At 69.9% G+C, this 55,281-nt stretch carries 56 protein-coding genes (1 of these 56 running past the window's edge); 30 read left to right on the top strand and 26 right to left on the bottom strand.

Features of this window, described 5'->3' with window-relative positions:
* Positions 1–235: 235 nt before the first annotated feature.
* Both gcvH and gcvT read right to left on the bottom strand, forming a co-directional pair.
* A complete protein-coding gene (gene gcvH / locus N5095_RS08545) occupies positions 236–619 on the bottom strand; it encodes a glycine cleavage system protein GcvH (protein WP_267622352.1) in 384 nt (127 codons plus the stop codon).
* A gap of 24 nt (positions 620–643) precedes the next feature.
* Complete coding sequence (gene gcvT, locus N5095_RS08540; protein WP_267622351.1) at positions 644–1,858, bottom strand: glycine cleavage system aminomethyltransferase GcvT; 1,215 nt, start codon at positions 1,856–1,858, stop codon at positions 644–646.
* A 153-nt stretch (positions 1,859–2,011) separates the two neighbouring features.
* Here gcvT and N5095_RS08535 point away from each other — a divergent pair, with 153 nt between their 5' ends.
* Both N5095_RS08535 and N5095_RS08530 read left to right on the top strand, forming a co-directional pair.
* The gene (locus N5095_RS08535) at positions 2,012–2,158 is read left to right on the top strand and encodes a hypothetical protein (protein WP_267622350.1); all 147 of its coding nucleotides are present in this window, start codon (positions 2,012–2,014) and stop codon (positions 2,156–2,158) included.
* 69 nt (positions 2,159–2,227) lie between these two features.
* A complete protein-coding gene (locus tag N5095_RS08530; protein WP_267622349.1) occupies positions 2,228–3,373 on the top strand; it encodes an acyl-CoA dehydrogenase family protein in 1,146 nt (381 codons plus the stop codon).
* 39 nt (positions 3,374–3,412) lie between these two features.
* Here the strand turns inward: N5095_RS08530 and N5095_RS08525 are convergent, their stop codons facing one another.
* Complete coding sequence (locus N5095_RS08525; RefSeq protein WP_267622348.1) at positions 3,413–3,592, bottom strand: hypothetical protein; 180 nt, start codon at positions 3,590–3,592, stop codon at positions 3,413–3,415.
* Between the two features lie 139 nt (positions 3,593–3,731).
* On the opposite strand from N5095_RS08525, the gene N5095_RS08520 reads away from it, so the two are divergent.
* Positions 3,732–5,273: a hypothetical protein gene (locus N5095_RS08520; protein ID WP_267622347.1), complete on the top strand. Its 1,542-nt coding sequence runs from the start codon at positions 3,732–3,734 to the stop codon at positions 5,271–5,273.
* Positions 5,274–5,327: 54 nt separating this feature from the next.
* On the opposite strand, the gene N5095_RS08515 is transcribed toward N5095_RS08520, so the two are convergent.
* From N5095_RS08515 to N5095_RS08500, 4 genes are all read right to left on the bottom strand, one after another.
* The gene (locus tag N5095_RS08515) at positions 5,328–5,651 is read right to left on the bottom strand and encodes a transcription factor S (protein WP_267622346.1); all 324 of its coding nucleotides are present in this window, start codon (positions 5,649–5,651) and stop codon (positions 5,328–5,330) included.
* 50 nt (positions 5,652–5,701) lie between these two features.
* Complete coding sequence (locus N5095_RS08510; RefSeq protein WP_267622345.1) at positions 5,702–6,286, bottom strand: DUF8135 domain-containing protein; 585 nt, start codon at positions 6,284–6,286, stop codon at positions 5,702–5,704.
* Positions 6,283–7,266, bottom strand: coding sequence for a hypothetical protein (locus N5095_RS08505; RefSeq protein WP_267622344.1), 984 nt, complete (start codon positions 7,264–7,266; stop codon positions 6,283–6,285). Before N5095_RS08505 ends, N5095_RS08510 begins: the two co-directional genes overlap by 4 nt.
* A gap of 163 nt (positions 7,267–7,429) precedes the next feature.
* On the bottom strand, positions 7,430–8,263 hold the full coding sequence (locus tag N5095_RS08500) for an RAD55 family ATPase (RefSeq protein WP_267622343.1): 834 nt from the start codon (positions 8,261–8,263) through the stop codon (positions 7,430–7,432).
* A 90-nt stretch (positions 8,264–8,353) separates the two neighbouring features.
* On the opposite strand from N5095_RS08500, the gene N5095_RS08495 reads away from it, so the two are divergent.
* The 3 genes from N5095_RS08495 (at position 8,354) to N5095_RS08485 (ending at position 11,202) form a co-directional block, all read left to right on the top strand.
* Positions 8,354–9,280, top strand: a complete 927-nt coding sequence (locus tag N5095_RS08495; RefSeq protein WP_267622342.1) for a sulfide-dependent adenosine diphosphate thiazole synthase — start codon at positions 8,354–8,356, stop codon at positions 9,278–9,280.
* A gap of 10 nt (positions 9,281–9,290) precedes the next feature.
* Positions 9,291–10,850 (top strand): bifunctional hydroxymethylpyrimidine kinase/phosphomethylpyrimidine kinase, encoded by a 1,560-nt coding sequence (gene thiD, locus N5095_RS08490; RefSeq protein WP_267622341.1) that lies wholly within the window; start codon positions 9,291–9,293, stop codon positions 10,848–10,850.
* A 76-nt stretch (positions 10,851–10,926) separates the two neighbouring features.
* Positions 10,927–11,202, top strand: a complete 276-nt coding sequence (locus tag N5095_RS08485) for a hypothetical protein (protein WP_267622340.1) — start codon at positions 10,927–10,929, stop codon at positions 11,200–11,202.
* 1 nt (position 11,203) lies between these two features.
* Here the strand turns inward: N5095_RS08485 and N5095_RS08480 are convergent, their stop codons facing one another.
* Both N5095_RS08480 and N5095_RS08475 read right to left on the bottom strand, forming a co-directional pair.
* Positions 11,204–11,359, bottom strand: a complete 156-nt coding sequence (locus tag N5095_RS08480; RefSeq protein ID WP_267622339.1) for a hypothetical protein — start codon at positions 11,357–11,359, stop codon at positions 11,204–11,206.
* Positions 11,360–11,417: 58 nt separating this feature from the next.
* Entirely contained in the window at positions 11,418–12,389 is a 972-nt protein-coding gene (locus N5095_RS08475; protein ID WP_267622338.1) for a beta-ribofuranosylaminobenzene 5'-phosphate synthase family protein, read from the bottom strand.
* Positions 12,390–12,821: 432 nt separating this feature from the next.
* On the opposite strand from N5095_RS08475, the gene N5095_RS22355 reads away from it, so the two are divergent.
* From N5095_RS22355 to N5095_RS08455, 4 genes are all read left to right on the top strand, one after another.
* Complete coding sequence (locus N5095_RS22355) at positions 12,822–14,249, top strand: hypothetical protein (protein WP_267622337.1); 1,428 nt, start codon at positions 12,822–12,824, stop codon at positions 14,247–14,249.
* A gap of 74 nt (positions 14,250–14,323) precedes the next feature.
* The gene (locus N5095_RS08465; protein WP_267622336.1) at positions 14,324–15,268 is read left to right on the top strand and encodes an ADP-ribosylglycohydrolase family protein; all 945 of its coding nucleotides are present in this window, start codon (positions 14,324–14,326) and stop codon (positions 15,266–15,268) included.
* A 361-nt stretch (positions 15,269–15,629) separates the two neighbouring features.
* Entirely contained in the window at positions 15,630–15,830 is a 201-nt protein-coding gene (locus N5095_RS08460; protein WP_267622335.1) for a DUF7557 family protein, read from the top strand.
* Complete coding sequence (locus tag N5095_RS08455; RefSeq protein WP_267622334.1) at positions 15,827–16,222, top strand: type II toxin-antitoxin system VapC family toxin; 396 nt, start codon at positions 15,827–15,829, stop codon at positions 16,220–16,222. Before N5095_RS08460 ends, N5095_RS08455 begins: the two co-directional genes overlap by 4 nt.
* Before the next feature lie 482 nt (positions 16,223–16,704).
* On the opposite strand, the gene N5095_RS08450 is transcribed toward N5095_RS08455, so the two are convergent.
* The gene (locus N5095_RS08450) at positions 16,705–17,031 is read right to left on the bottom strand and encodes a cupin domain-containing protein (protein ID WP_267622333.1); all 327 of its coding nucleotides are present in this window, start codon (positions 17,029–17,031) and stop codon (positions 16,705–16,707) included.
* A gap of 170 nt (positions 17,032–17,201) precedes the next feature.
* Here N5095_RS08450 and N5095_RS08445 point away from each other — a divergent pair, with 170 nt between their 5' ends.
* The 5 genes from N5095_RS08445 to N5095_RS08425 all read left to right on the top strand — a co-directional run bounded on the left by N5095_RS08445 (position 17,202) and on the right by N5095_RS08425 (position 21,830).
* Positions 17,202–17,348, top strand: a complete 147-nt coding sequence (locus N5095_RS08445) for a hypothetical protein (RefSeq protein ID WP_267622332.1) — start codon at positions 17,202–17,204, stop codon at positions 17,346–17,348.
* A complete protein-coding gene (locus N5095_RS08440) occupies positions 17,338–19,059 on the top strand; it encodes a sodium/proline symporter (protein WP_267622331.1) in 1,722 nt (573 codons plus the stop codon). Before N5095_RS08445 ends, N5095_RS08440 begins: the two co-directional genes overlap by 11 nt.
* A 2-nt stretch (positions 19,060–19,061) precedes the next feature.
* Positions 19,062–19,577: a hypothetical protein gene (locus N5095_RS08435; RefSeq protein ID WP_267622330.1), complete on the top strand. Its 516-nt coding sequence runs from the start codon at positions 19,062–19,064 to the stop codon at positions 19,575–19,577.
* Positions 19,578–19,704: 127 nt separating this feature from the next.
* Positions 19,705–21,132, top strand: a complete 1,428-nt coding sequence (locus N5095_RS08430) for an APC family permease (protein ID WP_267622329.1) — start codon at positions 19,705–19,707, stop codon at positions 21,130–21,132.
* On the top strand, positions 21,132–21,830 hold the full coding sequence (locus tag N5095_RS08425) for a universal stress protein (protein ID WP_267622328.1): 699 nt from the start codon (positions 21,132–21,134) through the stop codon (positions 21,828–21,830). The genes N5095_RS08430 and N5095_RS08425 overlap by 1 nt, the downstream gene beginning before the upstream one ends.
* Positions 21,831–21,865: 35 nt before the next feature.
* Here the strand turns inward: N5095_RS08425 and N5095_RS08420 are convergent, their stop codons facing one another.
* Genes N5095_RS08420 through pyrG form a run of 3 tightly spaced genes read right to left on the bottom strand, consistent with a single transcriptional unit; the run spans position 21,866 to position 24,767 of the window.
* Positions 21,866–22,201: a DUF7126 family protein gene (locus N5095_RS08420; protein ID WP_267622327.1), complete on the bottom strand. Its 336-nt coding sequence runs from the start codon at positions 22,199–22,201 to the stop codon at positions 21,866–21,868.
* Positions 22,201–23,118 carry a glutamine-hydrolyzing GMP synthase gene (gene guaA, locus N5095_RS08415; protein WP_267622326.1) on the bottom strand — a complete coding sequence of 306 codons (918 nt, stop codon included), beginning with the start codon at positions 23,116–23,118 and terminating at the stop codon, positions 22,201–22,203. The genes N5095_RS08420 and guaA overlap by 1 nt, the downstream gene beginning before the upstream one ends.
* Positions 23,118–24,767 (bottom strand): CTP synthase, encoded by a 1,650-nt coding sequence (gene pyrG / locus N5095_RS08410; RefSeq protein ID WP_267622325.1) that lies wholly within the window; start codon positions 24,765–24,767, stop codon positions 23,118–23,120. Before pyrG ends, guaA begins: the two co-directional genes overlap by 1 nt.
* Positions 24,768–24,943: 176 nt before the next feature.
* On the opposite strand from pyrG, the gene N5095_RS08405 reads away from it, so the two are divergent.
* A complete protein-coding gene (locus N5095_RS08405; RefSeq protein WP_267622324.1) occupies positions 24,944–25,720 on the top strand; it encodes a PHP domain-containing protein in 777 nt (258 codons plus the stop codon).
* Positions 25,721–25,777: 57 nt separating this feature from the next.
* Here N5095_RS08405 and N5095_RS08400 read toward each other — a convergent pair whose 3' ends face one another.
* Together N5095_RS08400 and N5095_RS08395 are read right to left on the bottom strand one after the other, a co-directional pair.
* Positions 25,778–27,001, bottom strand: a complete 1,224-nt coding sequence (locus N5095_RS08400) for an NAD(P)/FAD-dependent oxidoreductase (protein WP_267622323.1) — start codon at positions 26,999–27,001, stop codon at positions 25,778–25,780.
* 72 nt (positions 27,002–27,073) lie between these two features.
* Entirely contained in the window at positions 27,074–28,126 is a 1,053-nt protein-coding gene (locus N5095_RS08395; protein ID WP_267622322.1) for a saccharopine dehydrogenase family protein, read from the bottom strand.
* Positions 28,127–28,288: 162 nt separating this feature from the next.
* Here N5095_RS08395 and N5095_RS08390 point away from each other — a divergent pair, with 162 nt between their 5' ends.
* Positions 28,289–29,101 carry an aldo/keto reductase gene (locus N5095_RS08390; protein WP_267622321.1) on the top strand — a complete coding sequence of 271 codons (813 nt, stop codon included), beginning with the start codon at positions 28,289–28,291 and terminating at the stop codon, positions 29,099–29,101.
* Between the two features lie 1,062 nt (positions 29,102–30,163).
* The gene (map, locus tag N5095_RS08385; RefSeq protein WP_267622320.1) at positions 30,164–31,054 is read left to right on the top strand and encodes a type II methionyl aminopeptidase; all 891 of its coding nucleotides are present in this window, start codon (positions 30,164–30,166) and stop codon (positions 31,052–31,054) included.
* A 259-nt stretch (positions 31,055–31,313) separates the two neighbouring features.
* Here map and N5095_RS22545 read toward each other — a convergent pair whose 3' ends face one another.
* Entirely contained in the window at positions 31,314–31,514 is a 201-nt protein-coding gene (locus N5095_RS22545) for a DUF7835 family putative zinc beta-ribbon protein (protein WP_390202839.1), read from the bottom strand.
* Positions 31,515–31,882: 368 nt separating this feature from the next.
* Between N5095_RS22545 and N5095_RS08380 the strand changes: the two genes are divergently transcribed.
* Entirely contained in the window at positions 31,883–32,422 is a 540-nt protein-coding gene (locus tag N5095_RS08380) for an HIT family protein (RefSeq protein WP_267622319.1), read from the top strand.
* 171 nt (positions 32,423–32,593) lie between these two features.
* Complete coding sequence (locus N5095_RS08375; protein WP_267622318.1) at positions 32,594–33,613, top strand: cation diffusion facilitator family transporter; 1,020 nt, start codon at positions 32,594–32,596, stop codon at positions 33,611–33,613.
* 15 nt (positions 33,614–33,628) lie between these two features.
* Here N5095_RS08375 and N5095_RS08370 read toward each other — a convergent pair whose 3' ends face one another.
* Positions 33,629–34,879 carry a tRNA (N(6)-L-threonylcarbamoyladenosine(37)-C(2))-methylthiotransferase gene (locus N5095_RS08370; RefSeq protein WP_267622317.1) on the bottom strand — a complete coding sequence of 417 codons (1,251 nt, stop codon included), beginning with the start codon at positions 34,877–34,879 and terminating at the stop codon, positions 33,629–33,631.
* A 218-nt stretch (positions 34,880–35,097) separates the two neighbouring features.
* Here N5095_RS08370 and N5095_RS08365 point away from each other — a divergent pair, with 218 nt between their 5' ends.
* From N5095_RS08365 to N5095_RS08355, 3 genes are all read left to right on the top strand, one after another.
* Complete coding sequence (locus N5095_RS08365; RefSeq protein ID WP_267622316.1) at positions 35,098–35,490, top strand: hypothetical protein; 393 nt, start codon at positions 35,098–35,100, stop codon at positions 35,488–35,490.
* Positions 35,491–35,582: 92 nt separating this feature from the next.
* Entirely contained in the window at positions 35,583–36,767 is a 1,185-nt protein-coding gene (locus N5095_RS08360) for an outer membrane protein assembly factor BamB family protein (protein WP_267622315.1), read from the top strand.
* Between the two features lie 49 nt (positions 36,768–36,816).
* Positions 36,817–38,010: a PQQ-binding-like beta-propeller repeat protein gene (locus tag N5095_RS08355; protein ID WP_267622314.1), complete on the top strand. Its 1,194-nt coding sequence runs from the start codon at positions 36,817–36,819 to the stop codon at positions 38,008–38,010.
* 85 nt (positions 38,011–38,095) lie between these two features.
* Here the strand turns inward: N5095_RS08355 and deoC are convergent, their stop codons facing one another.
* Positions 38,096–38,743, bottom strand: a complete 648-nt coding sequence (deoC, locus tag N5095_RS08350) for a deoxyribose-phosphate aldolase (RefSeq protein WP_267622313.1) — start codon at positions 38,741–38,743, stop codon at positions 38,096–38,098.
* A gap of 141 nt (positions 38,744–38,884) precedes the next feature.
* Between deoC and N5095_RS08345 the strand changes: the two genes are divergently transcribed.
* Positions 38,885–39,703 carry a DUF63 family protein gene (locus tag N5095_RS08345; RefSeq protein WP_267622312.1) on the top strand — a complete coding sequence of 273 codons (819 nt, stop codon included), beginning with the start codon at positions 38,885–38,887 and terminating at the stop codon, positions 39,701–39,703.
* On the opposite strand, the gene N5095_RS08340 is transcribed toward N5095_RS08345, so the two are convergent.
* Positions 39,690–39,914: a hypothetical protein gene (locus N5095_RS08340; protein WP_267622311.1), complete on the bottom strand. Its 225-nt coding sequence runs from the start codon at positions 39,912–39,914 to the stop codon at positions 39,690–39,692. The genes N5095_RS08345 and N5095_RS08340 overlap by 14 nt on opposite strands.
* Positions 39,915–40,157: 243 nt before the next feature.
* On the opposite strand from N5095_RS08340, the gene N5095_RS08335 reads away from it, so the two are divergent.
* From N5095_RS08335 to N5095_RS08320, 4 genes are all read left to right on the top strand, one after another.
* Positions 40,158–41,069 carry an ATP-dependent ribose-1-phosphate kinase gene (locus N5095_RS08335; RefSeq protein WP_267622310.1) on the top strand — a complete coding sequence of 304 codons (912 nt, stop codon included), beginning with the start codon at positions 40,158–40,160 and terminating at the stop codon, positions 41,067–41,069.
* A gap of 234 nt (positions 41,070–41,303) precedes the next feature.
* Positions 41,304–41,774 carry a hypothetical protein gene (locus N5095_RS08330; RefSeq protein ID WP_390203043.1) on the top strand — a complete coding sequence of 157 codons (471 nt, stop codon included), beginning with the start codon at positions 41,304–41,306 and terminating at the stop codon, positions 41,772–41,774.
* Positions 41,775–41,971: 197 nt separating this feature from the next.
* Positions 41,972–42,700, top strand: a complete 729-nt coding sequence (locus N5095_RS08325) for a guanosine phosphorylase (RefSeq protein ID WP_267622308.1) — start codon at positions 41,972–41,974, stop codon at positions 42,698–42,700.
* A 7-nt stretch (positions 42,701–42,707) separates the two neighbouring features.
* Positions 42,708–44,339, top strand: coding sequence for an HPP family protein (locus tag N5095_RS08320; protein ID WP_267622307.1), 1,632 nt, complete (start codon positions 42,708–42,710; stop codon positions 44,337–44,339).
* Between the two features lie 12 nt (positions 44,340–44,351).
* Here the strand turns inward: N5095_RS08320 and N5095_RS08315 are convergent, their stop codons facing one another.
* The 4 genes from N5095_RS08315 to N5095_RS08300 all read right to left on the bottom strand — a co-directional run bounded on the left by N5095_RS08315 (position 44,352) and on the right by N5095_RS08300 (position 48,501).
* Positions 44,352–45,407, bottom strand: coding sequence for a phosphotransferase family protein (locus N5095_RS08315; RefSeq protein WP_267622306.1), 1,056 nt, complete (start codon positions 45,405–45,407; stop codon positions 44,352–44,354).
* 88 nt (positions 45,408–45,495) lie between these two features.
* The gene (locus N5095_RS08310; protein WP_267622305.1) at positions 45,496–45,783 is read right to left on the bottom strand and encodes a ubiquitin-like small modifier protein 1; all 288 of its coding nucleotides are present in this window, start codon (positions 45,781–45,783) and stop codon (positions 45,496–45,498) included.
* A 4-nt stretch (positions 45,784–45,787) separates the two neighbouring features.
* Positions 45,788–47,239, bottom strand: coding sequence for a DUF8167 domain-containing protein (locus tag N5095_RS08305; protein WP_267622304.1), 1,452 nt, complete (start codon positions 47,237–47,239; stop codon positions 45,788–45,790).
* Positions 47,236–48,501, bottom strand: coding sequence for a potassium channel family protein (locus N5095_RS08300; RefSeq protein ID WP_267622303.1), 1,266 nt, complete (start codon positions 48,499–48,501; stop codon positions 47,236–47,238). The genes N5095_RS08305 and N5095_RS08300 overlap by 4 nt, the downstream gene beginning before the upstream one ends.
* 90 nt (positions 48,502–48,591) lie before the next feature.
* Between N5095_RS08300 and N5095_RS08295 the strand changes: the two genes are divergently transcribed.
* The gene (locus N5095_RS08295; RefSeq protein ID WP_267622302.1) at positions 48,592–49,761 is read left to right on the top strand and encodes an NAD-binding protein; all 1,170 of its coding nucleotides are present in this window, start codon (positions 48,592–48,594) and stop codon (positions 49,759–49,761) included.
* Positions 49,762–49,827: 66 nt separating this feature from the next.
* Here the strand turns inward: N5095_RS08295 and N5095_RS08290 are convergent, their stop codons facing one another.
* From N5095_RS08290 to N5095_RS08280, 3 genes are all read right to left on the bottom strand, one after another.
* Complete coding sequence (locus N5095_RS08290) at positions 49,828–50,928, bottom strand: SDR family oxidoreductase (RefSeq protein WP_267622300.1); 1,101 nt, start codon at positions 50,926–50,928, stop codon at positions 49,828–49,830.
* A complete protein-coding gene (locus N5095_RS08285) occupies positions 50,916–52,484 on the bottom strand; it encodes a succinic semialdehyde dehydrogenase (protein WP_267622298.1) in 1,569 nt (522 codons plus the stop codon). Before N5095_RS08285 ends, N5095_RS08290 begins: the two co-directional genes overlap by 13 nt.
* 115 nt (positions 52,485–52,599) lie before the next feature.
* On the bottom strand, positions 52,600–53,496 hold the full coding sequence (locus N5095_RS08280; protein ID WP_267622297.1) for a ubiquinol-cytochrome c reductase iron-sulfur subunit: 897 nt from the start codon (positions 53,494–53,496) through the stop codon (positions 52,600–52,602).
* Between the two features lie 615 nt (positions 53,497–54,111).
* Between N5095_RS08280 and ppc the strand changes: the two genes are divergently transcribed.
* Positions 54,112–55,281, top strand: partial view of a phosphoenolpyruvate carboxylase gene (gene ppc, locus N5095_RS08275; protein ID WP_267622296.1) — the start only. It continues 1,578 nt past the right edge of the window; 1,170 of the gene's 2,748 nt are visible here — the first part of the coding sequence; the start codon lies at positions 54,112–54,114; its stop codon lies off the right edge, out of view.

The following is a 55,281-nucleotide window of genomic DNA, read 5'->3' as shown; positions in this document are numbered from 1 at the left end:
GGGATGGAGGCCACGTGCGTGCACACTCTCGTAAAATATTGCCGCGACTGTCGGTCGTCGACACACGGACGTGTATCCCCCGGCCAGTGGGGTCCCGGCGCTACCCGGCCGGTCGGTGCGCACCCGGACCGCCGTGGCTGTCACTCGGTGACGGAGGAGTGCGCGTCGGGGGCGAACCGAGTCGGGTCGGCTGGGTGGGGGTCCAATCGACCGAAGGGTACCGGCGCGACGCCCGTTACTCGATCTGGTCGCGGTACTCGTCGGCCGACAGCAGGTCGTCGAACTCGTCGGGGTCGCTCGGGTCGACCTCGAGCATCCACCCGTCGCCGTAGGGGTCGTCGTTGACGAGTTCGGGCTCGTCGAACAGCGCCTCGTTGACGGCGACGACCTCGCCCGAGACGGGGGCGTAGAGGTCGGAGACGGCCTTGATGGACTCGACGACGCCGAACTCGGCGTCCTTCTCGATGGTGTCGCCCTCGTCGGGGAGTTCGACGAACACCACGTCGCCCAGCTCGTCCTGGGCGAAGTCCGAGATGCCGACTCGGACGGAACTGTCGCCGGTCTGTGTCCACTCGTGCGATTCCAGGTATCGAAGGTCGTCGGGTACGTCGAAGCTCATGGTTGGTGTCGATGGGGAGAGTCGTTATCCGTCGATGAACGGGGTCGTGGTGACTTCCGCGCGTTTCTCGCTGCCGCGGACGACGACGCCGACGCGCGTGCCGGGGTCGGCGTGCTCGACCGGGAGGTAGCCGAGGGCGATGGGTTCGCCCAGCGTAGGGCTCATCGTGCCGCTCGTGACCGCCCCGACGACGTGGCCGTCGGTGTCGACCACGTCGTAGCCGTGGCGGGGGACACCGCGCTCGAGGAGTCTGATGCCGACGAAGCGCTCGTCGGGGCCGTCCTCGTTCACGCGGGCGAGTGCGTCGCGCCCGACGAACTCGGTGTCCAGTTTCACGGTGAACCCGATGCCGGCCTCGTAGGGGTTCCGCGGGTCGTCCTCGGGGTCGAAGTCCTGCCCGGAGAGGAGGTAGCCCATCTCCAAGCGAAGCGTGTCGCGGGCGCCGAGGCCACAGGGGGTCGCCGCCGTGTCGCCGCTCGCCTCGTCCGCTCCCTCGGCGCCCTCGCCGTCGCCGCCGGCGACGAACGCCGACCAGACCTCGGTCGCGTCGTCCCACGGAGCGAGCACCTCGAAGCCGTCCTCGCCGGTGTAGCCCGTGCGGGCGACCCAGCAGCGGGCGCCGGCGACCGTGGCGTACGTCGCCTGGAACTTCGAGAGGTCGCGCACGTCCTCGACCGCGGTGCCGCCGCCCCCGTCGGCGTCGGCATCGAGCACGTCGGCGGCGTCGCCGACGAGGTCGGCCGCGTCGGGGCCCTGCACGGCGAACATCGCCCAGTCCTCGGTGCGGTCCTCGACGGTCGCGTCGAGGTCCCAGCGGTCGCGGTGGGTGACCCACCGGTCGTGCATCTCGACGTCGTGGCCCGCGTTGGGGATGAACAGGTAGCGGGTCGTTCCCGTCGCCGCGTCGTCGGCGTCCGTGGCGTCGGGAAGCCGGTAGACGACGGTGTCGTCGAGGATGACGCCGTCTTCGTCGGTAATGGCGGCGTACTGGGAGTCGCCGGGGTCGAGACGGGTCACGTCGTTCGTGGTGAGACGCTGCATCAACGCCGTGGCGTCCGGGCCGGCGACCACGACCTCGCCCATGTGCGAGACGTCGAAGGCGCCGACCGCCTCCCGGACCGCGGCGTGCTCCGCGCGGATGGAGTCGAACTCCACCGGCATGTCCCACCCGCCGAACTCCGTGAACTTCGCCCCGCGAGCGGCGTGTTCCTCGCGCAACGGCGGTTTGCGAAGGGCCATACCCGCACGTCGAATGGGGGGTAGGTAATGGTTTTGTATCCGGGCAGTCGGTAGGTGGGTCGGCACTGACCCGACACGGAACGAACGCGCCGCGGTCCCGTCGAACCCCATTCAGGGCTAGTTTTATATACTTCGAGCCCATCTGAATTGAGTATGAACGTAGTAACTTTTTCTGAGGCCGACGCGGCGACGACCGACGCGACCGGTGCGGGCGACCTGGCGGCCGGTTCGAACGAGCGCACGACGGGGCGGCAGACCGCCACCTACGCCGAGATGTCGCGGGCGCTCCAGTCGTTCTGAGTCGGGGGGTCGCACGGCGAGCCGACCGCGGTCAGTCATCTTTTTCGGTGCGGGACCGAAGGTCGGGGTATGAACCTGACCGGACCCGACTCCGCGCTCACCGGCGAGCAGCGGGCCATCCGCGACGTGGTCCACGAGTTCGCCGTCGAGGAGCTCCGACCCGGTGCCGAGGAGGCCGACCGCGAGGAGACGTTCCCGGAGGACGCCTGGGACGCGCTCGCCGACCTGGACCTGACCGGCCTCACCGTCCCCGAGGAGTACGGCGGCTTCGACGCCGACCGGACGACGTACAGCGTCGTCAACGAGCAGGTCGCCTACGGCCAACTCGCCGTCGCCACCGCGCTCTCGGTGCACTGTCTCGCCACCTCCTGCATCGCGAAGTTCGGGAGCGAGTCCGTCAAGGACGAGTGGCTCCCCGAGATGGTCGACGGCCGCCCCGTCGGGGCGTTCTGCCTCTCCGAGCCCCAGGCCGGGTCGAACCCCGCGGAGATGACTACCTCGGCGACGAAGGACGGCGACGAGTACGTCGTCTCCGGCGAGAAGCAGTGGATAACCAACGGCGAGCGCGCGGGCGTCTACATCGTCTTCGCGAAGGTCGACGGCGCCGACGACGGCATCACGCAGTTCCTGGTTCCCGCCGACTACGACGGCGTGACGGTGGGCAAGAAAGAGGAGAAACTCGGCCTGCGCGCCAGCGACACGACCGGGATGACGTTCGACTCGGTGCGGGTTCCCGAGGAGTACCGTCTCACCGAGGAAGGTCGCGGGCTCTCGGCGGCGTTCACCATCCTCACCGGCGGGCGCATCGGCATCGCCTCGCAGGCCGTCGGCCTCGCCCAGGCCGCCTTCGACGAGGCCAAGTCGTACGCCGCAGAGCGCGAGCAGTTCGGGAAGCCCATCGGCGACATCGACGCCGTGCGGAACAAGTTCGCCGACATGGCGACGCAGCTGCAGGCCTCCCGCCTGCTCGTCCGCGAGGCGGCCCGACAGGAGGACGAAGGCGAGGACAACCGGGTCGCCGCGTCGATGGCGAAGTACTTCGCCAGCGAGGCCGCCGTCGACGTGACCAACGAGGCCGTGCAGATTCACGGCGGCTACGGCTACATGAGCGAGTTCGACGTGGAGCGCTTCTACCGCGACTCGAAGATTACGACCATCTACGAGGGGACGAGCGAGATTCAGCAGAAAATCATCGCACGCGGCGTGCTGGACTGAGTCTGGTTCGGGTCGAGGCAGGCTGGGGAGGAGCGCCACTCACCGGCGGAGCGTCAACACGACGGCGGCCCACGCGGCCGCGACACCGAACAGGAGGGCAACCGAATCGGTTCCGTCGCCGAAACGCCAGCCGAAGAGGAGGTAACCGGCGAGGCCGACGACAAACGTCGCGACGCCGAGGTAGAAGCCGAGACCGCGCGAGTCGGGGTCGGAACCCATACACGTCACTCACTCTCGGTCGGGAAAGGACCCACGGCTCGGCGGACCCGAAGCGGGACGCCGGCGCGATTTACCGGCCTCTTAAGACTCTCTTGGCGTCCAGGTAACTAAAGCGGATACTCGGGAAGGCGAGCACAGTATGTCCGAGAGACCATCGGTCAGCAGGCGTACTGTCCTGAAAACCCTCGGCACCGTGGGCGTTTTCGGTGCCGTCGCGAGCGTCCCCTCCGTCGCCGACACCGCTACCTCCTCGAACGCCGATACGACCGTCACCTGGGAGCGACGCTACCGAAAGACGCTGGACGACGAACTGTTCATCGACGGCGTGCAGGACGTCGTCGACCTCGACGACGGGTACCTCCTCGGCGGCGGCGCCCGCCCGTATCGTGGCCCCGGGATGGGGTACGTCTGGCTCGCCCGGACCGACGAGGCCGGCAATCGCCGGTGGGAACGAACGCACCCGACGGGACGCGAGTCCGAACTCGACTATGTGACGATGGGCCGAACCGCCGACGGCGGGTTCGCCGTCGGGGCGAACGGTGCCGGTGACGACGGGAAGCTCCACGGGTACGGGCTGAAAGTAGACGCCTCGGGCGAGTCCGTGTGGACGGCCGATTTCGGGCCGAGCAACATCGGTGCCGTCGCCGCCGGCGACGGCGCGGCCTTCGCCGGCGTCCGGTACCGGCAGGACGACGAGGGCCAGCCCTACCCCCTGTTCGTCACCAAACGGGCTTCCGACGGGTCCGAGTCCTGGACCTGGGCCGGGTCGGTCGACCCCGAAGACAACTCCGAGACCGACAGGTCGCCGAAGCACGACGCCACCGCGGCCATCGGAACCGACGACGGCGGCGTTCTCGTCGCCGGCGTCACCCGCTACAGTCGAGCCGGTGCGGTCGAGGGCCTGCTGAAGTTCTCGGCCGAGGGCGACCTCGAGTGGCGGTCCGTCGCCATCGACGACCGATACGGGGGTGAATCCGGCGACGTCGACGACCTGCTGCAGCTCGGGGACGGTGGGTACGCCGTGCTCGGCGATTCGGGCAGTTACGAGGACGGGGACGTCGTCGTCACCCGCGTCAGCGACGAGGGCGAGGTCGTCGGCGCCGCGTCTCTGGAGGGACCGACCGAGGGCTCGGACGACGCGTCGGCGTTCGTTCGGTCCGGGACCGGGTACACCATCTCGTCGCACGTGGACGGCGACCCCGACAGAGCACAGGTGATGCAGACGACGGACGGCACGTCGGTCGAGTGGACGGCGCTCCTCGAGGACCCCGAGTTCGACCTGTACGCCGGCGACGTCGTGGACGCCGGAAGCGGAGTCGTCGTCGGCGGCAACTTCGGCCAAGTCAAGCAGGACAACGGCGCATTCCTGCTGAAACTCGTCGAAAGCGACGCCGAGGGAGGGGCCGACGGGACGACACCCGACGAGACCACGACACCGGAGTCTGAGCCCGACGAGACCACGACGCCGGAATCGGAGCCGGACGAAAACACGACCGAGGAGCCGAGCCGCGACGAATCCGAGGAGACGACTCCCGAGAGCCCGGAGGAGCCGACCTCGGACGAGACGACGGCGGACGAGCGGTCGGACGCCGGTGCGGGCGAGACGACGCCCGAAGAGACTCCCTCGGAAACGACCGACGAGGTCGACGAAGACGGTGACGGCTGTCCGAAGAACGACTGACCCGGAGGTCCGTAGTCGAGGGGCGGTTCGGCGCCGACTCCGGCTCTTCGCCGGTCAGTTGTACCCGCGCCACCGATAGCCGCACTCCTTGCACTTGAAGAAGCGCGTCGGCGGCTCGTCGGCGGCGCCGGTCTGCTTGATGGTGTACCACGCCTCGCCGTGCCCACAGCGGTCGCAGGTCACGTCGGTGGCGGTGGGTTTGCCCTCGAACTCGGCGCCCTCCTCGGTCTCGATGAGTTCGTCGCCGCTCTGCTCCTCGGTCGAGACGAACTCGGCGGCCCGGTCGGCGTCCTGCTCGGCGGAGGCGCCACAGCTCCGACACACCATGGTGCCGTCCTCGTTCATCATCATGGAGCCGCAGTCGTCGCAGAACTGCATGGGCCGCCTTCGCGCTCGCCCCACTAGGGGCTGTCGGAACCCCGGTGTCGTCACTCCGTACGCGGAATCGAACCGGGGCCGTCCTCGCCGCCGTACTCGGCGACCATCGGACAGGCGCGAACCCGAAAGCGGTCGAAGTCGACAACCTCGACGACCTCCGCCCGGTCGTGGCTACAGGCCGACACCGGCGGGTCGGTGAAGTGCGGACAGCGCTGGCAGAACGCGCGCTTGTCCACGACGTGTTCGGGGTCCGACCCGTCGGCGTCGACGGCGTCGACGGGGCCGACGACGCCCGCGTCGGCGAACAGGTCCGCCCAGACGGCGTCCGTGTCGACGGCCTCGACCTCGACCGACTCGAAGAACTCGTCGGCGGCATCGCCTTCGCGGTCCTCCGGGGACGCCCGTCGGCGACGAACGTCGTCCGCGAGTCCGTCGAGCGGAGGGTCGGCCGCCGGGTCACGCTCGTGCTCGCTCGCCGGCGTCGACTCCGAGGCCGTCGGCTCCGGACTCGCTGAGTCCGGACTCGTCGACTCCGAACCTTCCGACTGTGGTCCCGACCCGACCCCGGACTCGACGCCGGTCTCGGCACTGGGCACCTCCTCGATTAGCTCCTCGACCTCTCGGTCGTCGCTCACGGCTGGGCCTCCCGGCCGTCGGCGGAGCGTCCGTCTCGGCCGTCGGTCGGGCGCCCGTCCGGGTCCTCGTCGTCGACGGGGTCGCGTCGACCCACACTCGCGGGAGTATCCGTCAGGTCCTCAGCCGTCGCGGGGGAAGCGTCGTCGTCGCCCGCCGGCGGGTCGTCGAAGAAGTCGTCCGGTTCCTCGGAGCGGTCGGCGTCGAGGGTCTTCCCCTCCAGCGCCGGCGGGTCGCCGGGGACGAGTCGGGTCGACCCGAAGAACCGGCGGCCGGGCTCGAAGTCGACGAAGCCGACCCCGCAGTGGGGACAGGTCGGCTCGTCGAGCAGTCCGACGTGGACGGTCGAACCGCAGTCCCCGCAGTCGGGGGTGGCGGCGCCGTGGCGGGCCGCCTCGCGACGGAGCTCCTCCATCGCGGCGCGGGCGCTCGCCCGCCGTTCGAGCTCCCCGACCCGCGCCCGTAGGTCGACGACGGCCCTCGCTAGCTGTGTCGCCTTCCGGTCGAGGACGTCGCGCTCGTCGCGGAGGTACGAGCACACCTCCTCGAAGTTGTCGAACCCGTCCTCTACACGGGCGTCGAGTTCGGCGACCGCTTCGGCCAGGGCGTCGCTCCTGGTCGACGCGGTCTCGACGGCGTCACGGAGCTCCGCGTGGTCGTGCTCGGCGGGCGCCTTCGCGTCGGTCTCGCGTTTGACCTGAATCACCCGCGAGCGCACGTCCTCGACTTTCGTCTGTACGTCGTCCTCGACGGCGGTGACCCGCGAGAGGAGCCCCTCCACGTCGTCCTCGACGCTCGTCTGTCTCCGCTCGAGCGCGGCGGGGTCGACCGACGACTCCTCTCCCTCGACCTCCTCGAGGAGCCGGTACGCCTCGACCGCGCGCGAGAGCATGGTCTCGCGGTCGAGGCCGCGTTCCCACGCCTCCCCGTCGAGCCACTCCACCTGTTCGTCCGACAGCGCCTCGATGTGCTCCCCCGGCATCTGTCACCCCCGTTTCGCCTTCCGGTAGTTAAGTATTGCCCGTGGTGACTGTCACTCTACGGAACTAAAAAGAACGAGGTGGTCGACGGCGGCGACACCGGTCACCGACAGTGCCCCACGCGGGCCGCCGGTGGTCAGTCGGCGACCCGCCGACGGCACCCGCTCAGCGAATCTTCCGCACGTCGCTCACGTCGAAGCCGCCCTCGTGAATCTCGGTCTCGAAGCGGACGATGTTCTCCGATTCGAGCTGTGAGAGCACCCCGCGGAAGGAACGGACGACCATCGTCCGGGCGCGCTTGGATCCGCCGGACTCCCACTCGAACTGGAGGGTGCCGCCGGCGGCGTCCATCAGGTAGCCCAACTCGGTCGCCTCGAGGGTGTCGACGCTGGCGAGGAGGAGGATGAGCCCGCCCCAGTCGTGGGCCGCCTTCGTCAGCCCCTTCACGAGCATGGCCACGTCGGTCCACGCCACGTCGTCGACGGCGCCGACGAGGTCGGAGACGGCGTCGATACAGACGAGGTTCCCCTCGGCGTTCGCGCTGAGGTAGTCCCCGAGCGCCTCCAAGACGTCTCCCTGGCCCTCGCGCGCCCCGAGGTCCTGGATGGAGGTCGTCTCGTCGTCGTACCAGTCGCGGGGGATGGGACTGAGCTGGAAGTACTCGGGCGAGAGGTCCTCGAAGTGGACGGCTCGGCTCGCCGCCTCGACGATTTCGTCGTCCATCACGTAGGACATCTCGCGTTCGACGTGAGCGCGGTCGGCCGTGAAGGAGAGGTAGTGAACCTCGGGTGGGACGCTCGCCCCCCCGTCGAGGTCACCGTAGTGAAGGTCGAACAGCGCCGGGTCCGCCGACGCGAGGGCGTTCATCGCCGCGCTGGTGTAGATGAACTCGCGGGCGCCGGCGCCGGCCTCCCCGGCCAGCAACACCACGGTCCCCGACGGGGCGCCGCCGCCGATGATGGAGTCCAGTCGCGGAACCCCGAACGGGATTTCGTCCATGCCCCCGCCTTTCGTTCGGACTTCTTATGTGTTGCGTCGACGAGGCGCTACCGAACGCTTATTACTTAGTGATATCACTAGGTAATCGCAATGTCGTTCCAGGGATTCAGCCAGGCCGGCGAAGCACAGATTACTCGCGCCATCGGCGACGCGTGGCACGAGGAGTTCCAGGAACTCACCGACAGCGACGTGGTCGTCGTCGGCGGCGGCCCTTCGGGGCTGGTGGCGGCGAAGGAACTCGCCCATCGCGGGGTCGACGTGACGCTCCTCGAGAAGAACAACTACCTCGGCGGCGGCTTCTGGCTCGGCGGCTTCCTCATGAACAAGCTCACCGTCCGCGACCCGGCCCACGAGGTTCTCGACGAACTCGGCGTCCCGTACGAGGAGAGCGACGAGGCGGAGGGGCTGTACGTCACCGACGCGCCCCACGCGTGCTCGTCGCTCATCCGAGCGGCCTGCGAGGCCGGCGTCCGGGTCCAGAACATGACCGAGTTCACCGACGTGGTCGTCCGCGAGGACCACCGCGTCGCCGGCGTCGTAATGAACTGGACGCCGGTCCACGCGCTCCCCCGGGAACTCACCTGCGTCGACCCCGTCGCCATCGAGTCCGACCTCGTCGTCGACGCCACCGGCCACGAGGCGCTCGTCGCCTCGAAGCTCCGCGAGCGCGGCGTGCTCGACGCTCCCGGTCTCGACCACGCCGCCGAGCACAACACTGGGATGGACGGCTCGGCGGACAACGAGTTCGGCGCCCCGGGCCACGACTCCCCCGGTCACGACTCCATGTGGGTCGACGAGTCCGAGGACGTGGTCGTCGAGGAGGCCGGAAAGGTCCACGAAGGACTCCTCACCACGGGACTCTCGACGGCGTCGGTCCACGGCCTCCCCCGGATGGGACCGACGTTCGGCGCGATGCTGCTCTCCGGCCGCCGAACCGCACAGGTCGCCCTCGACGAACTCGGCGTCGACGCCACGGTCGACCTCACCGGCCGGTCGCCGACGCCGGCGGACGACTGAGGTGAGCGAGATGGGTAAGACGAGTCGCGACGACGCCGGCCGACGTCCGTCGCAGGTCCACGAGTCCTCGACTGACGTCGCCTCCCCTCCGCCCTCGGTATCCCCCGTCGACCGGGCGCCGATCGCCCTCACCGTCGCCGGCTCCGACAGCGGCGGCGGCGCCGGTGTGGGGGCCGACCTGAAGACGATGGAGGCCCTCGACACGTTCGGCACCTCGGCGGTGACGGCCGTCACCGCCCAGAACACGACCGGAGTCTCGGCGGTCACACCGGTCCCCCACGAGACGGTCCGCGAACAGGTCGCCGCCGTCGCCGAGGACCTCCCGGTCGCGGCCGCGAAGACCGGGATGCTCGTCGACGGCGAGACGGTCCGTGCGGTCACCGACGCGTTCCGCGAGTGGGGCGTCGGGCGCGACGCGCCGCTCGTCGTCGACCCCGTCGTGCTCGCCGAGTCCGGCGACCGACTGCTCGAACCGGGCGGGGTCGACGCCCTCCGTGAGCGTCTGCTCCCCGAGGCGACGCTCGTCACGCCGAATCGGCCGGAAGCGAACCTCCTGGTCGGCCGCCCGGTTACGGACACGACCGACGCCGCGGCGGCGGCCCGTGCCCTCCGGAATCTCGGCGCCGACGCGGCGCTCGTCACCGGCGGGCACGTCGACGGCGCCGGCGCGGGCGACGACACCGAGGACGGCGACAGCGACGGCGCGGACAGGGTCGAGCGAGTCGGCAACGACGAGCCGGTCTCGGCCGTCGTCGACGTGCTCGCGACCGCCGACGGGGTCCGGCGGTTCAGACGCCCTCGCGTCGACACCGACGCGACCCACGGGAGCGGCTGCACCCTCTCGGCCGCCATCACGGCCCGCCTCGCTCGCGGCGACGACCTCGAGACGGCCGTCGAGACCGGAGCACGGTTCGTCGACCGTGCGGTCAGGTTCGCCCGCGCGGACCTCGGCGCCGGCGCCGGCCCGGTGAACCACGCGGCGACGCTCCGCTCTCGCGCCGGCGTCGCCGGGGCGCTCGCCGCCGTCGACGACGCGGTCCGGTCGTTCGAGCGGACGCCCGCGGCGGCTCGGCTCGTCCCCGAGGTCGGCCTGCAGTTCGCCGTCGCCCCGCCGTGTGCGCTCGACCCCGAGGAAGTCGCCGCCGTCGACGGACGACTCCATCGTGTCGGCGGGGGGGATGGTCGCGCGGACCCCTCGACCGTCGCGGTCCGGGCGACCGGGTCCGCCCGCCTCGGCGCCTCCGACCACCTCGCCCGACTCCTGCTCGGCGTCCGCGAGGCCGACCCGACCGTCCGAGCGGTGTGTAACGTCCGCCGGGACGAGGAGACGGTCGACGCCGTCGAGGAGCGCTTCGAGACCGTCCGCGTCGACCGGCGCGAGGAGCCGAGTCACGCCCCGGGGACGATGGACTGGGTCGCCGCGACGGCGCTCGCCGGTCGAGGCCGGGCGCCGGCGGCGATAGTCGGCGACGGCGACCACGGGAAGGAGCCGATGGTGCGCCTGCTCGGCCGGGAGCCGTCGAAACTCCGAGAGCGGGCGGTCGGGGTGGCCCGGGCGCTCGACGACTGAGCGGCGCGAGCCGTCGGGTCCGGACCCGGGTCGAACCCGGAGAAGCGTTATGACGCCGCGGACCCTCGTAGCCCCGATGGGATTCTTCAGAAAGCTCGGCCGGAACGTCGAGCAGTTCACCGAGGACGCGAAGGCCGCCGCCGAGGAGTACAACGAAGGGGCCGACCGAGACCAGGAGGCCGGCCAGGACCAGGAGGCCGGCCAGGACCAGGGGGTCAGTCGGGAGGGGGCGACCGGTCACGAGGCGGCGACGGTCGAGTGCGTCGACTGCAGCGCTCGCTACGAGGAGTCGGGCGACGCCTGCCCGGACTGCGGTTCGACGGAGAGTCGGACGGTCGGGGACGAGGAGTGAGTCAGTACCGCCGGTCGTCGCGGTAGTACAGGAGGGCGGCGCCAGCGACGAGCATCAACACGCCCCACCACAGCGAGTCGCCGGGGACGACCGCGAGCAGGAACGTGACGACCGCCGAGGTGACGAGCGACCAACCGAGCGTCGTCTGATAGGCCATACCCGTAATTCGAGCGCGGGCCGGTTACGTCCGGTGGCCGGTCGAGTCGAGGCCGGCGCTACACGTCCAGCGAGGCCCCGCCGTTCCGGCCCGCGACGACGAGCACGTCGCCGTCGACGCCGGCCGCGTCGAGTGCCGCCTCGCCGGCCGCACGGGCCGCGTCGGCTCGCTCCGAGTCGGTGACGCCGTACACCGCCGGCCCCCACGAGGACTGTCCGGCGCCGTAAATCGAGGGGTGGTCGTCGAGCGCCGCCACGACGCCGCCGACGGGCGGGCGGTAGACGCCGCCCTGTTCGTCGGCGTACCACGAGCCGTTGAGACGGCCGACCTCGGCGACGGCCCCGCCGAAGCGCTCGGCGCTCCCCTCGGCGACGGCCGGGAGTACTCGACGGGTGAGCACCCCGGCCACTCTGTCGGCCACCGCGGGGTCCGCGCGCTCGACCGCCGCCCGCATGCTCTCGTCCTCCCGCTCGTCGCTCCGACCGGGGTCCGCGTCGGGGAGGACGAGCAGGAAGCGCCAGTCCTCGGGAATCCGGTGGCGTGCGGCGACGGCGGGGACGGTCCAGTCGCCGTCCGCGGGCCGGTCGGTGGTGAACCGCGCCGTCGGGTGGCCGGCGTCGAGGACGAACCCCCCGTCTTCGAAGGCGGCGACGCCGATTCCCGACCGTCCGCCGCGACCGAGCGCCGGCGCGTGCGCACGGACCTGCGGGTCGAGGTCGTGTGCCCGCGCCACCGCCGCCAGCGTCGACAGCGCCAGCGCCGTCCCGCTCCCGAGGCCGACGTGTCGCGGGAGCGCCGCCTCGACGACGACGTCCGCCCCTTCGACCGGGTCACCGAGCAGGGAGACGGCGCGCTCGGCGTACTCGCGGGCGTCGGGGTGGGCGCAGTCGACGCCGGTCGCGGGTTCGGCGCGGACGACCGTCTCGGGTCCCGAGAGGGCGACCCCGAGCGCGCCGTACAGTCGCTCGTGGGCGAGACTCAGGTTGCCGAAGCCGAAGTGCAGGCGCCCGCCGACGGCGACGTGTGTCATATTCGTGGTTCGAATCGACGGGGGATGCCGGTTTCGACGGTGGCAACGCCGGCCGGGGCTGGCCGACGTGTGGCGTCTATCAGGCCGGAACATCGGATTACGCGACGGGCAACCTCGCTGTTATCTCCTGTATAAGTAGGTGCCTCGGAGAGAGAGCGAGCCTCGTAGTGAACCCCAGCTAACGACGACAGCCTCGGCAGGCGTTCGGCCCTCAAACTACTCGGCAGCCTCGGTGTCCTCGGCGCGGCGGGTACGGGTGTATCGCTCGCCCAGAGCGACGGCGGAAGCGGCGGTGGTACCCCCAATAGTTCCCCGACGGACGAAGGAACCGAAGTCCGCGTCGCGTGGGAGCGGCGATACCGGGAGACCGAGACGGGAATCAACGTAGAGGATGGAAAGCAGATACTCTTCGGCCTCGGCGTCGGGGACCTCGTGAAGACGGCCGACGGGTTCGCGCTCGCCGGCAGTCTCGGCAGTGTGGCGGGGGACGGCGCGAACGACTGGGACTCGGAGCGCATCTGGCTTGCCAAGACCGACGCCACCGGCACTCGACTGTGGGAGGACGCTTACCCTGTCGGCGACTCCAGCGACCCGGTTCGGTTCACCGCACTCGGAAAAAGCCCGGACGGGGAGTTCTACCTCGGGGGCGCGACGACACGAGGAACCGATGACCAGGACGCCGTCTACCTCGCGAAGGTCGCTCCGGACGGGAAGACAGTCTGGGAGAAGGTCCTCGCGGGAACCGACGTCAGCGATATCGTCGTCCTCGAGGACGGTACGCCGGTGTTCGTCATCGACACCGAGGAGAGTCGAATCCGACTCCACGCGACGACCGACGACGGCTCGACGAAGTGGGACCGAAGTGAAGACGTCATCGAGGACGAACGCGAGTCGGCCAGCGACGCCGTGGCGACCGCCGATGGAGGCCTCGCCGTCGTCGGCGGGAACGGCGGCGACCGCCTGCTCGTCAAGTACGATTCGACGGGGCACGTCGTCTGGTCCCAGACGTGGGACCGTGGCGTCCGCGAGAGCGCGGACGACGTCCTCCCCGGCTACCTCCGGAGCGTCGCACAGGCCCCTGACGGGAGCTACGCCATGACCGGGGTCGAACTGGGTGACATCCCGCTCGTCGTGACCGACGCCTCCGGCGAGAAGCAGTGGCAGAAGACGTACCAGGTCGCGGCGGAGGGCGACGAACACGGCCGAGGAGAGACCGGAGAGGACCTCACGGCGTTCGACGGCGGCTACGGACTCCTCGGTGCGAACGGCGGTCTCGAGTCCAACGACAACGAAGACGACGAGGACGGAAGCGTCGACGGCAACGTCCAGTTCGTCGAGACGGACGCGAGTGGGAACGTGCAGTGGACCTACTCCTACGACGGGGAGGGGTCGATGGCCCCGGAAAGTCTCGTCAAGACCGAAGATGGGTACGCGGCCGTCGGCGGGTTCGACACGACCCCGGGCGTCGACCGGGGCGAGGGCCTCGGCGCCTTCCTGGTGAAGGTGACCGTCGAAACAGTCGACGCCGACGACCCGACCGAGACGCCCGACGAGACGACCACCGAAGAGCCGACCGAGACGCCCGACGAGACGACGGAGTCGCCGGAAGAGACGACCACCGAGGAGCCTGCCCAGAGCCGCGACAGCGACGGCGACGGACTCACCGACAGCCGCGAGGAGGAACTCGGCACCGACCCGCACGACCCCGATACGGACGGCGACAAACTCTCCGACGAGAAGGAGCGCCAGAAGTACGGTACCGACCCGACCGAGGCCGACACCGACGGTGACGGCGTCAACGACTGCCGCGAAGTGAACGTCTACGGTACGGACCCGACCGACGCGAACGACACGCCGTAACTCGACCGACCGCGCCGCAGCAGCCGTTTCCGAGCCACTCTTTTCCGCTCCCGGCGTTTCGGAGCGACCGGACCATGACGAACCGCACACCCCTCGGCCGCGCCCGCGGCGCCCTCCTCGGACTGGCCTGCGGCGACGCCCTCGGGCGCCCGGTCGAGTTTCGCACCGCCGACGACATCGAGCGCGAGCACGGCCGCGTCACCGAGATGCTCGGAAACGGCACGTGGCACCAGCCTGCGGGGACCATCACCGACGACACGGAGATGGCGCTCTGCATCGCCCGGAGCCTCGCCGAGCGCGGGTCGTTCGCACCGACCGACGTGGCCGACCGCTTCGTCGCGTGGTACGAGTCGGGCCCCTTCGACGTGGGGAACATGACCGCCGACGCGATTCGGAACCTGCAGGACGGCGTCGCCCCCGACGAGGCCGGCGAGATGGTGTGGCACGCCCGACCGGAGGGGAAGAACGCCGGCAACGGGAGTGTCATGCGCTGTGTCCCCTACGCGCTGGCGTTCCACGACGACCTCGACAGTCTGGACCGCGCCAGTCGTCGGTCGTCGGCCATCACCCACGCCGACCCGCGCTGTCGCGCCGGCTGTGCCGTGCTGAACCGCACCGTCGCGGGTCTCCTCACTGGCGACGGGGACGAGGACCCCTACGCGCCGCTTCGGGGCGCCCTCGACGCGACCGACGTGCCCGACGACCTCCGGGCCGCGCTGGAGCCGGTCGCTCGCGGCGAGCGGCCCGGCCACCTGCGCTCGACGGGGTACGTCGTCGACACCCTGCAGACCGCGCTGTGGCTCGCGCTGAGCGCCGAGTCGGCGGAGGTGGCGATTGTCGACGCCGTGAACATGGGCGGCGACGCCGACACCGTCGGCGCGGTGACGGGTGCGGTCGCGGGAGCGCGCTTCGGCGCCGAGGCGTTGCCGGAACGATGGCTGGCCGAAATCGACGAGCGCGAGGAGTTGTGGGAGTCGGCGACGACGCTGTACGAGACGGCGTTTCCGGCAGTGGCGTGAGCACCTCGTGGTTCTCTCGACGCGGTACCCCCCGACGCGGATTCCGTCCTCGACGAGCGATAGGCGGGTTCGTTCCGCTTCCAGGGCCGAACGGTTCACAGGGGAATCCGAAGGGTCTAGCCAGACCTCAGCGGGTGGCTCGACGCGATACTTCCGTTCAGCCCGTCACCAACTGACTCAGCTCCGCGAGTCGTGCCGCGTATCCAGCGAGCGGCTCCCCGCAGAAGTACGATACAGTCCCGGTGGCCGTGCTGAATACGGAGGGTGTATGCAGCGACCTCAGACCCCCGAACGTCACTGTAGCAATCCGACAACGGCGGTCTCCTCAAACTACTTCCGTCTGCATACACAGCATATGCACATGAGTACGTCAATCCGCGTCTCCGACGAGACGAAGGAGAAACTGGCGCGGCTGAAGCGTGAAGACGAGAGTTGGGACGAGTTTCTCGACCGATTGGCGAACGAGGGATCGGGAATGAAGGCTGGTGCGTGGAAAGGAACTGACAAAGCCGAAAAGGCGCGCGAAGCAATCAAACGGTCTCGAGAGAGCTTCCAACAGTGACCTTTCTCGATTCGTCGGCTATCATCGATTACCTCGATGGTGTCGAGGACGTAGTCACGTTCGTCGATGAACGACCGACTTTGGTCACGTCCAGCATCTGTATCTATGAAGTTCTCGCTGGTGAGGTATTTTCAGCTGGTGAGACAGACCTCATCGGGGCGCGTGAGAACTTCGGCCGAGTCACTGCTCTCGACTTCTCCGAAGAGATCGCGTTTGAAGCTGCCCGGATGCAGAGCCGCCTTCTCGAATCTGGCAATCCTCTGTCGCCACGTGACCTCATGATTGCAGCTACGGCGCGATCCGAAGGGAAGGAACTGGTCGTCTCCGACGCTGACTTCGATACGGAAGGCCTCCGTGAACTCCTCTCCGTCCGGAGATTTGGGCCGTGTTAGTCCCTTCGGGCACTGCCTGTATGTGGTACGTCGGTCAGGCTCGGACCGACGACCGGCGACGAATCAAACGTGTAGATTCAGCGGACACAGTGACCAGTCCCGTAACTCAGCCTACCCCCATTGTACTAAGCCACGACTGGTAGCTGGTTCCGATAAGAAACCTGAGGAGATGGAACTCTGAATCGCCCGCCGACGTAGCACTACACCGCCGACAATAGCGACGGGGGCGAGACCTTGCAGGAGGCGACGTTTATTCACGTCCCCCAATCGGCGCAGGGATACCAAACCTACTCGGGAAAAGACAGAGAGAGGTTCGCCCGACTTGCGCTCTGTATGCAGCGGAGATACCCTGACAGCGACCGTTCAGTTCTGAACAGCGAAAATAGACACACGCTCTGACTCTTGCAGCTGAGTCAGACCGAATCACATTGAAACAAAGTCACCTATCGGCTCCGCCTTCGACGCGGTGCGTGACGCCCCCTTCAGTTCGGCAACGGACAGAGACTCGCCGTGAACACCACCGTCTCGTCGGTGTCGTTGCGGGCGCCGTGGACGACGCCGCGCTCGTGGAGCACGACGCCGGGGGCCTCGACCGCCTCCTCGTCGTCGCCCTGCAGGACCGTCACGGTCCCGCGCAGGACGTGGAAGACGTTCGTACTGTCGCCGTGTTCGTGGGCGTCGAGTTCGGCACCGGGGCCGAGTGCGAACGCCTTGACGAGCACGTCGTCGGTGACGACCAGTTCGGCCGTCTCGACCGCGCCGTCGTCTGGGTCGAGGTCGGCTTCGGCGTCGGGGAGTCTGTCGAGCATCAGTGGCCCTTGGTGGGGACCCTCCTATAGCGTGGCGCCCCCGAGCCGGTTCGGAGTACGCGTCGGCGGACCGCGAAGGGGCCTATGCACCCGCTAAACTGGTCAGCGAGCGTTCCTTTTCGACGATATCCACTGAAAGTATAAGTGGAGGCCCTCTGTACCCCGGAGCCATGCCTGCGATGAGTCTCCTCGACTGGGTCGGACTGGTCGGGCCGTACGCCCTGTTCTTCGTGATGCTGGTGGTGTACTACGTCTGGGAAGGCCGACGCGAGAAGGCGCTCCGCCGACAGTATCGGGAGGGCGGGGATGCAGAGTAGCGGCGGCATCGCCGGGGCGGCCGGCTTCTGGGTCCTGGTGACGTTCAGCGCCTACCTCGTCGTCCTCGTCGGCATCGGGCTCTGGTCGGCGAAGTTCATGGACGGGGTCGACGACTACGTCATCGGCGGCCGGCGCATCGGCCCGGTCGTGACGGGGTTCTCCGAGCGCGCCTCCGAGATGAGCGGCTGGCTCACCCTCGGGGTGCCCGCCGACGCGTTCAACTCCGGTATCATCGCCTTCTACAACGGGCTGGGCATGATTCCGGCCGACCTGTTCGCGTGGGCCGGCATCGCCAAGCGACTCCGGAAGTACACCGAAATCGTCCGCGCCGTCACCCTCCCCACCTTCTTCGAGACGCGCCTCCAGGACGGGACCGGCCTCGTCAAGGGCACCTCCGCGGTCGTCCTGATGCTGTTCGAGGGGGGGTACGTCGGTGCGCAAATCGTCGCCGCCGGGACGCTCCTGCAGGTGCTCACGGGCGTCTCCCCGCTGGTGGGTATCCTCGTCGGCGGCGTCATCGTCGTCGGCTACACCATGCTCGGCGGCTACTTCGCCGTCGCGTGGTCGGACTACTTCCAGGGCGCCATCATCCTCGCCGCGTTCGCCATCCTCCCGATTCTGGCGTTCAGTTCCTACGGGCTCCCCTTCGACGAACTCGCGGCCATCGGTGACGGGTCGCTGACGAGCATCTCGGCCGGACTGACCGGCTGGGCCGCGGTGTTCGGCATCATCAGCTACGCCGCCATCGGACTGGGCGTCCCCGGCAACCCCCACATCATGGTGCGGTTCATGGGTATCGACCGGGTGAAGAACGTCCGCCTCGCCGCGCTCGTCGCCCAGCTGTTCATGTTCGTCGCGTACGTCGGTGCCGCGCTCGTCGGCCTGTACGCGCTCGTCGCGTTCGGGCAGGGCGGGATTCAGGACGTGGACAACGTGATGCCCAGCCTCACCCTCGAACTGTTCCCCGGCGTCGTCGCCGGCATCATCCTCGCCGCCGCGCTCGCGGCGATGATGTCCAGTGCGGACTCCCAACTCCTCGTGGCGACCAGCGCCGTCGTCGAGGACGTCTACCACGGCTACGTCAACGAGGAGGCCAGCCAGGCCCAACTCGTCAGGTACTCCCGGTACGTCACGCTCGGCCTCGGCGGGCTCTCCATCGCCTTCGCCTGGGTCGCACGCAACACCGCCGTCTACACGCTCGTCCTCGACTACGCGTGGGGCGGGTTGGGGGCCGCACTCGGGCCGACCCTCATCGCCACGCTCTGGTGGAAGCGCGTCACCGCCGAGGGCGCCGTCGCCAGTATGGGCGTCGGCGCGACGACCATGATTATCTGGACGCAGTTGGGGGGCATCCTCAAGGCCGTCGGCGCCATGTCGGCCGTCGAGGCGTCCCCGTTCCTCACCGGCCTCGTCGGCGTCTACGGGCTCTTCCCGGCGTTCATCCTCTCGTCGTTGGCGCTCGTCACCGTCTCGCTCGCGACGACCCCCCCGACCGGCGTCGACGAGCACTTCGAGGTGTTCCAGAAGCCCCTCTCGGAACTGACGAACGAAGAGCGCGGCGGCGCCCCGGGCGGGGCTCCATCGTACGTCACCGACGGCGGTCGAGCGGGGGACGACGCCGGCCCGAAGGTCGTCACCGAGGCCGACAACATCCGCGCCCACGTCACCGCCAGCGGCTACTGGGACGAAGCCGAGGAGGGGACGGAGTAATCGTGTCGACCGGAGACGACACGACTGCGGACGCGGGCCACCCGCCCGTCGGCCGGCGTCGGGAGACGGCCACCCTCTCGGTCATCCCCCCGGCGGTCCCCCGCGAGGCGGTCGAGAGCACCGGCCGGGTCGGCGCCGTCGCCTACCCCTACCGCGTGTACGACGCCGCGGTTTCCATCGACCGCGCGTTCATGTCCCCCCGCCGTACGCGCTTCGTCGCCAGCGTCGACCGCTCGCGGCGGCTCGTCGTCCGCGCGGATACCTTCCCCGAGGTCGAGGAGCGGACGGTTGAGGACGTGCTCGTCCTGCCCTCGGAGTTGTCGGCCGAGGTTTGTCTGGAGCGCGCCGAGAAGTCGGTGTTTCAGTGGACGCTCCGGAAGTTCTCGACGAACGATGCACCTGACATCGAGATGGAGCGTACCGCGGACGTCTACAAGCTGTTCTGGCTGGCGCGGCGGCCGGAGGGCGACGTAATCGTCGACAGCGTGCGCGGGTCCGAGTCGCCGCTCGTGGAGTAGAGGCCGTCGCACGGTCGCGGACGCTCCGAGTCGTCCGCGCGAGCCCTGTCGCGGGCCAGCGAGTCGGGGGGTTGACGACCTCGAACCGGGCAACGGAGTTATACTCGGTCCCCCCGGCATCCACTGCATGTCCGACCGGGAGGCGCCGACGGCGGGCGGGGGAGCGAACGTCGGGAACGAGTCGCCCGTGATCGAGGCGACCGTCGAGACCGACGAGGCGACGATCACCGACGACTCGGAGCTCGAACGGACGCTCGGGCTCGCCGGCGGACTCGCCATCGGCGTCGGGACGATGATCGGTGCCGGCATCTTCGTCTTTCCCGGCTTGGCGGCGGGCCGAGCCGGACCCGCGGCCGCCGGGTCGTTCGCCATCGGGGCCGTCGTCGCCCTGCTCGTGGCGCTGCCGGCGTCGGAGCTGGCGACGGCGATGCCCAAGAGCGGCGGCGCGTACTACTTTATCTCGCGCGGGCTCGGTGCGCTCGCGGGGACCGTGGTGGGACTGTCGCTCTGGTTCGGCCTCGTGTTCGCGACGGCGTTCTACCTCGTCGGATTCGGCTACTACGCGGTCGACACGCTCACGGAGGTCGGGGTGAGCGTCGGCGACGGGTTCGTCGTCCCGCTCGCGGTGGCGCTCGGCGTCGCGTTCACCGTCCTGAACGCCACCGGGACCGAGAACGCCGCCAAGCTCCAGAACGGGGTCGTCGCGCTGCTCTTGTCCATCCTCGCCGTCTTCCTGACCTACGGCGGTCTGGACGCCCTGGGAGTGCTCGGGCGCCCGAGCCCTCCACAGACCTTCGTCCCGTTCGGGCTGGCGCCGGTGTTCACCACGGCGGCGCTCGTGTTCACCTCCTACCTCGGGTTCGCACAGGTGGCGACGGTCGCCGGTGAGATGAAGTCACCAGGCCGGAACCTACCGCTCGCGATGGTCGGCTCCGTCCTCGTCGTCGGCGTTCTCTACGTGGCGACCATCTTCGTGGCGACGAGCGCCTTCGAGAGTGCCCGCCTCGCATCGTTCGGCGAGACGGCGATGGTCGAGGTCGGTCGCCGGTTCCTGGGTCGGGCCGGGGCGGTCGCCATCGTGTTCGGCGGCCTGCTCGCGACGATGTCCAGCGCGAACGCGTCGGTCCTCAGCACGTCGCGGGCCATCTACGCCGTCTCCAAGGACGCGCTCCTCCCGCGATGGGCGAGCCGGATCAACCTCCGGTACGGCACGCCCCACGTCGCGCTCGGCATGGCCGGCGGCCCAATCGTGGTTCTCGCCGCGACCGGACGGGTCGAGATACTCGCCGAGGTCGCCTCCTTCCTCCACCTCGTCCTCTACGGCCTCCTCTGTGTCTCGCTCGTCGTACTCCGGCGCGACGAACCCGACTGGTACGACCCGGACTTCCGGACGCCCGGCTACCCTGTCGTCCCGGTGCTCGGCGCGCTCGCCAGTTTCGCGCTCATCGGGTTCATGCAACCGACGTCACAGGTCATCGGAGCCGGCATGATGGTCGTGAGTGCAGGGTGGTATTACTACTACGCTCGGGACGTACGGTTGAAGGGTGCTCTCTGATGACACGTGTACTCGTCCCGTTGGCCGTCCTCGAAGGGGAGTCGGTGTCGCTCGGGCTGATGAACCTGCTCGGGACGGTCGACGTGACCGTCCTCGGCTACCACGTGCTGCCCGAACAGACCCCACCCGACCAGGCCAGGCTCCAGTACGAGAAGCGGGCGAACGAGACGCTCGCCGACGTCGTAGAGGAGTTCCGCCTGGCCGGCGGCGCGGCCGACTCCAGGCTCGTGTTCACCCCCGACCGGACGAAGACGATTCGCCGAGTCGCTGACGAGGTCGGCGCGGCGGCGTACACCATCAAAGGGGCTACCGGCGCCGTCGAACGACTGCTCGTCCCGCTGAGCGGCGACGTCGACGTCGACCGGGTGTTGTCGTTCGTCGTCGACCTCGTCGCCGACCGAGACATCGGGGTGACACTGCTGCTCGTGACCGACGACGAATCCGAAGGTCGACGCTCGCTCGACGAGGCCGAGGCGACGCTGGCCGAGCGGGGGCTCGACGTCCGTACCGAACTCGTGGTCGGGGGGGACCCGTTCGACGCGCTCGTCGACGCCTCCCCGAGCCACGAAGCCGTCGTGATGGGCGAGCAGGCGCCGTCGCTCCGGTCGTCCCTGTTGGGTGAGGAGACAGACCGCGCGGCCGCCGAGTCCGTCAGTCCGGTGCTCGTCGTCCGGCGCGACCCCGAGAACGAGACGTAGGGGGAAGCCGACGACGAGCGCCGAGGTACCGGGACTCAGACGAGTTCTTCTGCGACCACGTCGGCGGCCAACAGGTCGGGGTCGACCGCGAGGTCGGCCTGGCCCTTCGCGAACTCCGGGAGGGAGTCGTGGGCGTAGAAGACGACCTTCACGTCGGGGTTACGGTCCTTCGCGATGGACACCGCGGTGGCGTCGTCCGCGTCGGTGACGACGAACAGGTCGGCGTCGTCGATGCCGGCGGCGTCGAGCGACTCGCCGGTGGCGACGCCCTCGACTCGCGTGACCTCGACGCCCTCGTCCTCGAGCGCCTCGCCCAGACCGTCCGCGTCGGCACCGGAGACGACCGCCTTCTTCGTGTCGGTCCCGCTCATCACTCGTACTCGATGGTCGCGGGCGGTTTGTGCGTCACGTCGTAGACGACGCGGGCGACGTTCTCGTTGGCGCCGGTGATACGGCTCTGGATGCGCTGGAGGGTCTCCCAATCGAGTTCCTGAGCACGGGCGGTCATCCCGTCGCGTGACTCGACGGAGCGGACGGCGACGATCCACCCGTGGACGCGGTTGTCACCCTTCACCCCCGTCCCCTTGCCGACGACGGCGGCGAGCGCCTGCCACGGGTCGTACTCCTCCAACTCCTCCTCGACGACGTGACAGGCGTCGCGGGCGACCGCGACCTTCTCCTTCGTCACCTCGCCGACGACGCGGACCGCGAGGCCGGGCCCGGGGAACGGCATGCGCTCGGCGACGACCGATTCGAGGCCGAGTTCGCGGGCCACCTCGCGCACCTCGTCCTTGTAGAGGTCGCGGACGGGTTCGACGATGCCCTCGAAGTCGACGACGTCGGGCAGGCCGCCGACGTTGTGGTGGGACTTGATTCCGCCTTCGCTTTCGATGCGGTCGGGGTAGATGGTCCCCTGGACGAGGTAGTCGGCGTCGGCCTCCTTCGCCTCGCGCTCGAACTCGCGGATGAACTCCCGGCCGATTATCTCTCGTTTCTCCTCTGGGTCGACGACCCCTTCGAGGGCGTCGAAGAAGCGGTCCTCGGCCTCGACGATTCGCAGGGAGGACATGTGCGAGAAGGTCTCTCTGACCTCCTCGGTCTCGCCCTTGCGCATCAGGCCGGTGTCGACGTAGACGGCAGTGAGGTTCTCCCCCAGCGCGCGGTACGCCAACTCGGCGGCGACGGAGGAGTCCACGCCACCCGAGAGGCCGATGACGGCGTGAGCGTCGCCGACCTCCTCGCGAATCTCGGCGACGGCCTCCTCGACGAACGACTCGGCGTCGACCATCAGTGGCTCACCTCCCGGGACTCGACGCCGGTGCGGTCGAGGACGGCGTCGAGTAGCCCGACGAACGGCGGGCTGGCGCGGTCCGGTCGCGAGCGGAACTCGGGGTGGAACTGCGTCCCGAGGAAGTACGGGTGGTCGTCGACCTCGACGATTTCCATACGGTTACCGGCCTTCCCCGAGAACGTGAGGCTTCCGGACTCCAGCTGCTCGATGTACTCGGGGTTCACCTCGTAGCGGTGGCGGTGGCGCTCCTCGCAGGCATCGGCGCCGTACACGCGGTGGGCGAGCGTCCCCGACTCGATGTCGGTCGAGTGGGTGCCGAGGCGCATCGTCCCGCCCATGTCGTCCATGTCGTACTGCTCGGGCAGGAGGTCGATGACGGGGTGGGGGGTCTCGGGGTCGATTTCGGCGGAGTGCGCGCCGTCGAGCCCGGCGACGTTACGGGCGTACTCCACGACCGCCATCTGGAAGCCCAGACAGAGGCCGAGGAAGGGGACGTCGTTCTCGCGGGCGTAGCGGATGGCCTCGATTTTGCCCGCCGTCCCTCGGGAGCCGAACCCGCCGGGGACGACCACGCCGTCCGCGTCGCGCAGGCGGTCGGCGTGCTGGTCGTGCATCTCGTCGGCATCGACCCAGTGGACGTTCACCTCGACGCCGTGTTCGATGCCGGCGTGCTTGAGCGACTCGTGGACCGACATGTACGCGTCTTCGAGGTCGTACTTTCCGACCAGCGCGACGTCCACCTCCCCGGAGCGCTCGCGGGTGACGAGCTCCCGCCACCGGCTGTCGCGCTCGCCGCGGGGAAGGGCCTCGTCGGCGACGTCGAGGTACTCCATCACGTACTCGTCGAGGCCCTCCTCCTCGACCATCAGCGGGACGTGGTAGATGTCCGCTACGTCGGGGTTCGAGAAGACGGCCTCGGTGGGCACGTCACAGAACAGGGCGATTTTGCGCTTGGTCTCGGGGTCGAGCTTGTCCGAACAGCGCCCGACGAGCACGTCCGGCTGGAGGCCGATGCTGCGAAGCTCCTTCACCGAGTGCTGAGTGGGCTTGGTCTTCTGCTCGCCGTTCTTCGAGTAGGGGACGAGCGTGACGTGCGCGAAGAGAATGTCGTCGTCGTCCTCCTCGTGGGCGAACTGGCGCAGTGCTTCGAGGTAGGGCATCCCCTCGATGTCGCCGACGGTCCCGCCGATTTCGACGAGACAGACGTCGGAGCCCTCGGCGGCCTCGCGGATGCGCCGCTTGATGTCGTCGGTGATGTGTGGGATGACCTGCACCGTCTTTCCGAGGTAGTCGCCGGCGCGCTCCTTCTCGATGACGTGTTTGTACGTCTTCCCCGTGGTGACGTTGTGGTCGGAGGTCATGTCGACCCCGAGGAACCGCTCGTAGTTCCCCAGGTCGAGGTCGACCTCCCCGCCGTCTTTCAGCACGTACACCTCCCCGTGCTGGTAGGGGTTCATCGTCCCCGCGTCCACGTTGAGATACGGGTCTATCTTCACCGCGGTGACGTCGAAGCCGGCGTTCGACAGGAGTCGGCCGGTGCTGGCGGCCGTGATACCCTTGCCGAGCCCGGACATGACGCCCCCGGTCACGAAAATGAACTTGCGCCCGAGGTCGGGGTCGTACCCCGTGTCGGCGTCCTTCGGCATACCGAGTGTCTGCGAGGCCGCTCCAAAACGGTTTCGAAGCGGTCAACGTGTGCGGGGTCGGCGCACGTTCAGGCTCGGTGGCGGGCGCGGCACCGTCCACGCTGATGGGCGCGGCGCCGCCCGCGCCGCGGCGGTAGTTTCTCACCCTCCCCCGACCTACCCCCGACCAACAGACCGTGTCCATCACCCACGACTACCACGTCCACTCGAACTACTCCGACGGGGAGTTCCTCTGGAAGATGCTCCGCGGCGCCGAGGCCGCCGGCCTCGACGCCGTCGGCTTCGCCGACCACTGCAACGTCGCCGACCGCGAGTCGATGCGCCTGGAGAAGTGCCAACTCGGGTTCACCCTCGACGAGACGTACGAACGCCGTCGCGCCGCCATCGAGTCGTTCCGGGATTCGTTCGACCTCACCGTCTACGACGCCGTCGAGATGGACTACGACCCCCGCGACGAAGCCCGCATCGAGGCGTTTCTCGACGAGGCAGACTTCGACTACGCGGTCGCGTCGGTCCACCACGTCGGCGACCGCAACGTCCAGTCGAAGGGGCCGTTCCGCGACCTGAGCGAGGCCGAACGCCGCGTCGTCGTCGACGACTACTTCGACGCGCTCGTCGCGCTCGCCGAGTCCGAACTGTTCGAGGTGATGGCCCACCCGGACCTCGTCGAGCGCAACCCCCTACTGCGGGGGTTCGCCACCGACGACCACTACGAACGGGTCGCCATCGCCCTCGCCGGCTCGCGGACGGTGCCCGAACTCAACGCCGGCCGCGTCCTCGACGACTACGGCGAGTTCCACCCCGCACCCGCCTTTCTGGAGGCGATTCTCGACCACGACGTGTCGGTGACGGTCGGCTCCGACTCCCACCGCCCGGAGGAGGTCGAGAAGCGGGTGCCGGTGCTCAAGGAGCGGTTCGCCGAACTGGACGTCGAGCCGGTTCGCATCGTCTGAGTCGGCTGCGGGGGCGCCGGGGGGTGAGGCGATCCGGCGGTCGGGCGAGCACGCCGGTCAGGTCGGTCGTGACCCCCGAAGGTGCCGCAGAATCGTCGGGAGCTTCGGCAGGTCCTTCGGTCGGAACGGGTAGAGTCGAGCCAGCGAGAGCGTGTCCAGTTCGTAGGTCCTGAGCCGTTCTGCCTTCCCCGGCGGTAACGCGGCGACGCGCTCGACGAAGGCGTCCTGCTGGGCGTCGTCGAAGTCGTACAGGAGTTCGCTCACGACCCGCTGGAGCTTCCACGCCCGGCCCCGACGGTCGTTCCACCGGCGCTCGTACGGCAGGAGCCACGGCCGGCTCACCTCGCCGGCTCGGAGCGCCGACAGCGCCACCTCGGCGGCCATCCGCGCCGACTCCATCCCCGGACGAATTCCCTCGCCGAAGAGGGGGTTGATGCTGGAGGCGGCGTCGCCGACCGCGAGGAAACCGTCCCCCGCCCGGCGGTTCATCGAGTCGTTCCACACCGCCTCGCCGGCGTGTCTGGCCCGGACGGTCTCGACCTTCCAGCGCGGGTCGGTCTCGACCCAGCGCTCGACGTAGTCGGTGATGGTGCGCCCGTCGGGGCGGGCCGCGCGGAACTCGTCGACCCAGCAGACGCCCGCCTTGAACACCTCCTCGCCCGCCGGGAACGTCCACGCGTACCCACCCGGGGCGTCGGCGTGGTCGAAACTGAACAGGAGCGTGTCGTCGGTGTCGTAGCGGCCTTCGGCCTCGATTTCGAGCCCGATGCCGCGGTGGGCAGTCCCGGTGTCGAAGTAGCCGAGCGGGTCGGAGAGGGTCGCGGCCGGGCCGGTCGCGTCGACCGTGATTCGAGCGCGGAGCGTCCCGTCCTCGCCGTCGGCGGTGCGGTAGCGCACGCCGCGGACGGTGCCGTTCTCGACGACCGGGCCGGTCACCCGGTGGCCGGTCAGCACGTCGGCACCGTCGCTCGCGGCGTCCTCGCCGAGGAACTCGAGGAAGTGGGGGAAGTCGAGGACGTAGGTGTCCATCGGGTGTCGACAGCCGTTGTTGGGGCTCTCGAAGGTGACCGACCCCGCCTCGGCCATCACCACGTTGTCGGGGACGCCGTACCCCTCGACGACCTCGGGAAACGTCCCGCCGGTCGACTTGTCGTTGTCCGAGAGGGCGGCGTTGCGTTCGAGGACGGCGACCGACCGGTCCGAGTTCGAGACGACCTCCCGCGCGAACTGGAGGCCGGCGGGACCCGCACCGGCGACGACGAAATCGTACTCGGGGTCCATACCGAAAACGAGACAGCAGACACACATGACCGTTCCGTTCCGGGTCGGTGCGGACCACTCCGGTCCCCGACGCTACCGGCCGTCGTCCTCGTCTTTGAACCCGTAGACCCCCTCGACGTCGAGGACGAGTTCGGAGCCGAACGCGCCGGCGGGCGTCTGGAACCCGGTCGGTGCGTCGCCGTCGAGGACGCGGCTCGTACACTCGAGGGCGGCGCGAGCGGTGAGCGTAATCGGGTGTGGCGTCCGCAGCCGGGAGACGACCGTCTTCGAGCCGTTCGTCGCCTCACCCCACACCCAGGCGAACCCCTGCTCCCGGGCGGCCTCGTCCGGGCCGCTCACGGTCCTGTCGACGAGCCACGAGAGCCCGCCGCGGACGGCGTCGCTTTTGAGCGCCGGTCCGAGGAGGCGCTCGGCCCGGAAGAAGAGCCGGAGACCGCGGCCGGCGGCCATGTAGACGACGACGTTCGGCACGCCGGTGGTGTGGTACGCCGTCGACACGTCACCCCAGGGGACAGTGACGGCGCGGCGACGCCCCCGCCCGAAGTCGATGGTCCGGGTGCGCCAGCCGGCGGGCACCTCCTTCAGCCGGCCCGACTGGCGGACGATGCCGCCGCGACCGAGCCGCTGAATGCCGGTTCGAAGGGTCCCCGGACCGACGCCGCCCTGCGCGTCGAAGCCGAGTTCGAGACCCGTCGCGTCGGGCAGACGCGCCGCGAGGTGGGCGGCGAGGCAGTCGGTGGGAACCACGTCGAAGCCGGCGCCCGGGAGGAGCGTGACGCCGGCCTCCGTGGCGGCGGCGTCGCGCCGGCGGAGTTTCTCGAAGACGCCGATTTCGCCGGTGATGTCGAGGTAGTGGGTGCCGGTGTCGACGCAGGCTTCGACGAGGGGCCACGCCGTCGTCGAGAACGGCCCGGCGCAGTTGAGCACGGCGTCCACGTCGGCGAGGCGGTTCCCCGCCTCGTCGAGGTCGAACACCCGAGCGGGGAGGTCGAGGTCGTCCGCCTGGGCCGTGACGGCGTCCGCGTCGCGGCCGGCGAGGACGGGCTCGAACCCCCGGTCGACCGCCTCGCGAGCCACGAGGCGGCCGGTGTAGCCGTACGAGCCGTAGATGAGGAGGTCGCCCATACCGGAGGGGTCGACCGCGGGGCGGTAAACACTACTGGTTGCGCCACATTCGCCGCGGAAGGAAGGTCGAGGGACGGAACCGAGAGGCGCCGGCGCGCGAGTCACGGTCGGCGCTCACCCGCCAGCCGAGGGATTCACGGGGCCGCCGGTCGACGGGCCGGTATGAACGACTCCGACGAGATGCCGCGGTTGGGTCTCGGCACCTACCAGAACGAGGACCACGACCAGTGTGTCGAGAGCGTCCGCACCGCCCTCGACGTCGGCTACCGGCACGTCGACACCGCGCAGGGGTACGACAACGAGGACGCCGTCGGCGAGGGCATCGCCGCCGCCGGCGTGGACCGCGACGACGTGTTCCTCGCCTCGAAGGTCCAGACCGACAACCTCGGCTACCGCGACACGCTGGAGTCGACCCGCGAGTCCGCGGAGAGACTCGGCGTCGACACGGTCGACCTGATGTACGTCCACTGGCCGCTCGACGCCTACGACCCCGAGGAGACCCTACCCGCCCTCGACGAACTGCGCGAGGCGGGGACGATTCGACACGTCGGCCTCTCGAACTTCCGGCCGGACCAGCTCGACGAGGCCAAGGAGCACCTCGACGCCCCCATCTATGCCCACCAGGTGGAGATGCACCCGCTGCTCCAGCAGGAGGAACTCCACGAGTACGCCGTCGAGGACGACCACCTGCTCGTCGCCTACTGTCCCATCGCCCGCGCGAAGGTCGAGGACGTCGAGGAGGTCGTCGAGGTGGCGGAGAAACACGACGCCTCCCCGGTGCAGGTGAGCCTCGCGTGGCTCACGGCGAAGGAGAACGTCGCCGCGATTCCGAAGGCGACCGGCGAGGAGCACATCCGCGAGAACTTCGAGGCGCGGGAAATTGAGTTAGATGAGGAGGACGTGGCGCTGATTGACTCCATCGAGCAGGAGGAGCGCATCGTCGACTTCGACGAGGCGCCCTGGAATCAAGTGTAGTTCTCAGAGGTGGACTGTTATTCGGGCGAGATATTATTATTTCGATACATAAAGCGTCCACCGATGGGTATTGGCTCGAACTACTTTTTCGGGATGCTGTTCAGTAGAATGGCGATTTATGCATATTTAGCTGGTAGTGGTATCACTACTGGGTTGTTATACATCGGAACAGTCCTAAATGTCGTTTCTATTCAAACGAGGCTAGCGGAGAGTCTACCTCTTTTCATCGAAATCTACGCGAGGGTCATGATTCCTCTCTGGGTCCCTCCTATCACTCAAACAGACATCACTGCCTTCGCATTCAACGTCTTCTTCGGAGTAATAGTCCTGATGTATTGGACTGTGAAGTACACCTCTGCGATGGGGCGAAGAGGATTCTAAGGCAGTCCACCGTCTGCTTTTGCACTTCTTACAAATTCGATTAGATGAGATAGCAGCTCGTTTCTCTCAAAAGCCCCCGCACGTTCGGCGGTTCTGTCTCGCTGTGCTCCTCAGTCGCTTCGCTCTCCCGAACCACGGTGCTTGCGTCGGCAGAACCGCCGACCGCTGGGCGAGAGCGAAGCTCTCGCGAGCAACCGGAAGCGAAGCTTCCGGTGACGCAGCCCCTTTCGAAGCCCCGCCCACAGCACCGCATCCGCAGCCACGTCCTCCCCAGCCGATTCGCTCGCTCCGCTCACTCATCCCTCGCACGACCTCGCCGCGGACGGAGCCGCGGCGGCGCGCGCCGACGCGACCTCTGTGTCGCGTCGAATTCGTGCGAGGGACCGCGGCCGCGCTTGTCGCGGCCGCTCGGAGGTTGGGGAGGTGTGAGGCGCGGTGCTGACCTGGTGGGCTTGCAAAGGGCGAGCGCTGTCGGCGGTTTCTCGCGACGTAAGCACTGGAGCGAGTGAGCGCAGCGAACGAGCGAAGCGCACAGCGAGCGAGAACCGGCGAGAGCGCGAGGGCTTTGCTGGGTCACCGAGTCGCCTGTCGGTGGAACGTACGAAGTATCGCGTGGACTGCCGTCGCCGAAAACGAACCCCGCAACCTCTTTGACGCCGACAGCCACAGTCAGAACCACCAATGCCCATCGGACCCCTGGACGACGACGCCGTCGAGAAGCACCGAGAGGCCGGCGAGGCCCTCCGCACCGCCTTCGACGAGACGGCCGAGATGATAGAGCCGGGCGTCACCCACCTCGAAGTCGCGGAGTACGCCGAGGAGCGGATAAACGAACTCGCCGACGGCAACGCCTTCCCGGCGAACATCAGCGTCGACGAGGAGGCGTCCCACGCGACCCCCTCACGCGACGACGAGACGGAGTTCGGCGAGGAGATGGTGTGTCTCGACCTCGGCGCCCACGTCGACGGCTACATCGCCGACGCCGCGATGACCGTCGACATGACGGGGAACGACGAACTCGTCGAGGCCGCCGAGGAGGCCCTCGACGCCGCGCTCGACGCGGTGGGCCCGGGCGTCGAGACCGGCGAGGTCGGCGCCGAAATCGAGGACGTCATCCGCGGCTACGGCTACACGCCCGTCCTCAACCTCTCGGGCCACGGCGTCGAGCGCTTCGACGCCCACACCGGACCGAACATCCCGAACCGCGGCACCGAACGCGGCGTCGAACTCGAAGTGGGCGACGTGGTCGCCATCGAGCCGTTCGCCACGACGGGAAGCGGGAAGGTCACCGAGGGGGCCAAGGAGGAGATATACGAGGTCGTTGCCGAGCGCTCCGTGCGCGACCGCTCCGCGCGGCAGGTGCTCGAACAGGCCGAAGAAGAGTTCCAGGGGCTCCCCTTCGCGGCCCGCTGGCTCGACTCCTCGCGCTCGGAGATGGCCCTACGCCGACTGAAGCAGAACGGGATTCTCCGCGGGTACCCGGTGCTGAAGGAGGACGACGGCGAACTCGTCAGTCAGGCCGAGCACACCGTCATCGTCACCGAGGACGGCTGCGAAATCACGACGGAGTAGGCGAACGTCGAAGCCGGCAGGAGGACGCCCCGACTCCCGCTTCGGCTCGGCCGCGTCGCTGTGCGGTCGCTGTCGGGGTCGAAAAAACTGGAAAAGACGCCATGCGGCCGTTCGTCGTCGTCCGAATCACCGGCCGGGGTGGCCGTCGGGGGCCGACGCCGAACGGTCTATCGCCCGTTTCGTCGGAACCGCCGTAACCGTATCCCGGTACTCGCCGACCCGCGCCGGCGAGGGACCGGATGGCTCACGGCAGGGCCGTTCAGGCGTTGTTCATCCGCTGGGTCGTCTCGTTTCCGCAGTCCATGCAGGTCGCGACGCGGTACGGTTCGCGGGAGAACTGCGAGTTCTCCTGCTTGGAACTCTCCGTTCTGAGTTCCACCCGTACCTTGTGGGTCGTATCACGGGTGCATTCCGGGCATGATTCGGTTACCCCGTCAAGGTCGGATGGCTGAGTCGCCATTGCATCCTGTCGGACGGGCGGAGACGGGATAAAGCGGTCTCTCCGTCCCGGACGCTTCCAACCGTTTCACCGCTCGGAACGGCCGTATTCGTGGTATTGACCGCCCTACCACCACGGAGTGACCGACCCACGATGCTCTCGAATACCCCACTCACGTCGGGTGGTTTTCCCCCACCTAAGTTCGGCCAGATGGACGGTAAAGCGGACGTATATCCCGTGAGAGGGGTCACCGACATCCCACCCGACCGCACGGTCTCGATTCCGGACACGTGCCACGACGTGTTGGTCAGCGCTCCCCGCGGCGACCGACGCGATAGACTCTCCGCGGCGACCGACACCTATACCTCGCCGCCGGCGGTCGCGAGCGCATGGACCGCATCTTCGCGCCGTGGCGAATCGAGTGGGTCGAACGCGACGACGAGGAGGGGGTCGACGGGTGCCCGTTCTGCGTCCTCCCCGAGCGCGAGAACGACCGCGAGAACCGGGTGGTCGCCCGGAGCGAACACAGCCTCGTCCTCCTCAACAACTACCCCTACAACCCGGGCCACGCCATGGTCATCCCGAAGCGCCACGCGACCGAGTACCCCGACCTCACGGACGACGAACTGCTGGACCACGGCCGGCTCAAACAGCGCACGCTCCGCGCCCTCGACGAGGCGATGGGGCCGGACGGGTTCAACACCGGGCTCAACCTCGGCGGGGCGGCCGCCGGTGGCTCGGTCGACCACCTCCACACCCACGTCGTGCCGCGCTGGACCGGCGACACCAGCTTCATGCCGGTCGTCGGCGACACGAAGGTGATCGTCGAGGAGTTGGAGCGCACGTACAGTCACCTCCACGACGCGTTCGCGGACCTCGACGGGGCCACGGTCCCGGAGGACGAACAGGCGGCGGTTCGGTTCGACTGACTCGGGCCGCCCGAGCCACCCGAGTCGCCCGAGTCGCCCGAACCGGCCGACCCGTCCGGAGCGACGACGGCCGGGATTTCTACGCCTCGAAACCCGCGTTTCTTCGGGGCTAAACCCCCGACACGCCCCGAAGCGCCTTTGACCCCCGGCCGTCTACTCGGCACCGACAGCATGAACCGGAGCTCGACAGTCAGATACGTCGGGCTCCTCGTCCTCGGGGCGAACCTCGTGCTCGCCCTCGCGAAAGGGGCCGTCTGGTACTCCACCGGGAGCCTCGCGGTCGGCTCCGAGGCGGTCAACAGCCTCGCCGACTCGGCGTACAGCCTCGTCGTCCTCGGCGGACTCTACCTCACCACCCAGCCGCCGGACTTCGAGCATCCACACGGCCACGAGCGCATCGAGCCGTTCGTCTCCCTCTTTGTCGCCCTCGGCGTGTTCGCCGCCGGCGCGAGCGTCATGTACCAGTCGGCCACGGCCGTCCTGTCGGGGTCGTTCGGCGGGACGACGAGCCTCCTCGCGGTCGGCGTGCTCGTCGGCACCGCCATAGCGAAGTACCTGCTCTACCGGTACTGCCTCCGCGTCGGCGAGGAGGCCCACTCGCCGGCCATCGTCGCGACCGCGAAGGACAACCGGATAGACATCCTCACCGCCGCGGCGGCGCTCGTCGGTGTCCTCGGCGCCAGCGTCGGCGTCCCCATCCTCGACCCGGTCGCCGCCGGCGTCGTCGCCGTGGGTATCCTCTACACCGGGTTCGAAATCGTCCGCGACAACGTCGGCTACCTCGTCGGCACCGCCCCGCCCGAGGAGCTCAGAACGAAGATTCTCGAACGGGCCCTCGAACACCCGAAGGTGCAGGGCGCCCACGACGTGGTCGCCCACTACGTCGGCCCCGAGGTCGACGTGAGCCTCCACGTCGAGGTCGAAGGGGAGATGACGCTGCGAGAGGCCCACGCCATCGAGACGGACATCGTGCAGGCCATCCGCGAGCTCCCGGAGGTCGACGACGTGTTCGTCCACGTCGACCCGAAGGAGCTCGGCGAGTGGAAGGCGGACCCGACGACCGACCGGCTCGCGGGACCGCTCGAACGGGCCGAGGGCGACGGAATCGAGAGCGACGAGGCGTACGACGACCGGCGAAAGCGGGAGCACCGGGACCGCGAGAAGGGACCGCCGCGGGCGGGGAGCGGGTGAGTCTCGGGCGGAGCCTCAGACCGGCCGACCGAACGCGTACACCGTCTGGTGGCCCGTAATCTCCACGTCGAGGAAGTTGCCGGGTTCGACGCCGTGCTCGCTCGCGTTCTGGACGATGACCTGCCGGTAGGCATCGTCGCGACACTTCACGGAGTCGCCGGTGCCCTCCTCGACGACGAGGACGCGCCGCTCGGTGCCGACCATCGACTCGTACGCCTCGCCGACGACGTCCATCTTCAACTCGGACATCGCCTTCGAGCGCTCCTTCTTCACCGTGCCGCCGAGTCCCTTCATGTCGGCGGCGTCGGTGCCGGGTCGCTTCGAGAAGCGCGTGACGTTGATTTTCTCGGGCCTGACCTCCCTGAGCAGGGCCATCGACTGCTCGTGGTCGGCGTCGGTCTCGGTGGGGAAGCCGACGATGAAGTCGGTCGACAGGGTCCACTCGTCGAGCGCGTCGTCGAACGTCTCGACGACCTCGACGAACTCCCGGACCTGGTGCTGGCGGCGCATGTCGCCGAGCACGTCGTTCGAGCCGGACTGCACGGGCGCGTGGATGAAGTTGTACAGTCTCTCGTTCTCGGCGAACACGGTCGCGAGTTCCTCGCGGATACCGTGGACGCCCTTCGGGTTCGCCATCCCGAGTCGGACCCGGAACTCGCCCTCGATGTCGCAGACCCGGTCGAGCAGTTCGTGGAGGACGCGCTCGCCCTGCTCCCACCCGTAGACGCCGGTGTCCTGGCCCGTGATGCGAATCTCCTTCGCGCCGGCGTGGACCAACGCGCGGGCCTTCTCGACGTTCTCCTCGATGGGGGGTGAGTCTATCTTCCCCGTCGCCTGCTTCGTGATGCAGTACGAGCAGTCGGACATACAGCCGCGGGCGATGGGGAGGATGCCGATGACGCCGTCCAGAATCGGCTCGGCGTCGGGCGTCGGGGTCGGACACTCGCCGTTCATCGCGGCGGCGGGCACCTCGTCCCAGTGGAGCACCTGTGCGTCGACGCCGGCCTCGCGGAACTCCTCGCCCTGGGCGAGCGCCATGCAGCCCGTGACGATGAGTTCGGCCGTCTCCGCTTCTAACTCCTGGGCCCGGCGGAGCATGTTGCGCTCCGTCTTCTCGACCACGGTGCAGCTGTTCAGGATGGCGACGTCGGCGTCTTCGGGACCCGCCGCGGGGGCGTGACCCCCGTCGCGGAGCGCCCGCTCTATCTGCCGACTCTCACCCCGGTTGGCGGTGCAGCCGTAGGTCTCGATGTGGTACCGGGCCATCGTTTCCTGAACCTGGGCGGCAGAGGGCCAAAAGCGGCGTGGTCTCGGGTCGGCGTCGGCGGTCGTCGGCCGGTACTAAATGCTGTCGGCTCAGATTCATACGCTCGGCGCCCGTAACGGGACCGTAGGGTGACTCACATGGTACCAGAGACGGCCGACGAACGAACCGACGGACCGAGACGACGTGCTGTGAAGGGGCGACGGGAGGTGTCGCGCTGATGGACCCCGTCCTCCTGCAGGCCGGCGAAGCCGGGCTCCTCGGACCCGTCGTGGTGTTCCTCATCAGCTTCGTCGTCGGCGTCGTCGGCATCTACGTCGGTGCCCAGCTGGTCATCGACCGCGACGTGGGGTGGACGCGGGCAGCCATCGCGGCGCTGGTCGGCGCGCTGGCGTGGGCGGTCGTGCTCGCCTTCGTCGGCTGGATTCCGCTGCTGGGTCCGATTCTCGCGCTACTCGCGTGGGTCGGCATCATCAACTGGAGCTACCCCGGAGGGTGGGGGACGGCGGCAGCTATCGGTCTCATCGCGTGGGTCGTCGCCTCCGTCATCATCTACTTCCTGGGTGACCTCCTCGGCATCGGCCTCAGCGCCTTCGGCATCCCGGGGGCGTAACGAGCGTACCCGGGCGGGGTCGGCGTCGCCCCGCCCTCATTCGTATCAATAGAGGAGAAGATTCATGTCGGTCGAGCGCGCGCTCCCGGTCGATGCCCTCCAGACGACGATACCTCGCGGCGCTCGGCACCGCCGGCTCGGTCGGCGGTGCGGGCTGTCTCGGCACGCTCGGTGTCGATGGGAACGGTGGCGACGACGAGGCGACCGGCCCGGCGAGTGACGACACTGACTGGCCGACCGTCGGTCGCGACTCGCGCCGGTCGAGTCACGCTCCCGACGCGCGGGTGCCCGCCGACCCAGCCGAGGCGTGGTCGGTCGAAGTCTCACGACACGTGGGCCTCGCCGCCGCGGGCGACGCGGTCCTCCTCGCCTCGTGGGACGGCGTGACCGCGCTCGACGCCGCGACCGGCGACCGACTGTGGCGCGCCGCGCCGGCCGACGACGGCACCTTCCACACCGTGCCGACGGTCCACGACGGCACCGTCTACGTCGGGTCGGACCGGGGCCTCGTCACACTCGACCCCCGGACGGGGGAACGTCGGTGGGCCGTCGACCTCCCGGAGGGCGTGCTGGTCCCACCGGCGGTCGGCTACGACGGCGAGTCCCTCCTCGTCGCCGGCGGCCACACCGTCGCCGAAGTCGAACTCGCCGACCGGTCGGTGCGGTGGACGACCGAGGTGGCGATGCCCGTCTCACAGCCGCTCACCTACTTCGACGGGAGTCTCTTCGTCGGCGCCGAGGGCGGCGAGCTGTACGGACTAACCCCCGCCGCCGAGGGCCACCTCTCGTGGCGCCAGAAGCTCCCGGGGCGGCTGTTCGGCGCGCCCGCGGCGGGGCCGAACGACTGGCTCTACGTCGACACCAACGACGGCTACGTCCACGCCGTCTCGCCGAACCGCGCCGGCGGGGTCGTCTGGTCCTCGGCCGAGCGCGCCGCCAGTAGCGGGACGCTCGCCGTCGCGCACACCACCGCCTACGTCGCCGGCGCCGGGGGCGTGATGGCGCTCGACGCGTACGACGGGACGACCCGGTGGCGCGCCGGCGAGGGGTTCTTCTGCCCGCCCGTCCTCGCCGGCGAGACGCTCTGTGTCGGCGACGAGCGCGGCGGGGTCGTCGCGTTCGACGCCTCGAACGGGACGCTCGCGGGCGTGGGCGGTCGGCAGCGCTGGCGCCACCAGCACGGCGGTCGGGTGCGCCGCCTCGTCGCCGCCGGCGGTCGCCTGTTCGGTGCGACCGAACCTGCCGAGGGCGAGCCGACGCTGTTCGCACTGGAGTGAGAATCCGGCGAGGACAAGAGACTTATCGTCCGCCGAGAACGTCGGGACGATGCCCTCCAGACGACAGGTCCTGGCCGGTGCCGGCGTCGCGGGGGCCGGTTGGCTCGGATGGAATTGGTCCCAACTGAGTGCCACAGACACGTACTACGACGGCCAGGACCCGCCCGACACGGAGTGGTGGCCCCAGCCGCGCTTCGACCGCATGGGAACGTGCTTCAACCCTCGCCAGGTCGGCCCGCGCGAGGGCGTCCGCGAGCGCTGGAGCGTCGACGTCGGCGGCCCCTCGGCCCGGCCCGTCGTCGCCGACGGCACGGCCTACTTCCCGACCGCGGGAGGGTTGCTGGCGCTCGACGCCCGCAGCGGCGAGGAGCGCTGGCGGGTCGACCGCGACCAGCCGCGGTCGATGTGGCCGTACGACGCCGTCTTCCACGACGGACTGCTGTACGTCGCCTCGGGCGACGACCCCTCGCTGCTCGCGCTCGACGCCGAGAGCGGCGACCGCGAGTGGACGTTCCACCCGGACAGCTTCTCGGTGACGGCGCTGCTGGTCGACCCGCGACGACCGACGCTGTTCGCCGGCGACTACGAGGGAAACGTGTACGGTCTCGACCCGGCGACCGGCGAGGTGCGGTGGGAGTCCGAGGTGTTCGGCGTCGTCACGCAGTTCGCCCTCGGCATCCCCGGACTCGCCGTCGGCACCGAGGCCGGGGAGGTCCACGCGCTGTACCCCGACGACGGTCGGCACCTCTGGCGGCGGAAGCTCCCCGGCCGGGTGCGTGCGCTGGCGACGGCGAACGGCCGCGGCGTCTTCGCGGGCGTCTTCGGCGGGCCGACGGTCGAACTCGACACGAGCAGGGCGGGGGGGACGACGTGGCGAAGCGACCGCTGGACCAGCGACTCGTTCGCGCTCGCCGGCAACACGCTGTTCACCACGGGCGGCCGCCTGACCGCGCTCGACGTGCGCGGCGGTGACCGCCGCTGGACGGGCGGCAGAACGACGCAGTGCGGTCCGGCGATGGCCGGCGACACCGTCTACGCCGCCTCCGAGACCGACGTCTCGGGGTACGCTTTCCGCGGCGGAGTCGGCGTCGGACCGCTCCGAGTCGGCGCGAAGCGGTGGTCCCACCCCGTCGAGGGGCGCCCGGAGCAGGGGTTCGCCGTCGCCGACGACGCGCTGTTCTTCATGACGGAAGGTGGCGGCGAGGAGACGCGGTCGAAAGCGTACGCGCTGGAGTCGGCCTGAGTCTTCACCGTTCCGAGAGTCCGGGCCGTCACCGTTCTCGCCGCCCAAAAATCCCGGCGTCGTCGTCCTCGCCGTTCCGAGACCCTCAGTCGTCGCCGTCCTCGTCGAGGCTCTCGACGATTTCGACGCCGCTCGACGCGCCGATGCGAACCGCCCCGGCGTCGAGCATCGCGAGCGCCTCCGCGGCGTTCCCGACGCCGCCGCTGGCCTTGACGGGAAGATACTCCGCCATCAGTTCCACGTCCGCGACGGTGGCGCCGCCGTTCGCGAAGCCGGTCGAGGTCTTCACCATGTCGGCGTCGGCCTGCGCGGCCGCCTCGCAGGCGCGGTGTTTCTCCCCCTCGTTGAGGAGCGCGGTTTCGATGATAACCTTCACCGGGATGGGGACGGCGGCGACGACCTCTTCGAGGTCCTCGGCGACGCGCTCGTCCTCGCCGGCTTTCAGCCGCCCGACGTTGACGACCACGTCCAGTTCGTCGGCGCCGTCCTCCCACGCCCGGACGCCCTCGTCGCGCTTCGCGCCGGTGGCGTTCTGGCCGTGGGGGAAGCCGACGACCGTGGCGAGTGTCACGTCGGGGGTATACTCGGCCGCCTCCGCGACGTAGCACGGGGGGATGCAGGCGTTCATTCCGTACTCCGCGGCCTCGTCGAGCACCGTCTCCACGTTTGCGAGCGTCGTCTCCGGGCCCAACACCGTGTGGTCGATGTGGGCGGCGAGTTCGCGTCGGTCCATGTGCGGTGGGTCGCGGTCGGGGATGAAAACGTGTTCGTCTCCGCACGGGGTGCGGACGGTCTCGCCGCTCGGGGGCGTTCGCTCGACCTCGGCGCCCCCGATTCCGCAAGGCCCTTGTCCCGCCGCCGCGCCCTCCCGCCCATGCAGGTGCTGCCCGAGGGGTTCTCGCTCCCGCCCGTCCCCTACCTCCTCGCCCTCTTGCTCGCGCTCGGCGTCGTCGCGTTCGGTCTCTACCGCCGCCGTCCGACCGTCACGGAGCGTCACGTCCTCGCGCTCGCGCCGTGGATGGTCGCCGGCTCCGCGTTCCACGTGCTCTACGCGCTCAACGCGCTCCCGGCCGCGCTCCGCCCGTTGGGGGGGACTGCCGCGGTGTACCTGGTGGTCGCCGTCCTCGCGGGGGCGACGTGGCTCCTCGCGGACCGCGCCGGCGACGGCGGACTCGCCGTGCCGGTCGCGCTCGCGTCGACGGGCGCGGTCGCGTTTCTCGCGTCCGCCGCCGTGGCCCTCGCCTGGGGCGTCGACAACGGCTCGCTCCGCCTCGGCTGGGCCGCCCTCATCCTCGTTGGCGGGTGTGTCGTCGCCGCCGCGACCTGGGCCGTTCTCGCCCGAGTCCGCCCCGCGGCCACGTCCGTGACCGGGTGGGTCGGCGTCCTCGCCGTCTTCGGGCACGCCCTCGACGCCGTCTCCACGGCCGTCGGCATCGACATCCTCGGCTTCGCCGAGCGCACCCCCGCCTCGCGGTTCATCATCGAGGTGGGTAACTCGCTGCCGACGGCGGAGTTCGTCGGCGGCGCGTGGCTGTTCGTCCTCGTCAAGCTGCTCGTCGCCGGGGCGATCGTGACGCTGTTCGCCGACTACGTCCGCGAGGAGCCGACGGAGGGGTACCTCCTGCTCGGCCTGGTCGCCGCGGTCGGACTCGGCCCCGGCGCGCACAACGTCGTGCTGTTCACCGTGGCGTAATCGGTCCGCTCCAGCAGTCGAGGAGGCGCCTCGTCTCCCGCCAGCAGCGGTCGCACTTCAGCACTCGGTACGGCACCAGGTCCCGGGACGGACTCGACGGGTCCGACGACGGCGCCTCCACCAGTTCGAGTTCGGCACCGATGTGGGTCGTGACGCGGTTGCACCGCTCACAGAACCGCCCCTCACCCGTCCGTTCGGACTCCCGTCGCATCTGACTCACCGTCCCGCGTCCCGGACCGTGACTGCCCCGTCGGCCCGTCACTGAGCACCGCATCCGTTCTCCCGGGTTTCTGAGGAATCGTACGTCGTTTTCGGAGATAAACTAGATGGTAGTTTTCGACGCTCAACGTGTCCTTTCCTCCGGTTCGTTCACCGGACGGTCCGGGTCGCCGACTCGACGGTGAGGGTGTCCACCCCGCTTATATCGTTCCCCGTCGACTCCCGAAGGGACGGCATGCCACGGGTCATCTGTGCGGGTCACGTCAACTGGGACATCACCCTCCGGGTCGACCACCTCCCCGAACCCGACGGGGAGGCGGTCGTCGAGCGGCGGACGGGCGCCGGCGGCGGGAGCGCGGCGAACGTCGCGGCCGGCCTCGCCGGACTGGAGACCGACGTGACCCTGCTCGGGAGCGTCGGCGAGGACGACGACGGCGAGGCCGCCCTCGACGAACTCGCGACCGTCGGCGTCGACTGCGGGCCGGTCCAGCGCGTCCCCGACGGCGAGACGGCGACGAAGTACCTCGTCGTCGACGCCGACGGCGAGGTGATGGTGCTCGGACGCGACGGCGTCAACGAGGCGTTCGGCGCCGGCCACCTCCCGGACGACGCCCTCGACCGCGCCGACCACCTCCACCTCACCAGCCAGCGCCCCGACACCGCCGCCCGGTTGGTCGACCGGGCCGCCGAGGCCGGCGTGACGGTGAGCTTCGACCCCGGTCGCCGCGTCGGCTCCCGCGACTACTCGGTCGCGCTCTCCCGAGCCGACGTGGTGTTCCTCAACGACCGCGAGGCCGCCGCGGCGCTCGGCGACGCCCTCGGCGAGACGCTCGAGGACGCCCTCCACTGCCGGCCGGCGGGGTACGGCGCCGGCGAGCGCACGCTCGTCCTGAAACACGGTCCCCGGGGGGCGGAGGTCCGAACTGCGACGGGGAGCGTCACCCACCCCGGGTTCGCCGTCGACGTGGCCGACACGACGGGCGCCGGCGACGCCTTCGCCGCCGGGTTCATCGCCGCCCGGACGCGCGGGGAGTCGCTCGCGGCGGCGCTCGAGACGGCGAACGCCTGCGGGGCGGTCGCCTCCCGGACGATGGGAGCCCGGACCGCCCTCGACTGGGCGGCCGTCGAGTCCCTAGTCGAGCGTTGAGGCGCCCGGTTCGGCGTTCTCCCCGGCTCCGACCCTGTGCCGGCGGATTGTTGCACCGACGACGGAACCGCACGTTTATACGTACCGGGGCGGTTCACCTCCGGTATGGATTTTGGACTCCTCTCGGGGCTCCCCGCGGCGCTCTCCGCGCCGACCGTCGCCGACCCCCTCTTGGGGGCCGGCGCCGCCGCGAGCAGGGAGGTCGCAGTGTCGCTCCTCTCGCGCGTGAGTCCGATGCTCCTCTCGCCCGTGCTCGGGGCGGTCGCCGGACTCGTGGCGGCAGTGGCGATGACGGTCCCGATGTCGAAGCAGTCCGAGGGGTTCACGCCGGCGTACGTCGCGGCCGCGGCGCTTCGCGGGTCCCGCCCCGACGACGTCCGTTTCCGGGACGCCGTCCTCGCTCACCACGTCGCCGGCCTCCTCGTCGGCGCGGCGTACGGGTTCCTCTTCGCGCTCCTCGGCGCCCTCCTCCCGCGACTCGTCGCCGTCGCCGACGGGGTCGCGCTTCTCCCCCACGTCGCGAGCGTCGCCCTCGTCGTGGCGTTCGTCTACGTCTTCTTCGCCTACCTGGTCCTCCCGCGAACCGGCGGCGTCGTCTACGAGGAGCAGGCGACCGCCGTCCGCGGCCAGTGGCTCCGCTCGACGCTCGTCTTCGGTGCGGCGTTGTCGGTGGTCGGCCCGCTACTGGTGACCGTGGGCGGGTGAGCGGACGAACGCACGAGCGAACCGAAGCGGGTCGCTCGTCGGGCGGAAACGGGAGGGACCCGTCACCTTCGCGGCGCATCGCGCTCCGACAGAACAGTCGGACCTCCGTGAGGAGCACGGAACGGCGGAGCGCTACGGCTGACACCCGCCGCCCGCCGAATCGCGCGTTTTTTGCCGGCGACGCGTGAGGCTCGGACATGGCAAAACAGCCCCACCTGCTCGTCGAGGACGGCGACGTGAACGACATCGCGCTCGTACCGGGCGACCCCGGCCGCGTCGACCGAATCGCGAAGCAGTGTGAGAACGTCGAGGAGGTCGCCGCCAACCGCGAGTACAAGGTCGTCAACGCCACCTACGACGGCGTCCCCCTCACCATCTGCTCGACGGGCATCGGCTGTCCCTCCGCCGCCATCGCCATCGAGGAGCTGTGCAACGTCGGCGTCGACACCGTCGTCCGGGTCGGCACCATCGGCGCGCTCCAGGAGGATATCGAAATCGGCGACATGATAGTCGCCACCGGCGCCGCGAAGGAGGAGGGCACCTCGAAGCGCTACGAGTCCGAGGTGTACCCGGCGGTGCCGACCTACGAGGTGCTCACGTCGCTGGTCGACGCCGCGGAGGAGAACGACGAGGACGTCCACGTCGGCCCCATCGTCTCCGACGACGCCTTCTACAACGAGTCCGAGGAGTTCGTCGCCGACTGGAACGACGCCGGCCTGCTCGCAATCGAGATGGAGGCGGCCACGGTGTTCTCGCTGGCGCGCCGGCGCGGGATGCGCGCGGGCGCCATCTGCACCGTCGACGGCAACCTCGTCGCCGGCACGCAGAAGGGTGCCGACTCCGACGAGGAGCTGCCCGAGAAGGCGAAGAACAACGTCGAGCGCGCTATCGCCATCACCCTCGACGCGGTGACGGAGCTCGCCTGAGCGGCCCATGGACGGGGTCGACGGGGTCGAGCGGCGGCTCGCCGAAGTCGGACGGCGCGTGGCCGAGATTGGACGACGCATCCGGCGCCTCGAACGCCGGGAGGTCGCGGAGTTCGGCCGCTGGGTGGAGAACACGGACAACCTCATCCACCTCACCGTCCTCCTCGTCGTCCCGTTGCTCATCGCGCTCGTCACGTTCCTCTCGAGTGCGCTCGTCGAACTCTCCTTTCTGCTCTTCCCGCCGCTCGCGTCGGGCACCTACACGCTGTTCGCCGACCCGGAGGGTCGGTACGCCTCCCCCCGGACGTTCGTCGGCGGGATGACCCTCGGCGCCCTCTGTGGCTGGGTCGCGCTGGTGCTCTCGGCGACGTACGTCTACCACGAGCCGCCGAACGCGCTGGGCGCTCACGCCGGCGCCGCCGCCCTCGCGGTGTTTCTGGTCGGTGCCGCGACGTGGGCGTTCGACTTCGAGCTCCCCACCGCGTTCTCGACGGCGCTGCTCGTGCTTCTCACGGGCGAAGTCGACGTCGCCGTCCTCGACCTGCCGTTCGAGTCGGCGTTCGTCTACACCGTGAGCGTCGCGCTGTCGACCTCCGTCGTCGCGCTCGTCTTCTCGGTGTGGCGCCGGGAGTTCTACGAGCAGCGCGCCGAACTGCTGTACGGGACGACTCACGGCGACGACCACGTGCTCGTCCCGATGCGCGGCGAGACCGCGACCCTGACGGCCCTGTTCGGCGCCCGGCTCGCGGCCGCCCACGAGGCCGGAAAGGTCGTCCTCCTCGACGTGGTCGACGACGAGAAGCGCGCCGCCGCCGAACGGGAACTGCTCGCCGGCGAGCGTCCACAGAGCCGCAGCGCCGCCGACATCGAGGCGGCGATGGCCGACGACGGCGACGGGGCGGGCGAGTCCGACGACGACGGCGGCGACCAGACGACCGTCGAGGAGACCGCCGAGAACGCCGACGAGCCGATGGTCGAGTCCGTCGAGGACCGGGCCGCCCGCCGCGCCGCCGCCGAGGCCGCGGACCGGTTGGAGGCACAGGCCCGGCGGGTCCGGACGCGCCTCGGCGTCCCCTGTGAGGTCGTCGTCGCCAGCGGCGACCCGGGGAAGTCGACCATCAAGACCGCCCGCGCGACCAACTGCGACCTCGTCGTCACCCCCTACGAGGAGGACCGCGGTTCGCTCTCGGAGTTCGTCCGCACCGTCTTCCGCGGCCCCTTCGACGCCGTCGCCTTCCGGTCGACGACCGGCGCCGAACGCTGGCGACGCGTGCTCGTCACCGTCGCCCGCCCCGGCGACACTGCCCACGCCATGATAGACTTCGCCACGCGCCTCGCGGGGCCGAACGGGAGCGTCAGCGTCTGCACCTGCATCTCCTCGGAGGTGGAGCGCCGGCCCGCCGAGAGTCGCCTCGCCAACCTCGTCGAGACGGTCACCGAGCGCGGCACCGTCGAGACGAGAGTGGCTCGGACGGACGTGAAGGACTTCATCGACGCCAACGCCGCGAGCTACGACCTCGTCGTGCTCGGCTCCAGCGGCGACCGCAGCGCCGCCTCGCGGTTCGTCTCGCCGCCGACGTTCGAGCGACTGCGAGGCGTCGACTGTGACGTGGCCGTCGTCGACCGCGGCCAGTTCTGACCCCGAGCGGCGTCAGGTGACCGCCGCCAGCCGCCGGTCCATCTCGGCGTCGACCCACGCCGCGAGCTCCTCCTCCGGTTCGTCGACGTACTCGGCGAGCTTCGGGAAGTACCCCGAGTTGCCGAGGTGTCTGACGGCTTCGTACACCGGGCGTCGCGCCTCGTAGCCGTCCGGCAAGCCGTCGGCTCGCTCCCGGTAGCCGTCGAAGAACGCGTCGACGCCCGGTTCGGGGGCGGGGTCGCGCAGCCCGTCGAACCCCTGGTCGCGGGCGCGGTAGAGGTCCCGAACCGGGTCGCCGACGTGGGCCATCTCCCAGCCGAGAAAGCCGACCGTGGTGGTGGTGTCGGTGTCGGCGCCGGCGGAACTGTCGACGGCGCCGTCGGCACCCCCATCGGTCAGCACGCAGTTCGGCATCGCCGGGTCGCCGTGGAGGAGCACTGCGGGCGCCTCGTTCAGCAGGTCCCGGTTCGTCTCGGCGGCGTCGACGACCCGGTCGAAGTGGTCGTCGAAGCGGGCTGAGGGGGCCATCGCCCGCATCTCCTCGACGGTCCGAACGAGCACGTCCGTCCAGGGCGCCCGGTCGAGGTCGAGTCCCGGACCCCCGTCTCTCCCCGCGCCGACCGCGTCGCCGCGCCCGACGACCGTCCCGTGCGCGTCGAAGCGGAGTTCGTGGACCCCCGCGAGCGAGCGACCCATCGCGCGGGCGAGGCGCTCCCGCCGGGCTTCGCCGGCGTCGCCCCACGCTCGAACGAAGCTCCGGCCGACGGGTTCGGTGACGAGATACGGTATCGTCCCGTCGGTGTCGGCGTCGAGAACCGCCGGCACCGACACGTCGGCGTTCGCCCCGACGTAGTCGAGGACGGCCCGCTCGCGGGCGAGTCTGCGCCCGTCGCCCTCGACGTTCAGTTTGAGGTACGCCGCCCTGCCGTCGTCGAAGCCGACGCGGACCGTCCGGTTACTGTCGTTCCAAGAGGGGCCGGTCGCGCCGACCTCGGCGACCGACCGGTCGGGGAACGCGCGGCCGAGCGCCGCGTCGACCGGGTCCGCCGGACCGTTCGGTTCGTCCATGCGTTCCGGTTCCGCGACGGCAGAAAAGGCCTTGTGGTGGTGTGTGAACCCGCCGCTCGCCGGGGGACTCGCCGCTCGCGAGAGGGGCTTACCCGCCGCTCACGGGCGGGAACAGCGCAAGTTCGTCGCCCGCGTCGACGGCCGTCTCCAGTCCGTCTTCGTTGAACACGTTCGTCCCCTCGCGGAGCACGTTGATGTGCTCGCGCAGTTCGCCGTCGTCGTCGAGCACGCGGTCACGAAGCGCCGGGCGGTCCTCCAGCAGGGCGTCGAGCGCGTCGCCGACCGTCGCCGTCCCCTCGTCCTCGCCGTCGACCGGGACGACCACGTGCCGGTCGCCGGCGACCTCGGCGAGGTCCGCGAAGAGCTTCCACTCCATACGGTCACTCCTCCGTCCCCGGAGTTGAGGATTGCGTCTCGCGGCGGGGCCGGTCGTCGGGGTCGGTGCCGGCGCCGGCACCGCTCCCGTCGTCGGTCGTATCCGTGTTCGAGTCCGAGTCCGACCCCGAGTCCGAATCCACGTCCCCGGGCGCGGTCGCCGGCGTCGACGCCTCCGTCTCCAGTCGCCGAACCGTCTCGGGTCGGGCGACGACGTACAGCGTGTCGGCGGCGGCGAGCGTACGCGAGCGAGGTGGTACGGCCGTGGCCGACCCCGACGCCGGCTTCACCGCGACGACGGTCCCGTCGAGGTCGCCGACGCGTCCGCCGACCAGCGCGCTCCCCGCCGCGACCGTCAGGACGCCCATCGTCTCGTCGGCCGCGCGCAACAGCGACGCGAACTCCCGGTCGGCCTGCGGTTCGGCCGGGAGCGTCACGAGCCGGTAGGGGCCGTCGCCGTCGAGCGAGGCTACGTCGGCCTCGTCGGCCGCGAGGGTGACCACGTCACCGTCGACCCCCCGCAGCTCCGCGGTCAGGAGGCGGTCCGGCCCGTCGTCCGTACCGGTGTCGCCCGTCGATTTCCCTTTTGCCGACCTCTTGCCCGCCGATTCGCCGTTCGTCGACCCACCGTTCGTCGACCCACCGTTCCCCGACCCGGTCCCGGTCTCCCAGACCTGCACGACGTCCCCCGGCGAGGCGCCGGCGGGCGGGTCGGCTCTGACCGCCACCGCCGCGGTGCTCGGGGCGAGGGTCGGGCCGATGCCGCGCAGGCGACTCCCGACGCCGAGGTACGTCACCTCGCCGTCCGCGGCGAGTTCGACGTCGACGTGACCGACGCCGAAGTCCTCCTTGAGGCGGGTCACGAGGCGCTCGCGGAGGTCGGCCTGGTCGAGCCGCCGGGGGAAGGTGAACGTCTTCCCGGCGAGCGCGTCCTTCGTCGACTCCGGGACGGGGTCGTAGCTCTCCATGTCGGCGACCTCCTCGGGCAACTCGACGGTCGTCACGCGGCCGACCGACCGGACGACCGCCCCGAGGTCGCCGTCGAGGTCGCGGACCGCGGCGACGGAGAAGAGGTTCGAACCGGCGGCGTCGCCGACGCGGAGACCGACCGGCGCGGCCGCGAGGGCGGCGCCGATGGCGAGAACGTTGAACAGGGCGCTCTCGAGGGTGAACAGCTCGGCCGAGCCGGGACCCGTCAGGGAGCTCAGCTTCGCCGTCTGGAGGACGGTAGCGACGGCGCTGACCCCGACGAGCGCGGCCACGCCCTCGCCGACCCGCTCGCGGAAGTACCACCGGTAGACGAGCGCGACGAGGAAGGTCGTCGCCGCCGACAGGAGGAGGTAGCCGAGCACGGACGCGACCATCGCCTGTGGCGTCTCGGGCGTGCCGGCGACGGGGTCGGCCGCCTGCATCGGGAGCGAAACGAGCGTCGCAATCGCCGACAGGAAGACACTCACGCCGCCACCTCCGAGAGCGCTTCCAGCGCGTCACGGGGGCCGACCACGAACAACTCGTCGGCGGCGCCGAGTTCGGTGCTCCCGTGGGGGTCGAAGCGCCAGCGCCCGTTGCCGCGCTTCACGGCGAGGACGCCCACGCCGTAGCTCTCGCGAACGGACGCCTCGCCGATGGTCGTCCCGTCGAGGGGGCCGCCCTCGCGGACCGAAACCCGACGGAACCGGTTGCCCGCCCGCCTGAGGAGGGCGGCCAGTTCGAACTCCCGGCGGGTGCCGCGGGCGCCGACGACCAGTCGCGCGCCGTCGGCCGCGAGCAGGGTCTCGGCGTCCCGGCGGTCGACCGCGAGCGCGACGCGGCCCTCACCGCCCTCGACCGCCGGGTCGGCCGGCCCCGTCGTCGACGCGGATTCCCCCTCGTCGACGCCGCCGTCGGTCGCGACGTCGTCCGCGGCCGAGGTAGGGCCGTCGTCTCTGCCGGTCCCGGGGCTCGTGGCGGCGAGTTTCGCACTCAGGACCGTCCCTGCGACCGTGCCACCGTCGGTGACGACGCGGACCTCGTCGTCGCGGGCGAGCCCGCTCGGGAGGAGCGCCTCGACGGAGACGGCGCGCTTCCCGCTCGGCACGCGCTTCGAGAAGCCGCCGACCGGCGGGGCGGCGTGGACCGTCGCCCGCGCGCGCTCGTCGAGCCGAACCTGTACGTCCGCGAGGTCGTGGTCCTCGGCGAGGCGGTCGGCGAGGCGGGACTCCAACTCGGCGAGGGGGACGTCGGCGGGGAACGTCCACTCCCCCTCGCGAATCGCCGCTCGGAGGTCGGCGGGGAGCGACGGGTACCCCTCCACGTCACCGACCTCGCCGGCAACGGTGACGCGGACCTGCCCGCGGCCGCCGACGAGTTCCACGACGTCCGTCGACAGCGTGCGCTCGGCGAGTGACTTGAGAGTGAGTCGGCGCGGGGCGCCGCCGCCGAGTTTGTCCCCCTGTGCGTGGGCGTACAGGGTGAGCATCAGGACGACGAGGATGGCGACGACGAGCGCGACGCCGTGCTGGGACTGGACGATCTCCGGGTCCGCGAGCGCGAGCAGGCCGCCGTTGACGCCGGCGACCGCGAGCGCGAGGACGATGACACCGAAGCCGGGGATGGAGACGTCGGTGAAGTACTTGAACACGAAGCCGAGCGTCCCGGCGATGAGCGCCGGGACGATGCCGGTGAGGACCCCCAGATAGATTCCGAAGAGAATCTCTACCGGGAGCGAGGCGCCAGCCATACTCGGGGCTGTCACTCGGCGTATAAACACCTATCGTCGTCGGGAACTGTCTCCAGAGCCTTTTATACGAAGCCGCGACCAGCGGACGGTATGGAAGTCAGTCGGGAGTGGCTCGGCGCGCGGGCGACGGTGTTGTTCACAGCCGTCGCCGCGGTGCTGTCGGTCGTGACGGGCGTCGTCGCCATCACGACGACCGCGAGCGGCCCGCTCGCCGAGTTCGTCCCGCCGGTCGTTCGGGACACCGTCGGGTTCACCGGGACGCTGACGGGGTTCCTCCTCTTGACCGGCGTGTACGCGCTCCGCGGCGGCTACCGGGCCGGCTGGTACATGGCCGTCGTGTTGCTCCCCCTGACGGCGGCACAGGGGCTGTTGCAGTCCAGTCCGTACTCCTTCCCGCTGGTCGTGCTGTCGCTGGTCGGCCTGGTCGTCACGCTACTCAACTACCGGCGCTTCGACCGCGACCTCGACCTGACGCCGACGCAGCTGGCCGCGCTCGTCGCCATCGTCGGCGCTCAGGCGTACGGCACGGTCGGGACGTTCGCCCTGCGCGAGGACTTTCCCGGCGTGGACAACCTCGTGGACGCCTTCTGGTTCACGCTCGTCACGGCCAGCACCGTTGGGTACGGCGACATCACGCCGGCGACCCCGGGGGCGAAGCTGTTCGCCGCGAGCGTGCTCGTCGTCTCCGTCGCGTCGTTCGCCGTCGCCCTCGGTGTCCTCTTGACGCCCGCCATCGAAGCCCGACTCACCAAGGTACTCGGAGGTATGACCGACTCACAACTCGACTTGCTGGAGAATCACGTCCTCGTGCTCGGCTACGGGGACCTCACGGAACCGATACTCGAAGAACTCCTCGACGACGCCATCCCGTTTCTCGTCGTCACCGAGGACGCGGAGAAGGTCCGCCACCTCGGCGAGCGCGGCGTCGACGCGTTCGCCGCCGACCCGAGCGACGACGAGCCGCTCCACCGCGCCAAGATTTCGGAGGCCCGCGCGGTCGTGGTCGCGACCAACGACGACGCTCAGGACGCACTCACCATCCTGACCGCCCGGGAGCTCAACCCCGACGTTCGAATCGTCGCCGCCGCGACCAACCGCGAGAACGTCGAGAAGCTCCGCCGGGCCGGCGCCGACAGCGTCATCAGCCCGGCCACCATCGGCGGTCACCTGCTCGCCGAGTCCGCGCTCGGCGACGACGACACCGAGCGCATCGCCGACGAGTTGGCCGGCGACGGCGGCGACGACCGCGACGACCGGTGAGGCGACCGCGGCGACCGCGACGGCCGCACCGAGCACGGCGGCCGCGGCGGCCGGCGGGCGACCGCCTCAGGTCATCGCGTCGGGGTCGATGTCGGGGTTCGCCCGCATGAACTCGACCAGCGTCGCCGCGTAGGTCTCGATAGGTGGACACTCGACGTCCGTCCCCCGCAGGTCACGCACCGTGTTCGCGCAGGTGTAGCGCGTCGGATGCGTGAAGTAGTCCAGCGTGGCGGGCTCGACGGCCACGCGCTCGCGAAGTTCGGGCACCCGGTGGAACGCCCCTTTCGCCAGCCCGCGGGTCATCGGCACCGGGACAGGCGTGGTGTCCGCGGCGTCGGCGAACAGCCGGAGGAGCTTGCTCGCCGTGGCGGGCGCGGGGTCTGCCAACTGATAGGTGACACCTTCCGAGCGCTCCATCGCGCTCAGTTCGTCGATGGCGTCGACCACGAAGTCCCGGGGGACGACGTTCACCTCGACGCCCGAGGAGCCGAGCATCGCCGGGGTGAGCGCGTAGTCGCCCTGCCGCAGGAGGAGTTGGAGCACGTAGTACGGGCCGTCGTACTTCTGGGTCTCGCCGGTCTCGCTGTCGCCGACGGTGATGGCCGGCCGGTAGACGGTTGCGGGGAGCCCTTCGTCCATCGCCTCGCGGACGAGGACCTCCGCCTCGTGTTTCGACGACTCGTAGTGGTTGTGGAACGGGCCGGCCTCTTCGAGCATCGACTCGGTGAACAGCCCGTCGTAGCGGCCGGAGACGTAGCACGTCGAGACGTACTGGAAGCGCCGCAGGTCGGGGCAGTTCTCGGCGAAGTGCAACACGTGGCGGGTTCCGTCGACGTTGACGCGCTTTCCGACCGCCTCGCTCACCCCCACGTCGTAGACGGCGGCGAGGTGGTACACCTCGACGGTGTCGAGTTCGAGGTCCGCGTACTCGTCGGGGTCGAGGCCGAGGTCGCCCTCCGTGATGTCGCCCTCGTACAGCGCGATGCGCTCGTCCCAGTCGTCGCCGGCGATACTCCTCGCTCTGTCCTCGGCGTCGTCGCGGTACTTCGACTGCACGAGACACGCCAACTCGACCTCGTCGTCGTAGCGGTCGAGCAGGCGGCCGAGCAGGGCCGACCCCAGAAAGCCGGGGAAGCCGGTGAGGAAGACGGTCGTCACTTCGACCACCCCAGTTTCCGGCGGGCCCGGAGGTACGCGGTCATCCCGCGCTCCCACCACGCCCCGGGGAACCCACTCGGCGACCCGCCGAGGACGGGACCGTCGTTGACGGCGACGGTCTGACTCTCGGTGAACTTCAACAGCCCCTCGGGGCCGTGGCGTCGGCCCAGCCCCGAGTCGTTCATCCCGCCCATCGGCGCGTCGACGGCGCCCCACGTCGCGAGGTAGGCGTCGTTGACGTTCACCGTCCCGCACTCCAGATGCTCGGCGACATGCTCGCCGAGCCGTTCGTCCTCGGTCCAGACGCTCCCGTTGAGCCCGTAGGGGGAGTCGTTGGCGCGTCGGACCGCCTCCTTCACGTCGTCGACCTCGTAGACGGCGACGAGGGGGCCGAACGTCTCCTCGCGGTACAGCGTCATCTCCTCGGTGACGCCCGTGAGGACGGTCGGTTCGTGGACGTACGGTCCCACGTCGGGCCGCTCGCGACCGCCGGTCAGGACCTCGGCACCCTTCTCTACGGCGTCGTCGAGGTGCTCACGGGTCTTCGAGAGCTGGTCTGCGTTCTGCAACGACCCCATCTCGGCGTCGTAGTCGTAGCCGACGCCGAGGTCGAGGTCGCGGGTCGCGCCGACGAAGGCGTCGAGAAAGTCGTCGTACACGTCGGTGTGGACGTAGAGGCGTTCGGCGGCGATACAGAGCTGACCGGCGTTCGAGAAGCAGGCCGTGACGGCCCCCGAGGCGGTCTTCTCCACGTCGGCGTCGGCGAGGACGAGCAGGGGGTTCTTGCCGCCGAGTTCCATCGAGGCGGGGGTCAGCTCCCGGCCGGCCCGCTCGGCCACCTCCTTGCCGACCGCGGTCGACCCGGTGAACTGGACGAAGTCGACGGCCTCCACGAGCGCGGGGCCGAGTTCGGGCCCCTCGCCGGTGACGACGGGGAACAGTCCCTCGGGGAGCCCACAGCCCCGGAGGAGGTCGGCCACCCACAGCGCGGTGTACGGCGTCTCCTCGTCGGGTTTGAGGAGGACGGCGTTGCCGGCGAGCAGCGCCGGGAGGAGGTCCGAGACCGCGAGCGTGAGCGGGTAGTTCCACGGCGAGATGGCGCCGACGACGCCGACCGGACGGTGGTGGACGCGGGTTCGGGTCGCTCCCGGGACGGCGGGTGCTCGGTCCTCCGACTCGAGGGTCGACTCGGCCTCGTTCGCGTAGTATCGGGCGGTGTTCGCCACGTCGAGCACCTCGGACATGGCGTCCATCCGGGCTTTCCCGCTCTCTAGCTGGACGAGGTCGAGCGCCTCCTCGCGTCGGTCGAGCAGTCGGTCGTGGAAGCGTTCGAGGACGGCCGCCCGGGCGCGGGCGGACCGGTCTGTCCATTCGCGGCGCGCCTCGCGAGCGCGCTCGACCGCGCGGTCGAGGTCGGCGGCGGTACAGGCCGGTACCTCGCCGACGACCTCGCCGGTAGCGGGGGCTTCGACTTCGAGGGTGTCGTCGGCGTCGGTGTCGACGGTGGCCGCGAGGTCCCGCAGGCGGTCGCGGGAGGTCGTGGACGGTAACGACTCGGGGTTCATACCGGTCCGTCGGCCGGGGAGGTGTTGAATCCTCCCGCCGGGACGAGGGTCGAAGACGGTGCGGAGAACGGTCGGGTTTCGAAACGTCGAGCCGCCGCGGCGACGCGTGGAACCGCTACTGGGGCCGGGGGAGTGCGGTGAACAGCGTCTCCGTGACGCTGAACGGCTGGTACACCGACTGGTGGCACTGACAGTACACCGCGTTCTCGGCGTTGAACGTCGCCGAGCCGGCGAGCTGTTTCCACCCCGGGACACAACAGAAGTGGGTGCACTTGTTGAGCCACGCGATGAACCCCTGCGGACAGGCGGCCTGAATCCAGCTCTGGATGTCCCCGGTGGCCTCGAACGTCTGGCCGAGGACGGTGGTGCTCCCCGTCTGTGCGAGCTCCTCGATGTGCGGGCTGCGGATGACCTGGATGGGCATCGTGGACTCGGTGTCCTGTGAGCGCCACGTCCCGGTCGCCGGTTTCCCGAGGCCGCCGGCGCCGATGCCGGTGTCGTAGCTCCCGTAGTCGTCGAACATGCTCACGTTCAGCGGGTCGCCCTCGCTGACCGCGTCGGACTGCCAGTCGTAGGCGGTGCCGGAGTCCGCTCGAAAGAGGTTGTCGCCCTCGTAGTCCGGGGAGAGCCCCTGGTAGGACTGGACCCCGCAGTACTGGAACCACTCGGCGGAGTACTGCTTGCCGGTCCCTTTGAAGTCCTCGACGCGGGCGATCTGCGACGTGAGTCCGCCCTCCGTAATCTCCTCCCACTCGGGGAAGACGCCGCGGAGGTCCCCGTTGGACTCGATTTCGATGGGGATCATCGGCATCCCGCGCGGGGCCGGCCCGGCGGTGTTCTCGATGGCCATCGCCCGCGTGGTCCCACCACCCTGTCCGGTGGACATGGTGATGCTGTTCATGGCGGCGGTCCCGGTGGCACCGACCCCCGCGAGCGCCGACCCCCCGACGACGCCCTTGACGAACCGCCGACGGCCGGACTCGGCGGGATACTTGTCGTCGTTGTCGCTCATGTCCGGAACCTGGGAGCGCCCGGTAAAAAGGGTGACGAAACCCCCGGCCACCTTCGACCGGCGTTCGGGGCGAGCACGGCCGATTTCGGTAGCCTCGGCCGCTCACGTGGACCGGAGGACCGGCGTCACGGCGTCGCGGCCCCGGCGACGGCGCCATCCGCTCCGACGGCGGGTCGGGCGCGGTGGTCGCCGAGGCGGCCGGTCGGCGGCGAGCGCGGCGGTCCGGATCCGTCACCAGTCCTCCGGAGCGCTATAGTTCGCTCTTAGCGACCTTCTTCACCCCGTGTCCCCCTCCCTGCACTGGCGGGTCTACAGAGACCGCTTCGCCGTCGGTCACCGACCGTCGTCCCGCCGGTCCGCCAGCCACGGACCACAGCCTGTCATCCGAACTGCGTCGGGCGACCGCCCCATCGGTCGCCACACCCGCCGCCACGGGCTCCGCCGGCGCCACGTCGGTGTCGTGTCGGCGCCGGACGGACTCAGCCACCCGTCGGGCCACCCGACGCGCCCACCGTCCCCCGTCTATCGCCCGTCGTCTATCATTATTGACTCACACCCGAGGCAATACTTCGAAGGATACCTCGTTTTTAGCCCGTGCCATCCGTACGCACGACTATGCAACTCCACAACCGGACGGTCCGACAGGACGTCCGTGAACTGGGTGCGTTGCTGGGGGACGTACTCGAAGAACAGACCTCGACGGCCGACTTCGAGACGGTCGAGGAGCTCCGGACGGCCGCCATCGCCTACCGCGAGGGCTCCGCGCCGTCGCGCGACCCGCTCCACGAGGTGCTCGACGGGCTCGACCCCGACGACGAGACCGTCGTCGCCCGCGCGTTCACCTCCTACTTCGAACTCATCAACCTCGCCGAGGAGCGCGAGCGGGTGCGGGCGGTGCGGCGGGCCTCACAGGAGGGGACGCTCGCCGACAGCCTCGACAAGACCGTCGCCGACCTCGCCGGCGAGGGGGTCGGGGACGACGAGGACGCCGACTCGCTCCCGCCGGAGCGCGAAGACGGCCACGTCGACGCCGAGGTCGTCCAGCAGTTACTCGACGACACGCTCGTCGAGCCGACGTTCACCGCCCACCCGACGGAGGCACGCCGGAAGACGGTGAAGGCGAAGCTCCGCTCCATCGCCGAGCACGTCGAGACCCTCGACGAGCGTCGGCTCACCGACCGGGAGTCCGGGCACGTCTGGGACGCCGTCGACGCCGAGGTGACGAGCCTCTGGCAGACCCCCCAAGTGCGGAACCGCCGACCGGAGCCACAGGACGAAGCCCGGAACGTCCAGTGGTACCTCGAGAACACCCTGTTCGACGTGGTCGGCGAGGTGTACAAGGAGTTAGAGGAGATAGTCGCCGAGGAGTATCCGGAGGTCGACGTGCCCAAGCTGTTCGAGTTCCGCTCGTGGGCCGGCAGCGACCGCGACGGCAACCCGTACGTCACCCCGGAAGTGACCGACGACACGCTCGCCCGCCAGCGCTCGGTCGTCCTGGAGAAGTACCGCACCGCCCTGAAGCGTCTCTCGGGCGTGCTGAGTCAGGACGGCGAGCGCCTCGACGTGGGCGACGCCTTCGAGGACTCGCTGGCCGCCGACCGCGACCGGCTCCCGGCCGTCGCCGAGTCGGCCGCGGAACGCTACCCGGACGAGCCGTACCGTCAGAAGCTCAAACTGATGCGCGAGCGCGTCGAGCGCGTCGAGGACGTGCGCCCCGGCGGCTACGCCGACCACGGCGAACTCATCGACGACCTGGAGGCGCTGGCGTCGAGCCTCCGGGGGAAC

Source organism: Halobium salinum (genome assembly GCF_026586625.1).
Taxonomy (GTDB): Archaea; Halobacteriota; Halobacteria; order Halobacteriales; family Haloferacaceae; genus Halobium; species Halobium salinum.
Note: the sequence above shows the minus strand (reverse complement) of the source record. Positions and strands in the feature narration are given on the sequence as shown.

Coding starts and splice junctions, on each gene's coding strand:
- N5095_RS08285 (WP_267622298.1), bottom strand. CDS start 52,484: ATGAACCCCGAGTCGTTACCGTCCACGACCTCCCGCGACCGCCTGCGG.
- N5095_RS08475 (WP_267622338.1), bottom strand. CDS start 12,389: ATGACACACGTCGCCGTCGGCGGGCGCCTGCACTTCGGCTTCGGCAAC.
- N5095_RS08505 (WP_267622344.1), bottom strand. CDS start 7,266: ATGCCGGGGGAGCACATCGAGGCGCTGTCGGACGAACAGGTGGAGTGG.
- N5095_RS08395 (WP_267622322.1), bottom strand. CDS start 28,126: ATGGGCGACCTCCTCATCTACGGCTCGTACGGCTACACCGGCCGCCTC.
- gcvH (WP_267622352.1), bottom strand. CDS start 619: ATGAGCTTCGACGTACCCGACGACCTTCGATACCTGGAATCGCACGAG.
- map (WP_267622320.1), top strand. CDS start 30,164: ATGCCCATCGGACCCCTGGACGACGACGCCGTCGAGAAGCACCGAGAG.
- N5095_RS08310 (WP_267622305.1), bottom strand. CDS start 45,783: ATGGAGTGGAAGCTCTTCGCGGACCTCGCCGAGGTCGCCGGCGACCGG.
- N5095_RS08425 (WP_267622328.1), top strand. CDS start 21,132: ATGACACGTGTACTCGTCCCGTTGGCCGTCCTCGAAGGGGAGTCGGTG.
- N5095_RS08445 (WP_267622332.1), top strand. CDS start 17,202: ATGCCTGCGATGAGTCTCCTCGACTGGGTCGGACTGGTCGGGCCGTAC.
- N5095_RS08400 (WP_267622323.1), bottom strand. CDS start 27,001: ATGGACCCCGAGTACGATTTCGTCGTCGCCGGTGCGGGTCCCGCCGGC.
- N5095_RS08480 (WP_267622339.1), bottom strand. CDS start 11,359: ATGGCCTATCAGACGACGCTCGGTTGGTCGCTCGTCACCTCGGCGGTC.
- N5095_RS08375 (WP_267622318.1), top strand. CDS start 32,594: ATGAACCGGAGCTCGACAGTCAGATACGTCGGGCTCCTCGTCCTCGGG.
- N5095_RS08460 (WP_267622335.1), top strand. CDS start 15,630: ATGAGTACGTCAATCCGCGTCTCCGACGAGACGAAGGAGAAACTGGCG.
- pyrG (WP_267622325.1), bottom strand. CDS start 24,767: ATGCCGAAGGACGCCGACACGGGGTACGACCCCGACCTCGGGCGCAAG.
- guaA (WP_267622326.1), bottom strand. CDS start 23,118: ATGGTCGACGCCGAGTCGTTCGTCGAGGAGGCCGTCGCCGAGATTCGC.
- gcvT (WP_267622351.1), bottom strand. CDS start 1,858: ATGGCCCTTCGCAAACCGCCGTTGCGCGAGGAACACGCCGCTCGCGGG.
- N5095_RS08535 (WP_267622350.1), top strand. CDS start 2,012: ATGAACGTAGTAACTTTTTCTGAGGCCGACGCGGCGACGACCGACGCG.
- N5095_RS08525 (WP_267622348.1), bottom strand. CDS start 3,592: ATGGGTTCCGACCCCGACTCGCGCGGTCTCGGCTTCTACCTCGGCGTC.
- deoC (WP_267622313.1), bottom strand. CDS start 38,743: ATGGACCGACGCGAACTCGCCGCCCACATCGACCACACGGTGTTGGGC.
- N5095_RS08345 (WP_267622312.1), top strand. CDS start 38,885: ATGCAGGTGCTGCCCGAGGGGTTCTCGCTCCCGCCCGTCCCCTACCTC.
- N5095_RS08280 (WP_267622297.1), bottom strand. CDS start 53,496: ATGAGCGACAACGACGACAAGTATCCCGCCGAGTCCGGCCGTCGGCGG.
- N5095_RS08295 (WP_267622302.1), top strand. CDS start 48,592: ATGGAAGTCAGTCGGGAGTGGCTCGGCGCGCGGGCGACGGTGTTGTTC.
- N5095_RS08315 (WP_267622306.1), bottom strand. CDS start 45,407: ATGGACGAACCGAACGGTCCGGCGGACCCGGTCGACGCGGCGCTCGGC.
- N5095_RS08325 (WP_267622308.1), top strand. CDS start 41,972: ATGGCAAAACAGCCCCACCTGCTCGTCGAGGACGGCGACGTGAACGAC.
- N5095_RS08485 (WP_267622340.1), top strand. CDS start 10,927: ATGGGATTCTTCAGAAAGCTCGGCCGGAACGTCGAGCAGTTCACCGAG.
- N5095_RS08355 (WP_267622314.1), top strand. CDS start 36,817: ATGCCCTCCAGACGACAGGTCCTGGCCGGTGCCGGCGTCGCGGGGGCC.
- N5095_RS08320 (WP_267622307.1), top strand. CDS start 42,708: ATGGACGGGGTCGACGGGGTCGAGCGGCGGCTCGCCGAAGTCGGACGG.
- N5095_RS08300 (WP_267622303.1), bottom strand. CDS start 48,501: ATGGCTGGCGCCTCGCTCCCGGTAGAGATTCTCTTCGGAATCTATCTG.
- N5095_RS08340 (WP_267622311.1), bottom strand. CDS start 39,914: ATGCGACGGGAGTCCGAACGGACGGGTGAGGGGCGGTTCTGTGAGCGG.
- N5095_RS08335 (WP_267622310.1), top strand. CDS start 40,158: ATGCCACGGGTCATCTGTGCGGGTCACGTCAACTGGGACATCACCCTC.
- N5095_RS08515 (WP_267622346.1), bottom strand. CDS start 5,651: ATGCAGTTCTGCGACGACTGCGGCTCCATGATGATGAACGAGGACGGC.
- N5095_RS08390 (WP_267622321.1), top strand. CDS start 28,289: ATGAACGACTCCGACGAGATGCCGCGGTTGGGTCTCGGCACCTACCAG.
- N5095_RS08360 (WP_267622315.1), top strand. CDS start 35,583: ATGCCCTCCAGACGACGATACCTCGCGGCGCTCGGCACCGCCGGCTCG.
- N5095_RS22545 (WP_390202839.1), bottom strand. CDS start 31,514: ATGGCGACTCAGCCATCCGACCTTGACGGGGTAACCGAATCATGCCCG.
- N5095_RS08380 (WP_267622319.1), top strand. CDS start 31,883: ATGGACCGCATCTTCGCGCCGTGGCGAATCGAGTGGGTCGAACGCGAC.
- N5095_RS08330 (WP_390203043.1), top strand. CDS start 41,304: ATGCTCCTCTCGCCCGTGCTCGGGGCGGTCGCCGGACTCGTGGCGGCA.
- N5095_RS08420 (WP_267622327.1), bottom strand. CDS start 22,201: ATGAGCGGGACCGACACGAAGAAGGCGGTCGTCTCCGGTGCCGACGCG.
- N5095_RS08440 (WP_267622331.1), top strand. CDS start 17,338: ATGCAGAGTAGCGGCGGCATCGCCGGGGCGGCCGGCTTCTGGGTCCTG.
- N5095_RS08450 (WP_267622333.1), bottom strand. CDS start 17,031: ATGCTCGACAGACTCCCCGACGCCGAAGCCGACCTCGACCCAGACGAC.
- N5095_RS08530 (WP_267622349.1), top strand. CDS start 2,228: ATGAACCTGACCGGACCCGACTCCGCGCTCACCGGCGAGCAGCGGGCC.
- thiD (WP_267622341.1), top strand. CDS start 9,291: ATGGGTAAGACGAGTCGCGACGACGCCGGCCGACGTCCGTCGCAGGTC.
- N5095_RS08465 (WP_267622336.1), top strand. CDS start 14,324: ATGACGAACCGCACACCCCTCGGCCGCGCCCGCGGCGCCCTCCTCGGA.
- N5095_RS08495 (WP_267622342.1), top strand. CDS start 8,354: ATGTCGTTCCAGGGATTCAGCCAGGCCGGCGAAGCACAGATTACTCGC.
- N5095_RS08365 (WP_267622316.1), top strand. CDS start 35,098: ATGGACCCCGTCCTCCTGCAGGCCGGCGAAGCCGGGCTCCTCGGACCC.
- N5095_RS08500 (WP_267622343.1), bottom strand. CDS start 8,263: ATGGACGAAATCCCGTTCGGGGTTCCGCGACTGGACTCCATCATCGGC.
- N5095_RS08520 (WP_267622347.1), top strand. CDS start 3,732: ATGTCCGAGAGACCATCGGTCAGCAGGCGTACTGTCCTGAAAACCCTC.
- N5095_RS08370 (WP_267622317.1), bottom strand. CDS start 34,879: ATGGCCCGGTACCACATCGAGACCTACGGCTGCACCGCCAACCGGGGT.
- N5095_RS08430 (WP_267622329.1), top strand. CDS start 19,705: ATGTCCGACCGGGAGGCGCCGACGGCGGGCGGGGGAGCGAACGTCGGG.